The sequence below is a fragment of the Candidatus Baltobacteraceae bacterium genome (assembly GCA_036489885.1).
In the GTDB taxonomy this organism is placed as follows: domain Bacteria; phylum Vulcanimicrobiota; class Vulcanimicrobiia; order Vulcanimicrobiales; family Vulcanimicrobiaceae; genus JAFAMS01.
Genome location: DASXEW010000003.1, coordinates 1035926 through 1093596 on the forward strand (window position 1 = coordinate 1035926; position 57671 = coordinate 1093596).

Genomic DNA, 57671 nt, shown 5'->3' on the forward strand with positions numbered 1-57671 from the left:
GCTGCCCCTTTTGTAGCAGCGGCATGTAGGCGAGCCGTGGCGCGGCGCGCATCTCCGCGAGCGTGACCGGTCGCGGAATGTCGGCCTCCGGCGCGACCTCGACCATCTGCCAAAGGGGTTTCTTCTCGGTCGAGCGAGGGTCGTAGTAGTCGCTCCTCTTGTCCCATGCGGTTGAATCTGGAAAAGCCTCGCGAATGACTTTGACGATGCCGGCGACCTGTGGCACAGCAATCGAACTGTGATAGAAAAAGCCAAGGTCTCCGAGCTTCATTTCCATCATATTGTTGCGGGCTTGAAAACTACGAACGCCGCTCCATACGGTCTTGCCCTCGCGCAGCAAACGCTCCCACGAGTACTCGCTGGGCTCGCTCTTGAAAAGCCAGTATCGCACGCCGGCGTATTTCTCGGAAAGGATCGAATGTGCCGCTAGAGTCCCTGATCGTCACGGGGGGTAGCCGTGGAATAGGTGCCGCCGTTTGCAAGCTCGCCGCCAAGCGGGGCTACGCGATTACGGTCACCTACGCCGAGGATCGCGCCGCGGCCGAGGGCGTGGTCCGCGAGATCGCGGCCGGCGGGGGTCAAGCCATCGCAGTCGGCGGAGACGTTGCGCGCGAGGACGACGTCAAGCGCATCTTCGATACGGCCAGCAAGCAATTTGGGTCGCTGCGCGGGCTCGTCAACAATGCGGGCATCACGGGCGGATTTTCGAAGGTCGAGGATATCAAGCTTGCGGCGCTCGAGCGCGTCTTCGACGTCAACGTCATCGGCGTGTTTTTGTGCGGACGCGAAGCGGTACGTCGCATGTCGACGAAACGCGGCGGAACCGGCGGCGCCATCGTTAACGTGTCGTCGCTTGCGGCGAAATATGGCGGTTCGGGAGATTACGTCCACTACGCGGCGACGAAAGCCGCGGTTGACACTTTTACGATCGGTCTTTCGCGCGAAGTCGCAGCGGACGGGATTCGCGTCAATGCGGTTGCACCCGGATTCGTCGACACGGAAATTCACGCGCGCAACGGCGCGCCCGATCGTCTCAAGAAAGTCGCACCGCAGATTCCGATGCATCGCGCCGGGACAGCGCAAGAGATTGCCGAGGGCATCATCTGGCTGCTGTCGCCCGCAGCGTCCTACGTGACGGGCTCGATCTTAGCTATTGGAGGCGGCCGCTAAGCCGTCTCGCGTAGCAACTTCCAGATCGACGTCCGCAAGTGAACGAAGGATTCGAGGTCCATCGTCTCTTCGACGTGCCTTTCGCTCCAACGCTCGCGTGAACGGATCTCGGCGATATCAATGACTTCGCGAATGCGTCCGGGCCGTTTGGTCATGACCGCAACGCGATCCGCGAGGTAGACTGCCTCTTCAACGCTGTGCGTGATGAACATGACCGTACGCGGACTGACGCGCGCGAGCTTGATGAGCTCTTCCTGCATGACGACGCGCGTTTGCGCATCGAGCGCACCAAAGGGCTCATCCATCAAGAGAACGTCCGGATCGAGCACGTAGCTGCGCGCGATCGCGACGCGTTGCTGCATTCCGCCTGATAGCTGATGCGGGAAGGCATCCTCGCGTCCTTCGAGTCCCATGAGCTCGACATAGCGTTTAACGGCCGCATCGCGCTCGTCACGGCTTTTGTGCGCGCAAATCAATCCGAACTCGATATTCTGCCGGACCGTTTTCCACGGAAAGAGTGCAAATTGCTGAAAGACGAGCGTGCGATCGGGTCCCGGGCCGCGCACGACCTCGCCGCCGACGCGAACGGTACCCCGCGTTGGGAAATCGAGACCAGCAGCCATCCGCAACAGCGTCGTCTTGCCGCATCCCGACGGACCCACGACCGCAACGAACTCACGATCCCGGATCGTGAAGTCGATCGCATCAAGGGCGACGACCGCGCTCGCGTTTTGATCGAAGACGCGGCCGACGCCCTGGAAAACGATGTCGCTCAATCGCTGCTGTTCGCGAACGCCCGCAGCTTGGGATCGTTCTGCACCATTTGCATGTATTGATCGGTGATGAACGAGCGAGTGTCGGGTGCGGCTTGGATCGAGCCTTTGTCTTTCATGAACGTGATGATGCCGTCGAACCACTTGTCGGCATCCGATTGACCGCCGGAGCGATGCATGGCGCGCAGCTGCTGCGAGAGATCGTAGATCGGACGCAAGTCCATCTCGGCTTTCGCCGACGCGGCCGTGATCTCGGTGCCGCCTTCTTTGTCGGCTGCAATCAAGGCTTGCTGCGCCTCGGCAGGGTGTGCGCGCTCCCAACGAATGGAGTGCTCGTACACAGCCAGAAACTTTGCGACCATATCGGGATGCTCTTTGGCATACGCGCTACGCGCGATCAGCGCACCCGGGATCACCGTGTTTGCATCCTTCCCCGAGCAGAAGAGCTTGCCGTGCAACTTCTCTTCAAACGTGTAGATGTTCGGAGCCCAAAGCGCGCCGAGATTCGCACTTCCGCTCGTGAGCGCTGAAAGAATCTGCGCTTGTCCCATGTTGACGGGCGTTACGTCGCTTTCACTCATGCCGTATTTGTGCAAGCACGCGACGACAGCATACTCGCCGGTTGAGTTTGCGGTCAGCAGAATTTGCTGACCCTTGACGTCTTTCGGCGTTTTCGAATACTGACCCGACTTTGCGTCGGTGACCATCAGCGCGTTCGTCGCCGACTCGTCGTTGGATATTCCGATCGTTAAGATGTCGTAGCGTGCGGCGCCGAGGACGGCCGGAACGGATCCGGTCGAGCCGACGTCCCACGAGCCTGCGGCTGCTGCCGCGACTTGTGGCGCGCCTGCGGGGAAGGTGCTGAAGCTCGGCTTGAGACCAACCTTTTCCCACCAACCTTTTTGCGTTGCGAGATAGAACGGAAGTGCCCAGTAATTCGTGGGCTGATAGCTGATGTTGATCGGTTGCGGTGCGTCTGCGCGCGCACCGGCGTTGACTGCGAACAGTGCAGTCGATCCGAGCAACGCGAACGCTAGTAAGACAAGAAAGCGCTGGTGCATTAAACGACCCCTCTTTGTCCGATTTGTGAGGTCGAAATTCGCAGTCGGCCGGCTATGTCCGCCCGCGCGCCACGAGACGTTCGAGCGAGCGCAGCGCAACGTCGATGATGATGCCGATGATTCCGATCGCGATCATCCCGGACATCACGACGGCTGTATTCAAATTGCTCTGACCCTGAACCATGAGATAGCCGACGCCGGCCGAGACGACGATCAGCTCGGCGCCGATAAGCGATTGCCAACCGAGACCGGCGCTGACTCGCAAACCCGCCACGATCGAGGGCAACGATGCGGGGAGCAGCACTTCGAAGATAATGCGCCGGTCATCGGCGCCCAGCGTTTGCGCGGCTTCGATCAAGTGACGGTCGACGTAGCGCGCTCCGCGATACGCGTTGATCAAGCAAGGTGGAAATGCGCCTGCGAAGATGATCAGCACCGGGCCGCCGATTCCGGTCCCGAACCACAACGCGGCAAACGGAACCCACGCAATCGGGGCAACGAAGCGAACTGCTTCGAAGAGCGGCGAGACGATGTAGTCGAGCCAGCGAAACCAGCCCATCGCAAGTCCAAGCGGAACCCCGACGACGGCGGCCAGCACGAATCCGTCGAGAAAACGCAGCAGGCTCGACGCCAGATGCGCTTGGATCGTGTAGCCGGCAAACCTGTGTTGCGTCAGGCTAGCGAACGTACGAACCACGTCGGCCGGACCCGGCAAGATGATCGGGTTGATGCGTCCGCTCGCTGCGAGCAGCCACCAGGCACCAACGAAGAGCACGACACCGGCAATCGAGTAGGGAGCGTAACGCGATCTCATCGCAACCACGGCATTGCAACCCGTTCCAGACGTCCGAGGACCAGCGTCATGATTGCGCCGAGCAACGCGACCCAGGCCATCCCGTACAAGATCATCCCGGGATAGATGTCGAGCGACGCGACGATCAGGACGTGACCGATACCGGCGACGGCGCCGACAAGCTCGGCTGCGATCAGCGTCGTCCACGAGGCTTGTAGCGAGAGCCGCAAGCCCGTGAAGATGTGCGGAAGCGAAGCTGGTATGACGACTTCGCGAATGATGCGGTAGTGGCTCGCACCATGGACGCGTGCGGCGTCTATCAGCGTGTTATCGACCGTGCGCACGCCGGTGTACGTGTTGATCAACGCAGGAACGAAGGCCGCAAACCACACGACGAAAATCTTGGCTTGAATTCCGAGACCGAACCACACGACGGCGAGCGGAATCCATGCGAGCGGCGGTATCGGCCGGATTGCAAGAAAAATCGGATTGACGAATGCTTCGAAACGCCGGTCGAGTCCCATACCAAGACCCAGCGGGACGCCCGTTACGGTTGCAGCCAGAAATCCGAAGAAGACGAGCTCGAGGCTGATGATGACGTGGTGCGCGAGCGTCGCTCCCGCGTAACCCGGCGGCGTTCCGATCTGCACCGCCGCCTTGTAGACGTCGAGCGGGCTCGGAAATCGTCCCGGTGAGACGAGGTGCGCGACTTGCGTCGTCGCAAACCACAGCGCCACGACGATGAGCATCGTGACCAGGCCGGCAAGGGCGCGTTTCGTCAATTAGGTAGCGAGACGCGCTATCGGGACGCCGATTGCAACTGTCTGGCCTTCATTGACGAGCAATGCGTCAACGGTTCCCGCGTGCTCGGATTCGACGTCGACGCTGGCTTTGTCGGTCTCGACTTCGCACAAGACGTCGCCGACCGCGACGCTTTGTCCGGGTTGGACCCGCCATGTTGCAACGGTTCCTTCGGTCATCGTTGCACCCATTTTCGGCATTATCACTTCAACCACGCACGCAGCTCCGATTCGATGTGCTCGACTGACGGCAGTACGTACGACTCGAGCGGTGGACTATACGGTACCGGCGATTCTTTCGCGCCGATGCGCAAGACGGGCCCTTTCAACTTCGAGAATGCTTTGCTCCCGCAAACTTGTGCGATGATGTCGCCGCCGATGCCGCCGCGAACGACGGCTTCATGCGAGACGGCGAGACGTCCGGTCCGTTCGACCGATGCGATCACCGTCCCGATATCGAGGGGATACAGCGTACGAAGGTCGATCACTTCGAGATCGATGCCGCTTGCTGCGAGCTTCTCTGCGGCTTCGAGCGTCTTATGCATCGCGAACGAATAGGAGACGACCGTCGCGTCTTTGCCAGGACGCCTAACGACGGCTTTGCCCAGCGGAATGCGCTCGATCGATTCGTGCATCGGGCCCTTGACCGAATAAAGCAGCTTGTGTTCGAAGAAGATGACGGGATTCGGATCGTCGATCGATGCGAACAGTAATCCGCGTGCATCATCGGGCGTCGAGGGCGCGACGACTTTGAGTCCCGGCACGTGATAGAACCAGGCTTCGAGTGATTGTGAGTGTTGCGCTGCGAGACCTACGCCGCCGCCGAACGGCGTGCGAATGACAATCGGGACGTTGACGTTGCCGCCGAACATGAAATGCACTTTCGCAGCTTGGTTCACGATCTGATCCATCGCGTTGACCAGAAAATCCGAGAACTGAATCTCGACGATCGGACGCATCCCCATCATCGCCGCGCCGACGCCGACGCCGACGAGCCCCGCTTCGGAGATCGGCGTATCGAGGACGCGCGGCTTGCCGAATTTCTCGACCAGCCCTTTCGTTATGCCGAAGGCGCCGCCGAATTGACCGATGTCTTCGCCGATGATGAAGACGTTCGGATCGGTCTCCATGGCGGTTGCGATCGTCCAGTTGAGTGCTTTGCCGAAGAGTGTCTCGGCCGTCGTCGTCTGGATCATGCATATACCTTCGGGAGGACGTCTTTCGGATCGGGGAACGGACCGGCTTCGCCGAATGCGACGGCTGCGGTGATCGCCGCCTCGGCTTCCGCGGTGATCTCGGCGAGGCGTGCTTCGCTCGCGCCATCTTGCAACAGACGAGCACGCACGATTTCGATCGGATCGCGTGCCTTCCACGCATCCAGCTCTCCGGCTGGGCGATAGCGCGCCGGATCGTTGCGCGAATGCCCTTTGTAGCGGTAGGTTATCATCTCGAGCAGAGTCGGTCCGCCGCCCGAGCGCGCGCGATCGATCGCACGGCGTGCGGCCTCGACGACTTTGAAAATATCTTGTCCGTCGATGCTTTCGCCCGGCATTCCGTAGGCGACCGCCCGTTCAGAAAGGCGTTCGATCGCGTAGGTGTCTTTGACGGGCGCGCTCATGCCGTACTGGTTGTTCTCGATCACGAAAACGATCGGCAATTTCCAAATCGCGGCGATGTTGAGCGACTCGTGCACGCAGCCTTCGTTCGGTGCGCCGTCACCCATGAACGATACGGCCACGTACGGCAGCTCGCGAATCTTGAACGAAAGCGCCGCACCCGTCGCGAGCGGTACGCCGCCCCCCACGATCCCATTCGCGCCCAGATTCCCCAGCTTCTGATCGGCGATGTGCATCGAGCCGCCGAATCCATGGCACAATCCCGTCACACGCCCCAGCAGCTCGGCCATCATCGCGCCCGGATCGCTTCCCATCGCAACGTTGTGCCCGTGTCCGCGATGCGTCGACGCGATCACGTCACCGTGCTGCAGCTCGCCGCAGATTCCGGCGCCGATCGCTTCCTGTCCGATGTAGAGATGGATCGTTCCATACAATTTCCCGGCGGCGTAAAGCCGGTCGACCGTCTCATCGAAGCGGCGCATCAAGAGCATCATCTTGAAACGCGCGAGCAACACTTCCGTTTTCATGCCATTACCCCACAATTGTAAGCAGCATTGACGTTGCGACGAACCCGTCGAAAAACAACTTGATGTGCTGTTGTCCCGGCGTCGCGAGCGGCTGGTACGGCAACTTATCGTAGTAGCGGTCGTACTCGTGCTCGCCCGGATCGAAATCCATAGCCGCCAGACAACGTTTATCGTACCGTAGGCGTCGATCGATCTCTTCGATATCACGGCGGCGATAGATAACGCCTTTACCGCGCGTGACCGTTTTCGTGTTGGAGGTGACGTTGTACTCGGTCGTGTGAACGGCGATGCCGCCCTTCTTGAGCAACTTCGATGAGCGCAACAAGAACTGCACGCCATGCTCGAGACTGCCGAGATGTTCGAAGGCGCAGCAGCTCCATACGAAATCGAGCGAGCCGTCTTCAACGAAGGGCCACTCGCGATTCATGTCTGCATATTGGAGCGTCATGCGCTTGTCGAATGTCGGGCGGTCGAGAATCTTTTCGACGTACAGGTCGTCCGGTGAGCGCGGGTGCTGGCCTACGCGCCCCCACACTTTCCCCATCCGGCTGCGCGGCTCGATATCGGTCGCGATGACGTCGACGCCGTGCGCTGCAAACAGCGACGGAAGCGGTTCGATTCCGACCGCAAATCCGAGCGCTCGCATCCCCGGCTGTAGCTTCCCACGCTCCCACAGCGATTGTGCGACCGCGCAGTACTCCCACAGCTTGCGGTGATACGGCGGATCTTCGGGGCGTGGCGCAAGATGCATCGCTTCGTACCAACGCCGGTACCAATCGGAGTTGAAATGCTCGAAACGGCAAACGAGCGAGCCTAGCATGTGACGATCAATGCGTCGGCGGCGACGGCGCCTCCCGGTTTCGCGCGCACGAAAATCGGGTTCAAATCGGCTTCGGCCAGCCGGCCGGCGCTGTCCGCGGCGAACCACGAGAGGGCGACCAAGAGATCGGCGAGCGATTCGAGATCGTAGCTGATCCCCGTTCGCGCGCCGCGCAGAATCGGGGCTGCGCGCAGCTCGTCGATCATCTCGAATGCTGTCGCGCGATCGAATGGCGCGAAGCGCCGGCTAACGTCACGAAGCGTTTCCGTAAAGATGCCGCCGAGGCCGAAGACGACGAGCGGGCCGAAGACGCGGTCGTTGACGACGCCGGCCAGCGCTTCGATGCCGGTGAGCGTCTCCGCGACGAGCACGCCCTCAGCGCGGCCGTCGACGCGCTCGAGCATTTCTTTCGCAGCTCCGCGCAACGAAGGCAGATCGGAGATACCTGTGCGAACGCCGCCGACTTCCGTTTTGTGCGCGATCTGCGGTGCATCGATCTTGACGACGACCGGGAACTCGAATGGTAATCGTTCGATGTCGTTTATTGCGGCGCGCGGGACGACGATCGAGCGCGCAAACCGAATCCCGTAGGCTTCCAGTAATGCTTGCGACGCGCGTTCGCCGAGTTGTCGCGCATCAGCCGGCAGCGCAGCCGGTCCGAGATTCGTGGGACGCTGTGCGTTCTTAGAAACTCCGCGACGCGCTTTCCTCGCAAACGTGCTGATTGACGCTGCTGCGAATGCGGCGCGAACGGGTGTCGGGTAGATTGCGATGCCTGCATCGCGCATGATGCCCATCCCGCGCACGGCGCGTTCGGGCGGCGCGGACCAGGCGACGAAGACCGGTTTTCTTGACGCGGCGATTATCGGTGCAATCGCCGTCGTAACACGCTCGGCTGCCGGATCGGGAACCGACGCAAGATAGAGGATGAGTTGATCGACGTTCGGATCGTCGCGCACGACTTCGAGCGTGCGCGAGAAGACGTCGAGCTGATTGAAGACTTGTGCCGTGACGTCGATCGGATTCGCGAGGGATCCGAAGTCGGGCAGAATCGAACCCAGCTCGTGTGAGCTCGCTTCCGTGAGCTGCGGCAGCTGCAGACCCGAGGTCTCGCAATGATCGGCCATGAGAACGCCGGCACCGCCAGAGATCGAGATCACGCCGGCCCGGTCGCCTTCCGCCCAGCGTTGCATCGCGACGCCGCGGGCAACGTCGACCATCTCGTCGAGATCGTCGACCTCGATGAAGCCGCCGCTGCGAAACGCTTCTTTATACAAGTCGAAGTCGCCGGTGAGATTGCCGGTGTGCGACGCGGCTGCGCGCCTTCCCGTCGTCGTATTGCCGACCTTCCAAATCATAATCGGCTTGCGCAGCTCGAGCGCGCGTTGTCCCAGCGCGACGAGCTTGCGGCCGTCGCGAATTCCTTCGAGATAGGTGGCGATCATCGAAACGTCGTCGCGTTCGAGCGAGTATTCGATCAGATCGAGCAGCGTGACGTCCGTTTCGTTGCCGGTGGACACGACATAATTGAAGCCGACGCCGGCGCGCGCCGCCATCTGCGCCATGCCGTATCCGAATCCGCCGCTTTGCGTAATCATTGCGATCGAACCGGAGCCGAGCTCGCCGTCCTGAAAGATCGAGCCGAACCCGCCATAGAATTTCTCGCAGAAATTCAGGATGCCCTGACAGTTCGGTCCGATGACGCGCACGCCGCTCGATGCGATCGCATCGCGCAGACCGGCTTCGAGCTCGCCGCCGCGCTCGCCGACTTCACCAAAGCCTGCAGCCAGCACGATTGCGAATGGAATCTTCGCATCACCGCAGGCGCGAATCGTGTTCGCAACGTGCGGCGCCGCGACGGCGATCAGCGCAACGTCGCAGGGCTGCGGAACCGATGCGATGTCCGGATAGCAACGAAGCCCCGCAATCTCGTCATACTTTGGGTTGACGGGATAGACGTGGCCTCGGAAACCAAACTGCGTATTGGCGCGCACGGGTTGTCCCCCGATGCGCGAGAGATCGGCCGACGCGCCGACGATCGCAAACGCTTTCGGCGAGATCAGCCGATCGAAGTTCACGCTAGGCTATAAGACGACGCTCGGCTTGACGCCTTTCTTCTCGAACGCCTTGCTCAGCAGCGTGGTGAGCTCGCCGTTTTGCGCCATCGGCCCCAGGATGTCGGTATCGCCGTAAAACTGTCCGTCGATGAAAACCTTCGGTAGCGTCGGCCATTCCGTCATCTGTGCGAGCGCTTCGCGCTTCGGCATATTCTCGAGCACGTCGACCACTTCGAACGGATAGCCAAAGTGATTGAAAAATTGGATCGTTTCGAGTGTGAAGCCGCAACGCGGCGCGTCCTTCGTCCCTTTTCCGTAGACGAGAATCGTATTGGCGGCGACTTCGCGCGTAATTTCCTCGCGCAGTGAGTCAGAGTCAGGCACTGGGGACCTCCGTCTTGAGTTGAAGCGCGTGAATGCGTCCGTCTTGACGCGCAGCTTCGAGAGCTGCATACACCATGCGATGTTGATCGAGTAGCGACTTTCCGCTGAAGGCGTTGGAGCGAACGCGAATGTCGTAGTGGTCCATCGTCCCCGTCATGTCGGTGACGACCACATCTGCATCAGGCATCTGCGCGCGTATGAGCGCGACTACTCCATCTCTATCAATCATTGCCGGTCAATTGCGGCGGAGCATCCCCGCGCAACACACCCACAAACCGGGTCGCCTCGCGGATCGTTTCGGTAAGCGCCGTCGGGTTGTTGGCGAGCAAGCGGGCAAGGCCCGCCGACGCCACGATCGCCGCTGAGCCGAGCAGGATGGCCGGAACGCCACGCGCCTTGAGTGGCCCGAGCTCCAGCCGAAACGTCTTCGTCACCCGCGAGAGATCTCGAAAGTTGAACATAGTCCGGGCCCATTTGGAGAAGCGGGTCCCCTTGTCATCCCGAGCGTAGGGACCCGGATGAAGATCGACTCGTTTGAATGGCAGGTTCCGGCGGAGTTCAACTTCGCGCGCGACGTGATCGATGCGCTCGCCAAATCCGACGGGGCGCGGACGGGCCTCATGTTCCTGGATGGGGCGAAGAACCGCACGAACTTCACCTTCGGCGAGATTTCGGCGATCTCGCAGCGCTACGCGCGCGCCCTCAGCGACCTCGGCATCAAGAAAGGCGATCGCGTGATCGTCTTGCTGCCGAAGATTCCAGGCTGGCTGTTCTCGATGCTTGCGCTGGACCGCATCGGTGCGGTCGTGATTCCGTGCTCGGAGCAGCTGCGTGCAAAGGATCTGTTGTTCCGCGCGACCCACAGCGAAGCGAGCGCGATCGTCGCGCACGTCAGCAATGCAGCCGAAGTCGATCAGATGCGCGGCGACGCCACATTGCTTCAGCGCTTTGCCGTCCTCGGCGGCGAGCGTGCGAATTGGACGGCGCTCGAGCCACTCGCCGAGCGCGCCAAACCGGAAGCGGGCGTCAAGACGCTGCCCTCCGATCTCGCGTACATCGTCTACACGAGCGGCACGACCAAAGATCCAAAGGGCGTCGTGCACGATCACGCCTACACGTTTGCGAAGCGGATGCAAGCCGCGTTTTGGCTCGACGCGAAGCCTAGCGATCTCTTGTGGTGCACGGCCGGTACGGGCTGGGCAAAATCGCTATGGAACGTGCTGCTCGGACCATGGTCGTGCGGTTCGACGATCGTCTTGCACGAGGGCGCCTTCATTCCGGAAGAGCGCATGGACTTGTTGCGCGATCTCGGCGTCACGGTGCTTTGTCAGGCACCGACCGAATATCGTCTCGAGGCGAAGCTGGAGAAGCTCGGCGAGCGTTGGAAATTCCCGAAGCTGCGGCACTGCGTCTCGGCCGGCGAGCCGCTGAATCCCGAGGTGATTGCACGCTGGCGTGATGCCTTTGGTCTTTCGATTCTCGACGGTTACGGACAAACCGAGAATTCGTTGCTCGTTGCAAACCTGCCGGGGATGGAAGTGCGTCCCGGTTCGATGGGCAAGCCGACGCCCGGCCACACCGTCGGTGTGATCGACGAGAACGGCAACGAGCTTGAAGCCGGCGAGGTAGGCGACATCGCGGTGCGCACCTCGCCGCGCCCGCCGACGCTTTTCAAAGGCTACTATAAGAATGAAGAAGAGACGTCGCGCTCTTATCGTGGCGGCTGGTACCTCACCGGCGATCGCGCGCAGCTCGACGATGACGGATATTTTTGGTTCGTTGGGCGCGCGGACGACGTAATCTCATCGGCTGGATACCGCATCGGGCCGTTCGAGGTCGAGAGCGCATTGCTCGAGCATCCGGCCGTCGCAGAATCTGCCGTCGTCGGGAGTCCTGACGCCGAGCGCGGCAACGTGGTCAAAGCCTTTATCGTGCTGCGTCCCGGTCACGAAGCCAGCGATGCGCTCGCGCGGGAGCTGCAAGAGCATTGCAAACGCGTGACCGCGCCCTACAAATATCCGCGCGAGATCGAGTTCATCGCCGAGCTGCCGAAAACGCGCTCCGGAAAGATTCGGCGCGTCGAGCTGCGTCAGGCCGAGCTGCGCAAGAAAGGCGCCACGGCCGCAAGCGGCTACGTGTAGCAGCCTCGCCTTGTCATCCCGAGCGTAGGCGCGAAGCGCCGTAGTCGAGGGACAGCCTTTATCTTGCTAAGCGCGACTTCATTATTTTCCTCGAACTCGCAGACAAACGATCACCACTGTCCCTCGACTACGCGCCTGCGGCGCTACGCTCGGGATGACAAGTGTGGCGCTACGCTCGGGATGACAAGAGCGGCCTCGCGGGTAAAGGGCGCGGCATGAAGGCCGTACGACTCAACGAGCTCGGTGGACCCGAGAAACTTCACGTCGAGGATATTCCGAAACCAAAACCTGCGGCGGGCGAGATTCTCGTCAACATCAAGCGCGCGGCGTTGAACCGGCGTGACGTGTTTATCACGCAAGGGCTCTATCCGGGGATCGAGTTACCGAAGACGCTCGGTTCCGACGGAACGGGAACGGTCGCGGAGCTCGGTGAGGGCGTGAGCGGGCCGAAAGCCGGGACGCGTGTCCTCATCGATCCGACGATGAATTGGGGCGAGGACGAGCGCGTGTGGCAGCGTAACGGCGGCGTGCTCGGCATGCCTCGCGAAGGCACGTTTGCGGAATTCATCGCTGTGCCGGCTGCGAACGTGCATCCCGTACCCGAACACTTGAGTGACGACGAAGCCGCAGCAGTTCCGTTGGCCGGCGTCACCGCCTATCGTGCGTGCTTCTCACGCGGCGAGCTAACGAAAGACGATGTCGTTTTGGTTACCGGCGTCGGCGGCGGCGTGCAAAGCTTCGTATTGCTCTATGCGAAAGCGTGCGGCGCTAAGGCCATCGTCACCTCAGGCAGCGAGGATAAGCTTGCGCGCGCGAAAGCAATGGGCGCCGATGTCTGCGTCAACTACAAGACGTCCGAGAATTGGTCGAAAGAAGTGCGTGAAGCCGCAGGCGGCGGCGGTCCGTCGCTGATCGTCGACTCGGTGGGCGGTGATACGCTCGGTAAAGCCATCGATATCGCGCGGCCGGCTGCGCGCGTCGTCATCTACGGCGGCACAAACGGCGATGCGAAGATTCGTCCGTTCTCGATCTTTTGGAAACAGCTCGACATTCGCGGAACGTCGATGGGCAGTCCGGAAGATTTCCGGCACATGCTCCGGCTTTTCACCAAACACAAGCTTCGGCCGGCGGTCGATAAAGTGTACCCGATGAGCGAAGCCGCGAAAGCCGCAGAGCGCTTAGCCGGACACGATCAATTCGGGAAAGTCGTTCTCGAGATTACTTAACCGCCGAGACCATCTTTTCGGTGACCGCGGGTGCATCGTTGCCCCACGAGCTGCGCACGTACGTCAGCACCGCCGCGATGTCGGCGCTCGAGAGCGTGCCTTTCCACGACGGCATGCCGCCGCTATACTCTTTTCCGTTGACCGTGATCGGCGTGTTCAAGCCGTGCAAGACGATTCCGATGACTTTGGCCGGATCTTTTGCCGTCACGTCTTTGTTGCCGGCGAGCGGCGGAAAGACGCCGGGAGATCCCATACCATTCTGTTGATGACACGTCGCGCAATTCGTATTGAAGATGCTCTTACCGTCGGAGGCAGCGTTCGCAACTGAGCGTTCACCGGCGTGCGTAGCGACTAGTAGCAAGACGAATACAGCCGCGAATCCGATCGATCTCATGCAACGACTCCCGCTTAAGCGACGCGATATTCAATCAGGGGAAGTTCGACGGAACTCCCGAGCTCTTCGCGGGCTACAGCCGCAGCTTCGGGGTCGGCGATGCGCTGAAGATTGGGGTTGAGGATTGCGGCTTCCTCCGGCGTCGGTTTTGTCGGCAGAATCCGCGGAACGACGCGATTCTCTTCCTCGAGCGCGATAAGGTACGCGAGTATTTGTCGTGCTGCGGCAGGCCACAGACGTTGATCGATGCCGGCATAGATATTTTCGACGAGCTTGGGGATCGTTGTTGGACCTTTTTGCAGCTCGGCAATCAGTTGAAGCTCGCGCATCTTACGATGCTCGATGTATTCGATCAGCTTGGCTTTCGGATCGTCGACACGTTCACCGTGTCCGCCGTAAATGGCGGCGGAGTCACTGTGTTCGTTCAGCAATCGATCCAGAGTACGTTGGTACGGACGCATCGCGCCGCCCGGCGGCGCGACGACGACGGTTCCCGCTCCGAGTACGACGTCACCGGTAAAGAGCGTGCGCTCTTGCGCGAGCGCGAAGACCAGATGGTCGACCGCGTGTCCTGGTGCGTCGACAACGTCGATCGTCGCGTCGTCGAATTCGAGCCGCTCGGCGTCTTCGAGCGTCCGGTCGGTGGGAAATTTCGCGTACGCGTGCGCCCAGACCGGCGCACCGGTGCGACGCGAAAGGGGCGCCGCGGCGGGTGCGTGATCCGGGTGACCGTGCGTAACGAGGATCGTACCGATCCTCGCGCTCAGCTGATCGGCGGTCGCCACGATGGCGTCGACATGTTTCTCGATCAACGGGCCGGGATCGATCACGAGTACGGAATCGCGTGAGGTACGGACCAAATACGTGTTCGTTCCGGTCAGCGTCATCGGCGAGGGATTCGGCGCGCGCAACCGTGTAACGCGCTCGGAAAGCGTTACCATCGACCGTCCAGACCGTCCGGCAACATGAAGCGGCGTGGTTCGGCTTGCACGGGTTCGACCGGGTAGATCGACTTCGTCATCGCAAAGCCGTGCATCGCATCCAGCGTCGTGTACGGTGCGAGCCGTTGCAAGTGCATGATCGTCGGAAAGATCATCGGAAAATTTCCGTCGGCGTTACGCCGCAACGCGTCGGCGGGTGAAATCCAAAGCCCCGCGTGCGTTTCGATCTCGTCGCTGCTTGCGGCTTGTCCGGGTGGCGCGAACGCAAGATAGAAATGCGTATCAAAGCGGTGGGATTCCGTGGGTGGAGTGATCCAGTGCGAGAAGTGCCAAAGCCGGCGCGAATCGAGTACCACGCCGAAGGCTTCGAGAATCGCGTTGAGGGTCGTCGTGCCGGCGTGCAACGCAGTCCGCTGCTTGCGCAGCTGCGCGTCGTCGAGTATCGCCGGGTACCCGGAAGAATCTGCGGTGAGCAAAATGCCGGCTTCTTCGAAAGCTTCGCGGAGCGCCGCGACTTCGAACGCCGGATCGGCAGATTCGCGCTCGGAATTCGGCGCTTCGGCGTTGCGTAACAGGCGTGAGCGCGCCAACTCGGCATCGAGCGCGTCGACTGCGCCGCCCGGAAAGACGAACACCTCGGGAAGAAATGCGCTGCTTGGGCTACGGCGCAGCATGTAGATCTCAGGCACGTTTCCGGAATCGCGCGCCAGCATTACCGTCGCTGCCGGGCGTATCTTGACCGCTGGTTCGGTTCGGTCCATAGTCTGAGCGTTGCCGGATGAGGAGGTCCCAGTTCCTGCAAATGCGAGTCGCAATCGGAGCCGCAGGTCGGTCGCGCAGTCGGGGAAGCCGTCGCCTCGGGACGCGCTGAGTGCGGCGTCGTGATGTGTTGGACGGCGACGGGCGTAACGATTGCCGCAAACAAGGTACGTGGCGTTCGCGCAGCGCTTTGCGCCGACGCCGCGGAATTAAAAGACTAGGGGCTCGCGTATGGCGAGCCCCTATGTTGCCTTTTCGGCGTGCCGCTCAGAGCAGCACTTATCTTTGCGGTGGATCGGCATTTGAACTCGAGTTCGAGCTCACACGAACCTCCAGCAATTACTTTGCGCTGACGAATCGTACCTTATCGGTGTGCCGGATTGATTACCGGCTGCGAGTCCCCAGGTGGATCTTGCGGTGTCATCCGCCCTCCACGTCAGCAGTAAGTTCCCTGATCAAGGTTTGTCCACCGTAACGCTACTGGAGCGAAATAGCAATACGTGTGTTTCACATTTAGGAATTTCGACTGGTGCTAGTGATTCTCAATCCAAAGCAAAAATGGAAGCATCCAGTTGATTACATGTGCAGTCCAACAATAAGGGCACGGTTGTTTGGTGCGAAACAGCAAGCTGTATGCCAAAGCAAATGACATCGCTGCGGCAAGCAAGCTTGCAAGCAAAGCGAGCCGGCGTCCCGGGCCCAGGGGGAGTGCGACAGCGAGGGCGACGGACGGGTAGTAAATGAGGCCGAAGACGGCATTGGGAACTCGTCCGACTAGGCGAGCTGCGGGGGTTTGGACGACGCTCGGCTCAGTCAGCTCTCCGCGCGCAGCGCGGCGAGCCTTGATGGCCATGAATGCGGAGGCGTAGAAACCCACGGCGCAAAGAAGAAAGACCGTGAGCACGGGTACTGGCATTTCGGTACGCTTTGGGCTAGGCGCGTTTTGGCGCAAGCTCGAGGCGGCCGCTATAATGGCCGGCTCGTTTGCTCTCGCAACCTTCGTCGTTTACCACCGCGGGGACATTCAGGATCTCTTATGGGACCTCGGCTGGATTTCATATCCGTGCGCGCTCGTCTTGATGACGGTCGTAGCGTCCGCGCCGTTTTCGGTGACGGACGCGCTTGCCCTCATGAACGGTGTGGTTTTCGGCCCGCTCGCCGGCTCGGTCATCAATGCAGGTGGTCTCATCATTGCGGCCGTCATCGCCTATATGATCGCGCTGCGTACCAACAAGCTGCTCGACGTCGAGCAGCGTCTCGAGCGTTTGCCGGCCTGGATCAAGCGCTGGCCCGTGGCATCGCCGATGTTCTTGATTCTCGTTCGTCTCTTGCCGGGAGTCGGCGGGACGGTCGCCACTCAGGTCGCGGCAGCCTATCGCGTCTCGCTGTGGACGCAGATTTGGACGAAATGTGTCGTCGCCATTCCGATCGCGACGGTTTTGGCGGTCTTCGGTGACAGCGCCGCCGACTACGTTCATCAGATTACGCAGCCGGTGAAGACGTACGTCATCGAGCACAGTAAGACCGTGCATCTGCCGAAGATCCGTCTGCGGCACACGCCGCCGGCCGCGCCCGTTCCGGAGCGAACGCCCTGAACGTCAACATCGTCTCCGACACGAGCGCACTCGCATCGCTTTGCGCGCGAATTGCGGATGCGCCGCGCGTCGGTCTCGATACGGAATTTCATGCGGAGCGTTCGTACACTGCCAACTTGATGGTCGTTCAGGTCGCGATTCCCAAAGGCAACAACGGTGGGATCAACGAGGTTGCGATCATCGATCCGCTCGCGGTTCGCAATCTGCGTCACCTCGTCGACGCACTGCACGCGACGACCGTCGTCGGTCACGCGCTCACCAGCGATCTCAAGATTTTCGCCGATCAGTTCGAGATGCTGCCCGCGGCGGTTTTCGATACGCAGCTCGCCGCGGCGTTTTGCGGCTACGGTCTCTCGATCTCGTTGCTCGATCTCGTGCGCGATCTCACCAAAGTCCAGCTTCGCAAATCGCAGACGGTCAGCGATTGGTCGACTCGGCCGCTTTCCGTCAAACAGGTCGACTATCTCGTCGACGACGTCCGTTATCTGTTCTCGCTGCAAGACGCTTTGATCGAGCGTTTGCGCGAGCGTGGGCGCCTAGAGTGGGTCATCGAGGAATGCCGCGGGCTTGCCGATGCAACGCGGTATCGTCCGGACCAAAGCCGTCTCTATCTGAAGATTCCTGGCAATTCGCGGCTCAACCGGCGTGAGCTCGGCGTGCTCAAAGAGCTTGCGGTTGCGCGCGATCATGCGGCGCGCGAGCGCAACATTCCGCTCAAGTACGTGATTCCGGACGATGCTATGGTCGGCATCGCACAAATCCGTCCGAAAACGACCGAAGATCTGGCACAGCTTCGCCGTCTGGACAATGGCATTCGCCGAACATTCGGCAAGATGATCGTCGATGCAGTGAAGCGCGGCGAAGAGATTCCTGAGAACGATCTGCCGGCCAAACCGATTCGCTCACTTACTCCGCAGCGCGAGTCCTTGGTTTCGACGATGAACGTGCTCGTCAACGCGATCGCCGCCGAAAACGATCTGCCTGCGACTTTACTCGCTCCGCGTTCAGCGCTCGAGCGCGTTGCTCGCGAGCTGCCGCAAACGTATGACGCTTTCGTCGCGACGCTCGGTCTTGCGCCTTGGCGGCGGGAGCTCATCGTGGAGCCGCTGTGGCGCTTCTTAAGCGGGCGAGTTCCCCTGCGAATCGAGGGCTACGGGGAGGGAGTGCCGCGCACCATCGTCGGCGAACCCTGAGCGCCCTATGCCGAAAATCGACTCATTCAAAGCCGCTGACACGCTTCGAGTCGGAAACCGTTCGTACCGATACGTTCGCCTCGATGCACTAGAGCGCGCAGGCGTTGCGCGACTCGCAGAGCTTCCCTACTCGATAAAAGTTCTGCTCGAGAATCTGCTGCGTTACGAAGACGGCAACACCGTCAAACGCGACGACATCGAAGCGCTTGCGAAGTACAGACCGGGCGGCGAGCAACGCGAGATCGCATTTCGACCGGCCCGTGTGTTGCTGCAAGATTTCACCGGCGTCCCCGCCGTCGTCGATCTCGCCGTCATGCGGGACGCAATTGCGAAGATGGGTGGCGATCCGAAGAAGATCAATCCGCTGCAGCCCGTCGAGCTGGTCATCGATCACTCGGTGCAAGTCGACGCGTTTGGTTCGGCCGGCGCCTTCGCGCGCAACGGGGAGCTCGAATTCGAACGCAACCGCGAACGCTATCTCTTTTTGAAATGGGGGCAAGGCGCGTTTTCGAATTTCCGCGCCGTTCCGCCCGACACGGGTATCGTCCATCAGGTCAACATCGAGTTCCTAGCGCGCGTCGTCTTCGGCGCGGGCGGTGCAGGCTCGCCGGCACCCGCGGGTGAGACCGACGCGTATCCGGACACGGTCGTCGGCACCGATTCGCACACGACCATGGTGAACGGACTCGGCGTCGTAGCTTGGGGCGTCGGAGGTATCGAAGCCGAAGCCGCAATGCTGGGTCAGCCGATCACGATGTTGATTCCGGAAGTCATCGGCTTCAGGCTGACCGGCAATTTGAAGGAAGGCGTCACGGCAACCGACTTGGTGCTGACCGTCACCGAGATGCTTCGCAAGAAGGGCGTGGTCGGTAAGTTCGTCGAGTTTTACGGCAAGGGACTTTCGAATCTCGCGGTCGCCGATCGCACGACGCTCGGTAACATGTCGCCGGAATACGGTTCGACGATCGCCGTCTTTCCGGTCGATCATCGCACGCTCGAATATTTGCGGCTCACAGGACGTTCCGACGATCAAGTCGCGCTCGTCGAAGCCTACGCCAAGGCGCAAGGTTTGTACCGGACCGACGAAACGCCGGACGCAACCTACGCGGATACGCTCTCGCTCGATCTCGGTGAGGTCGTTCCGAATCTCGCCGGACCGCGCCGTCCGCAAGATCGCGTCGCGCTCAGCAATGTGAAGTCGTCGTTTTCCTCGGCGCTTGCCGAATGGCAAAAAGCCCGCGGTGGAAACGGTAAGCCCACGAACGGCGCGCTGGGTGACGGCGCTGTCGTCATCGCGGCGATCACGAGCTGCACGAACACCTCGAATCCATCGGTTATGATCGGCGCCGGGCTCGTCGCAAAGAAAGCCGTCGAACGCGGAATCAAACCAAAACCGTGGGTGAAGACGAGCCTTGCACCCGGCTCGCAAGTCGTCACCGATTATTTGGAACGCGCGGGCTTGTGGCCGTATCTCAACGAGATGGGGTTCAATCTAGTCGCTTACGGCTGCACGACCTGCATTGGAAATTCCGGTCCGCTGCCCGACGAGGTCGCAAAGAAAGTCTCCGACGAAGATTTGATCGTAGCTGCGGTGCTTTCGGGAAATCGCAATTTCGAAGGCCGTATCCATCCCCAAGTGCGCGCGAATTATCTCGCGTCGCCGATGCTCGTCGTCGCGTATGCGCTCGCGGGCCGGATGGACGTCGATCTTACGACCGAACCGCTCGGCACGGACAAGAACGGCAAGCCCGTGTTTCTGCGCGAGATCTGGCCGTCGAACGAAGAGATTGGAAAAGCGGTTGCCGACGCCGTGCAATCCGCGATGTTCAAGAAACGTTACGGCGACGTCTACACCGGTGACGATCGCTGGCGTGGAATGGCTGCCCCGACGGGCGAGCGCTACGCTTGGGACGCGAAGAGCGAGTACGTCAAACCCGCACCCTACTTCGACGGCATGCCGGCGAAACCGGAGGCCAAGCCGGATATCGTCGATGCACGCGTGCTCGCGGTACTCGGGGACAGCGTCACGACCGACCACATTTCTCCGGCCGGAAGCATCGCGAAATCGAGCCCTGCCGCAAAGTACTTGGTCGAACACGGCGTCGAGCAGCGTGACTTCAATTCTTACGGCGCGCGCCGCGGCAATCACGAAGTGATGATGCGCGGCACGTTTGCGAACACGCGCTTGAAGAATATGCTCGTCCCCGGCGTCGAAGGCGGCGTAACGCGCTATCTTCCAACCGGCGAGCAGATGTCGATCTATGACGCGGCGATGCGTTATAAAACCGATAAGACGCCGCTGATCATCCTGGCCGGAAAAGAATACGGCAGCGGTTCATCGCGCGATTGGGCTGCAAAAGGTCCGATGCTGCTCGGCATCACCGCCGTGATCGCGGAGTCGCTGGAGAAGATTCACCGGAGCAACCTGATCGGTATGGGCATTCTTCCGCTCGAGTTCGCAAAAGGCGTCACGCGCGAGTCGCTTGGCCTTACCGGCGAAGAGTCGTTCACGATTCGAGGGCTCGCGACTATCTCGCCGCGTCAGACGCTCAAAGTCGAAGCGAAGTTGCCCGGTGGAAAGACGACGACGTTCGAGACGATGATTCGTATCGACACGCCGGACGAGATGCAGTATTACCGCCACGGCGGCATCCTGCAGTACGTCTTGCGCCAAATCGCCGCATCATAGGGGTGTCATCCCGAGCGTAGCGCCGCAGGCGCGAAGTCGAGGGACAGCGCGATTGCCCAATCTCCCGGAAATCAGGCGTGCGGCGAAGGTCGTCCACTCGGTCTTTCCGGGAACTCCGCAATATACGTGGCCACTGCTTTCGAAGCGCCTCGAAGCCGAAGTGTGGGTCAAGCACGAGAACGAGACTCCGATCGGCGCATTCAAGGTCCGCGGCGGACTTTCGTATCTCGAGGCGCTAGCCCAAAAACATCCGGTTCGCGGCGTGATCACGGCCACGCGCGGGAATCACGGACAGAGCATCGCGTTCGCGGCCGCGCGGCACGGCGTCAATGCCACGATCGTCGTCCCGCACAACAACAGCGTCGAGAAGAATGCGGCGATGCGCGCCTTTGGTGCGGAACTCGTCGTGCATGGCCGCGACTTTCAAGAGGCGGCCGAATATATGCAGCGGCTCGCGGTCGAGCGCGATCTGCACGAGGTGGCTTCGTTCCATCCATGGCTCGTCCGCGGTGTCGCCACGTATGCGCTCGAGTTCTTTGATGCCGTCCGCGATCTGGATGTCGTATACGTGCCGATCGGTATGGGATCGGGAATCTGCGGGACGATCGCAGTGCGCGATGCGCTCGGTCTCGCGACCCAAATCGTTGGCGTCGTCTCAGATGCCGCGGATGCCTACGCCCAATCGTTCGAAGCCGGCCACATCATAACGACCGAGAGCGCCGACACGTTTGCCGACGGCGTAGCATGCCGTGTGCCCAATCCGGACGCGTTCGCGATGATTCGTCGCGGTGCGACTCGCGTGATTCGCGTCAACGATGCTGAGGTCAAAGCCGCGATGCGTGCCTATTTCACCGACATCCACAGAGTCGTCGAGGGTGCGGGAGCAGTGCCGCTCGCCGCTGCCATGCGCGAACGCGAATACCTACGCGGGAAAAAGATCGGGCTCGTAATTTCTGGGGGGAACATCGACCGGGATCTCTTTGCGGGGATCCTCGCGGCGCATACCGGGTGACGCGTTCCGAACTGCTCGCGAAGGTTGCGGGCATCGAAGGCTATCTGAGCGACGATGAGGCCTGGCTGCTCTACCTCGCCGCGCGCAGCTTGGCGGCAGAAGCTCCGCGCATCGTCGAGATCGGCTCGTACAAAGGGCGCTCGACGATCGCCATCGGTATTGCGCTCGTCGAACGACGCGCGGGCAGTCTGGTGGCAATCGACCCGCATGGTCCAACCGGCAAAACCAGCTACACGCTGGAGCATGGCGACGCCGACACGTTCGTTGCGTACGAGGCCAATCTCGCGCGCGCGGGCGTCTCCGCGTATGTAACATCTCTGCGTGCGACGTCAACGCAGGCGCGTCCGACCTACGACCTGCGGCCGATCGACATGCTCTTTATCGACGGCTCGCACGACTATGAAGACGTTCTGGCCGACATCGATGCGTGGGCGCCGCTCCTAGGCTCGGGGTCCATCGTCGCCTTCAACGATCCGTACGTTCCCGGTGTGAATCGTGCGATTCGTGAGCGCATCGCATCCGGAATGCTGACCCTCGCATCGTTCCGCCACGTCAACAACACGCTGTTCGCACGCAAGGTCGAAGCTGCCCCGAACCACCGCGGAATGCCGCTGCCATTGGCGCTGTATTTCAATGTGGAGCAGCTGCGTTTCAGGCTGCTCAAGCTTGCGCTTCGTGGTACTCTCGAAGCGCTCGGCATTGTTTACGTACGTCCGTCGGACGTGCGACTACCGGATTGGCGCCTCTTCTAAGCCGCCTTTTTTGCCGGCCAGGATCTGCTCGAGCGATTCGGGTTCGCGCGGCGGCGGCGAGAATTTCAGGTAAACGATCGGGACGAGCAGCAACGTCAGGAGCAGCGAGCTCGTAAGACCGCCGATGACGACGGTTCCGAGCGAACGTTCGGCTTGCGAGCCCGGATCGAGCGCGAGCGCTAGCGGCAGCATGCCGGCAATCATCGCGCACGTGGTCATGATGATCGGACGGAACCGTTCCATCGCGCTTTCGCGTACGGCCTCGATCTCATCGAGCCCCGAATGGCGCAGACGATTCGCAAAATCGACAAGCAAGATGCCGTTCTTCGTGACGAGACCGATCAGCAAGACGGCGCCGATGAACGAAAAGAGGTTCAGCGTTTCGTGCGCGAGCGCGAGCGAGCCCAAGGCGCCGACGACTGCAACGGGTACGGAAAACATGATGACGAACGGCGTGCGATAGCTGTCGTAAAGCGCGACCATCAACAGATAGACGAGCGCGATCGAGAGCAGGAGCGAAACGCTCATCCCGACCACCGTGTCGTGCACCGATTGCTGGTTGCCGCCGGTAATCGGCTGAACGTGCACGGTCGGGGGCAAGTGCAATTGACGTACGCGCGCGTCGAAGGCGCGTTGAACGTTGGAAAGTTCGGCGCCCGGCGCGATGTTGGCGCCGATGTAAACGACGCTTTGACGATCGATGCGCGCGATCAGTGGCGGCGCGGGTGCGTATTGCAAGTGTGCAATATCGCCGACGTGGACGATCTGACCGCTGTTCGAGCGGACGGGGATTGCCGCGATAGCTGCGAGGTTCGTTTGATCGCGCTGCGGATAGATGACTTGAACGTCCTTGAGCCCATCGACGCCCGTGAACTGTGTCGCAATGACACCGCCGAACGCTGCGCGGATCGCCGTCGATGCGGTTCCGATCGACGTGTTGAGCGTACGGGCGCGGTCGCGATCGAATTGAACCTCGACCTGCGGCGAATCATCGGTTCCGGTCGTCGTGACGTCGACCGCACCTTTTGAATTCAGGAGTGCTTGATAGACCTGCACCGCATATGGCGCCGGATCGACGTCGCCGGTCGCGCTGACGACCTCGTCGATCGGTTGCTGGATTCCACCTTGAATGTCAGTCGCAGGGATCACGACGATTTTCGCGCCGGAGGCGATGCGCTGTGCGCGAGCCTGAATGCGTGTCGTCCACGTGGCTGTCGACTGCGAACGATTAGGCCGCAGAAATAAGTGCAGCTGCCCGATCGCGCCGTTGTTGATGTAGCCCGAAAGGTTCCCAACGTATGCGCCGGCGAGCGCCGTCTCCGCGGACACGTCCGGAATCGTATCGATGTAGCGCTCGACAGCGAGGACGCCTTGGCGCGTCGTCTCGAGCGGCGTTCCGGTCGGATACGTCAGCGTAACGTAGATTTCACCGCGATCGACCTGCGGAACGAATTCGAACCCGACGATACCGAGAGGGATTAGCAGCAACGCGAGTGCGAGCGAGCCGAATGAGATGATGACGACGGCGAGCCGTTTTTCCAGCGCCCACTCGAGTGCGCGTGTTACGTACCATCCGCGCAGCGAATCGAACCCGGCAGCGAACGAATCGATTATGCGCCACGGACGCCACTTCGAGAGCAGCGACCAGCGGCCGGCAAGGGCCGGCGTTACCGTGAAGGAGACGAACAGCGACGTGAGCGTCGCCACCGTGACGACGAGTCCGAATTCGCGCAAGAACAACCCGACCGAACCCGGCAAGAACGAGATCGGTAAGAAGACGACCACGTCGACGAGCGTGATGACGATGGCGGCGACGCCGATCTCCATTCGGCCGCTGACCGCAGCATTGCGCGGATCCTCGCCGTTTTCGTGATGGCGCTCGATGTTTTCCAATACGACGATCGAGTCGTCGACCAAAATGCCGATGATCAGCGTCATCGCGAGCAGCGATACCGTGTCGATCGTGAAGTTGGCCATCCGCATCGCCGCGAGCGTGACGAGCAGCGACGTCGGGATCGCGAGCATGACCACAACCGCATTGCGCCACGAATGCAAGAAGAAGAGCATCACGATTCCGGTAAAGATGATCGCTTCGATCAGCGTGCGGATAACACCGGAAAGCTGCTCTCTGGTGTAGGTAGCTTGAACGTTGAGAACGTCAAAGTGAATGTTCGGATACGCGCGCTCGAGCCCGGGCAGAGCGCGCAGCACAGATTCCGATGCCTGGACTTCGCTCGTGTTGCTGGCTTTTTGCACGTCGAGCGCGATGCTTTGCGAGCCGTGCGTGTATGCATAGACTCGCTGAGGCTCGAACGTATCCGTAACGCTTGCAATGTCGCCGATGCGGAAGAGCCGTGCGGACGAACCGAACGCATTTGTTCCGGACGGCGTCGACGTCGATCCGCCGCTGACCAGCAAATCGGCAACCGAAGGCGGCGTGGTGACATCACCGCGAATGTCGATATTGGTCTCGCGATTCGGCGCGTATGCGATTCCGCCGGGCGCGCGGACGTTGTTGTTCGCGATCGTGTTGGTGACGTCCGTGAGCGTCAACCCCGAAGCGAGCAGTTGATTCGGATGGACGTTCACCTGGATCGACGGATTCACTGCCCCGTTTTCGACCACGTACGAAACGCCCGGGATTTGCTCGAGCGAAGGGACGACGCGATTCGTAACGACCGAAGAGAGCTCGCCGGGCTGTAGCGAGTTGGAGCTCGCGACCAACGAGACGACGACTGCTTCGCTCGGATCGTAGATTGAGACTTGCGGCGTCGTTAGGTCGTTCGGCAATTGGCGTTGCGCGTTTTGGACGCGGCCCTGGACTTGAACGAGATCGGTGTTTACGTCCGAGGAAAGCATGAAGTGCGCGACGATCGTCGCCTGTCCCGACTCGATCGACGTTTCGATCGTGTCGAGGTTGGGCGCGCCCGCAATCTGATCTTCGAGCGGCCGAACGATTGCATCGCGCAGCTCGCTGGTCGACGCGCCCGGATACGTGATGAGTACTTGAATCGTCGGAACGTCGTAGTTGGGGAACTGCTGTTTGACCAGGACGACGGCTGCAATGCCGCCCGCCAACATGGTCAAGAGAACGAAGACCGTTACCAGTGTCGGACGTTGAACGAAAAGACGTGTGATCTGCATTAGGTGCTACCCGCCCCCACGGGCGTGCGCGGCGCAGGCTCGAGGTTCGAGGGCGGCTCGTGCGATTGGAAATGGCGCGGGGCCAGCCACACGAAGGCGACAGGGACGAGCACGAGCGTGAGCAGCAGCGAGCTGGTGAGCCCGCCGATCACAACGATACCGAGCGAGCGGCGTACTTCGGAGCCTGGTTCGAGCGCGATGGCAATCGGCAGCATGCCGGCAATCATCGAGGCCGTCGTCATGACGATCGGACGGAATCGCTCTTGAGCGCTTTCGCGAATCGCGGTGTAGCGGTCGACTCCGGCGCGAATATGATGATTCGCGAAATCAACGAGCAGAATGCCGTTCTTCGAGACGAGACCGATCAACATAACCGTGCCGATCAGCGAGAAGAGGTTTAGCGTCTGGTTCGCAATTGCAAGCGAGCCGAGTGCGCCGACGGATGCAACCGGAATCGCAAACATGATGATGACCGGCAAGACGTAGCTGTCGTAGAGTGCGACCATCAACAAGTACACGAGCGTAAACGAGAGGATCAGCGCCCAGCCGAGACCGCTGACGGTCTCCGCCAGATTCTGCTGTTGACCCCGCGCGTTCGGAATCACGTGGACGGTGTTCGGCAGATGAAGCGCGGCGACGCGTTGCAAGAACGCGCGCTGCACGTTTGAGAGGGCAATCCCCGGCGTCGTGTTTGCGCTCACGTGCACGACGGTTTGGCGATTCGTGCGTGTGATCAGCGGCGTGTTCGGATCTTGCACGAGCTTCGAGACGTCACCCGCGTACGTTACTTGCCCCGTCTTGGTGCGCACGGGAATCCGATTGATCTCGTCGACGGACGATTGCGCGCTTTGCGGATACGTCACCTGAACGTACTTGACGCCCAGGTTGGTGAAGAATTGAGCCGCGGTTGCGCCGCCGAACGCGGCGCGAATTCCGTTAGCCGCCGAAGCGATGTCGACGTCGAGCGCGCGAGCGCGTTCCCGGTCGAAAACGACGTCGACCTGGGGAGCAAGGATCGAGGCATTGCTTACCGCGTGAACGATCCCCGGCGTCGATTCCAAGACGGCGAGGATCCTGGCTGCATACGGATTGGGGTCGTCATTATCAGAGGTGATATTGTAATCAATCGGTTGTGCGTTGCCGCCGCCGGTTCCGGTGGCGGGGATAGCGACCGGATTTCCGCGCGCATATTTCTTGCGAGCCATTTGCGTCAGCGCCGTCGCCCAAAAGGTCGTTGAGTGTTTGCGCTTATCTTTGAGGAAGACGTGAATCTGGCCGACCGAGCCTTGCGTCACGCCGCCGCCGAAGCCGGCTTGATAGGATCCGGCCGTTCCCGTCTGCTTCTCGACATCGGGGATTTTTGCGATCTGTTGCGTGAGATCGGCGATCGCAGCATTTGTCGTCGCGAGCGGCGTCCCCGTCGGGAAGGTGAGCTGCATGAATATTTCGCCGCGATCGATCGGCGGAATGAAATCGAAGCCGATCACGTGCAGCGGAATGAGGCTGATCGCTCCGATGACGGAGAGCACGCACGCGATCATCACGCTGCGCGGGTGACGTAAGCCCCACTCGAGGACGTGCGTCAGATACCATGTGCGCACCGCTTCAAAGCCGCGCGTGAAGGCTTCAACGACGCGCGGTGCTTTATGCGCTGAGAGCAGCGACCAGTTTCCGGCCAGCGCCGGCGTGACCGAGAACGAAACCGCGAGCGACGTCAATGTCGCGACGACGACGACGAGCCCGAACTCGGAGAGGAAACGGCCAGTGACGCCGGGCAGGAACGAGATGGGCAAGAAGACGACGACGTCAACGAGCGTGATGACGATGGCGGCCGCGCCCATCTCGGTACGGGCCAGCAGCGCGGCCGTCTTGGGAGCCTCGCCGCCTTCGAAGTGCCGCTTGGCGTTCTCGAGGACGACGATCGAATCGTCGACCAGGATTCCGATGCAGAGCGTCATCGCGAGCAGCGAGATCGTATCGATCGTAAAATTCGCAAGGCGCATCACGAAGAGCGTCGTCAGCAAGGACGTCGGAATCGCGATCATCACGACGATCGCGTTGCGCCACGAGCGCAGAAAGAACAACATCACGATCCCGGTGAAGATGATCCCTTCGGCGATCGTGTGATAGACGGCGCTGAGCTGCTGTTGCGTGTACGTCGCTTGGTTGTTCAGGACGTCGAAACTGATGTTCGGATATTCTGCCCGCAGGCGGGGCAGGGCGCTCGTGACATTTTCTGCCGACGCGATCTCGCTCGCGCCGGTCGCTTTCTGAACGCCGAGCGAAATTGCAACCGTCGGCCCGACGTACGAATATGTACGTTGCACTTCCGAAGCATCGATGACGCTCGCGACGTCGCCGATTGCTACCGTACGTTGCGAGACACTCCATGGGTTGAGCGTCGAGGTTGAGGCGGATTGCGCGATCGAAAGCGGCGAGGTCGTTCCGGCCAGCGCCGATGATGTTGCCGCCGTCGAGCTTCCAACCGGCGCACCTTGGCCGACGCCGCGCAAACCAGTTCCACCCTGGGGGCCGGTGAGTGACGCCGCGCCGGTCGAACCGGCCGACGCCGCATATAAGGGAAGCTTGACGACGGACGCGACGTCGGTGACGTCACCACGAACGTCGATCGACGTCTCACGATCGGCTCCATACGCGAGACCGCCCGGCGCGCGCAAGTTGTTGTTCGAGATGGCTTGCACGACGTCGCCGATGACGAATCCCGACGACGAGAGCGTCTTCGGATCAACATAAACTTCAATCGCCGGAGCCACCGTCCCGTTCGCATTGACGTTTGAAACGCCGTCGATCTGCTCGATCTCGGGGACGAGATTGTTAGTGACGATCGCGGAGAGGGCTGCGCGCGTGAGCGTTCGTGATGAAATGGATAGCGTCACGACCGTCGCCTGCCCCGGATCGAACGTCCGAATCGACGGTGGCGATAGATCGTTCGGCAAGACGGAGCGCGTTGATTCGACACGCCGCTGGACTTCAACCAGATCCGTCGTCTGGTTCGAGTCGAGCGAGAAGGTCGCCGCGATCGAGCCCTGACCGTTTTGGATCGAGCTGTTCATGTGATCCAGGTTGGGCGCACCGGCGATCGCGTTTTCGATCGGCCGCACGATCGCATCGCGAAATTCGGTTGGCGATGCGCCGGGATACGACAAGCTCACGAAGACGGAGGGGAAGTCGATGTTTGGAAAGTTCTGTTGCACGAGCGTCGCCGTAGCAACCGTTCCGGCTAGCGCGACGAGCGCGCATACGACGACGACGAGAGAAGGTCTGCGGACGAAGAGTTGCGTCAAGCGCATGGCGAGGTGTGCCTTACTGCGTTTGGTTGCGACCGCGGCGGCCGCGACCCGTGCTCGCGCCGAGCGGTTGACCGTCGGTAAGGCCGAGCTGTCCGTCGGCGATGACGCGTGTACCGCTCGTAACGCCGGTGACGATCGATGTCGTGCCATCGTTCGCAAGCTCGCGCACGTGCGTCAACTTTGCGACGCCCTTTTGTGCGATCATGACCGTCGAGCGCGTGTCGTCGAGAAACGCCGTCAGCGGAATTCCGGTGCCGCTCGTTGAGGGAAGATCGATCGTCCCGGTAACTGGAACGCCGGCTTGCAGAACGTCACCGGGGTTTTCGACCAGCGCTTTCACGGTAAAGTTCGTCGAGCCCGGGGCGACTTGTCCAAGCACCGCGACGACTTTGCCCGTGTATGCGCGTCCGGTCTGATCGCCGCCAGCGTGCAGGGCAACCTGCGCGCCGCCTTTGATGCGGAAGATGTCGGTGCTCGAGGCGTTGAGCTCGGCGTAGACGTGCGAAAGTTCTTGAATCGTGAAGAGCGTGCGCCCATTCGGATACTCGCCGGGATTGAGATTACGGTTGATCACGACGCCGTCGACGGGCGAGGCGATCGTAGCGCGCGAAATCTCGGCGCGAATTTGATTGGCAGTCGCGCGCGCCGAGGCTGCATCGGCGGCAGCGGACGCGATATTCGCCGCTTGTAAGCCTTTGCCGGGAACTCCGTTGACTTGCTGATTCGTGATCGCCGAGTTGAGTGCGGCTTGTGCTGAGCGGACACCGGCTTGATCGTTCGAAACGGTCGTGCGCTGCTGATCGTACGTCTGCTGCTGCAAGTAACCTTGCGAGACGAGCTGCTCGTCGCGCTGCAGCGTCAACGTATCGAGCGCAAGCGTGTGCTGCGCTTGCATGAGCGATTGACGCGCCTGCTGCACTTGTTCGGGGTTTTGCCCGTAGTTGAGCTGCGCCGTGTAGCGTGCTTGCGAAACCTTCGCCTCGTCGGAGGCCGCCGTGCGCAATTGCGATTCGAGCTGCGCCTGCAGATCGGCGGTGTCGAAAACGGCGATGACCTGTCCCGCACGGACCCGATCGCCTTCGTTCACGCTGACGGTGTCGGCAGGTTCGGAAAGCGTGCTCGAGATCGCAACGTTTTGCAGCGGCGCGATGATGCCGGCGATGACCAGCGTCGGATGAACGGAGGCCTGGTGCGCAACAGCCGTCGGTATCGGCGCCGGCGATGCCGGTCCGCCGAAGCCACCCCGCATCCGGTTCGAGCCGCGGCCGCAACCGGCCAACAGGACGATTACGAGCAGTGCAACGGCGGCGGTCAGCCGCAAAGAATACGCCTTCATATATACGCCCCGTCCACGCTAGGGGAGAATGCTGAAATACCCCTGAGACTCCTGGGCTAGTCTCTTTTGGGTAGCCTGGCTGCGAATGGCTAGTGCGATCGCCACGAAGAGCAAGACGGCCCCGGCGAGCATCGCTCCTGCGAGCGCCTCGCGGAAAATCACGGCGGCCAGTACTGCCGCAATGACGGGTTCGAGGAGCGTCGCGAATCCGACCGTCGTCGGCGTAAACCAGCGCAGCGAAACATTTATCGCCGTGTGTCCGAGCAGTTGCGAGATCAGCGCCATCGCAATGATGCCGAACCAGGCGGTGTGATTGGTAAGTGCTGGGGGATTCTCGTGAATGGCTAGAGCGAGCACCGCCAGGACGATTGCCGCCCACGAATAGGTTCGGGCGATGATGGCGAGCGTATCGAGATCGCTGCGCACCGAGCGCACGACGGTAAGGTAGACGCTCATCGCGATCGCGCCAAGCGTTGCGAGAAACGCGCCGAGCAGTACGTGGCCTGCGATCGGAGCCGGCTCCGAATGCTGCATTACGACGAGTGTGAGACCTGCGGCGCCGCACACGATTGCGAGAATAAAGGAAAGGCTCGGCTTGCGGCGCGCAACGAGCGCCTCAAAGGCTCCGGTGAAAATGGGTGATGTGCACACGAGCAGCGTCGAGATTGCAATCGACGTGAACTCGAGCGATGCGATCCATCCGGCAAAGTGAACGGCGAGAGCGACGCCCGCAATTGCGAGCAGCGCTTCGCGACGCGGGTCGAGCCATTTGCGTGACGTGCTCCGCGTGGCCGCGAGTGCGACGACGATTAACGCGGCAATGCCCAGACGCAGGTAGGAGACCGCCACCGGTCCGGCGCCGCCGAGCGCAAATCGCGCAAAGATCGCGGCTGCGCCGACGAATAGCTGAGCGCCCGCGAGGGTCGCGTACCTGATCACGCCCTGCGCAGGACCTCCGGCCCGGCGCTGCGCAAGGGGGTTATAGGAGGAAGATCATGTTTCGCAGCGGGCAGCATTTCGTTCAAATCCCCGGGCCAACGAACGTCCCGGAGCGCGTATTGCGCGCGATGGACCGTCAGATCGTCGACCATCGCGGTCCCGATTTTGCGGAATGTACGCTCGAGATTTTGCCCGCGATGCAAAAGCTCGTCAAAACAAAAGATGCAAACGTAGTCCTCTATCCCTCGTCCGGAACGGGCGCGTGGGAAGCAGCCATCACGAACGTGCTTTCGCCCGGCGACCGCGTTCTTGTCATCGAGACCGGGCAATTCTCGAATCTTTGGGCGGATCTCGCGCGACGCTTGGGCATCGACGTCGAGCTGATTCCGGGAGATTGGCGCCACGGTGCCGATCCCGATGAGATCTCGCGCCGGCTCAGCGAAGATCGCGAGAAGCGCATCGCCGCCGTCATGGTCGTGCACAACGAAACCTCGACCGGCGTTACGTCGCGCCTTGCGGATGTGCGCGCTGCCATCGATCGTGCGAGTCACCCGGCGCTGCTATTGGTCGACACGGTTTCGTCGCTTGCGTCCATCGATTATCGCCACGACGAGTGGGGCGTTGACGTCATGGTCTGCGGTTCGCAGAAGGGCTTGATGCTCCCGCCGGGGATCGGCATCAACGTCGTCTCGCGCAAAGCGCTCGAGGCATCAAAGCGTTCGCGTTTTCCGAAAGCGTATTTCGATTGGACGCCGATCATCGAAGCGAATGTGCAAGGCTTCTATCCGTATACGTCGCCGACGCTGATGTTCTTCGGGCTGCGCGAAGCGTTGCGAATGCTGCATGAAGAGGGCTTGAAGACGACGTTCGAACGGCATGCGCGTCTGGCGGAAGCAACGCGCCGCGCTGTCGGAGGTTGGGGTCTCGAGATTCTGGCGCGCGATCCGCGCGAGTACTCGAACACCTTGACGGCAGTACTCGTTCCGGAAGGCGTCGATGTCGACAAAGTGCGCCTGAAGATATTGGAGCGCTTCGATGTTTCGCTCGGAGTCGGTCTCGGCAAAGTCAAAGGCAAGATCTTCCGGATCGGTCATCTGGGCAGCATCAACGACGTGATGCTGGCCGGCGTGCTGTGTGCGGTGCAAATGGGCCTGCGGCTTTCGGGCGTCGATATCGAAGACGGCATCGCACCCGCTCTCGAGTATTTGGCCGAACCGGCACGCGCACCGGCGCTCGCATAGCGTATTGAACGCGCTCGAGGAGCGCTTACGTAAGGAAGTCCAAGGCGACGTCGCCTTTGATGCGGTTACGCGCGCACTGTACGCGACCGACGCGTCGATCTATCAGATCGAGCCGCGCGGCGTCGTCATTCCGAAAACCATCGACGACATCGCGGCGGTTATCGGCGTGTGCCGCGAAGCTGGTGTGCCGGTCTTGCCGCGCGGCGCCGGGACGTCGCAATGCGGACAAACCGTCGGGAACGCCGTCGTCGTCGACACCAGCAAGCATCTGCGCGCCATCGAGGATCTCGACGCGTCGTCGCGCCGTGTTCGCGTGCAGCCCGGACTCGTTCTCGATCACCTCAACGCGCGGCTGAAGCGCGAAGGGCTTTTTTTCCCCATCGATCCGTCGACCGCCAGTCGCGCAACGCTCGGGGGCATGACGGCGAACAATTCCTCAGGCGCGCGCTCGATCCGCTACGGCATGATGGTGCACAACGTTCTCGGCGTCGATGCAATCCTCGCCGACGGTACGCGTGCTGCCTTCGACGACGGTGCGCCAAACGGTGTCGCGCCATTGATCGAACGTCTGCGCGCGATCGCTTCGAGCGAGGCCGACGAGATCGCAAAGCGATTCCCGCATGTCATGCGCCGCGTGGGCGGCTACAATCTCGACGCAATCAAGACCGGGCCGTTCAACACGGCGAAGATTCTCGTTGGGTCTGAAGGGACGCTCGCATTCTTCACGTCGATCGAGCTGATGTTGCAGCCGCTGCCGCGCGAACGCGTGCTTGGGATTTGCCATTTTCCGCGCTTTCACGATGCCATGGTCTCGACGAAAGATCTGGTGAAATTCGATCCGGTCGCGGTCGAGCTCGTCGACCGCACGATGCTCGAGCTCTCGCGTACGAACCCGGCCTTCGCGCCGACGATCGAGCGTTATGTCAAAGGGCGTCCTGATGCGATCTTGCTGGTCGAGTTCACGGGTGACGATGCAACATTGTTGCGTCCGAAGCTCGACGAGCTGGACGAGTGCATGGCGGCGCTCGGCTTTCCGAATGCGGTCGTGAAAGTCACCGACGCCGCCGCACAGAGTGAGATTTGGTCGGTCCGCTCGGCGGGCCTGAACATCATGACCTCGATGAAAGGCGATGCAAAGCCGGTTTCGATCATCGAAGATTGTGCCGTCGATCTCGAGCATCTCGCCGATTACACGGCGCGCCTGACCGAGATCTTCGAAAAGTACGGAACGTACGGCACATGGTATGCGCATGCGTCGGTTGGCTGTCTGCACGTGCGCCCGGTGCTCAACGTCAAGCATGACGAAGACGTCGGCAAGCTCCGCGCGATCGCGGAAGAAGCCTTCGCACTGGTGCGTGAGTATGGCGGCTCGCACTCCGGGGAGCACGGCGACGGCATCGTGCGCTCCGAGTTCCACCGCGAGATGTTCGGCGAGCGCATCGTGCGTGCGTTCGAAGACGTCAAGGATGCCTTCGATCCGAAGGGGCTGTTCAATCCCGGCAAGATCGTTCGCCCGCCGCTGATGGACGATCGTTCGCTCTTTCGATATCCGCCGGGCTACGAGCCGATCAACCTGGATACCGCACTCGATTGGTCGGAGTGGGGCGGATTCTCGAGCGCCGTCGAGATGTGCAACAACAACGGCGCCTGCCGCAAGAATTCGGACGTCATGTGCCCGTCGTACATGGTGACGCAAGACGAGGAGCACGTCACGCGCGGGCGCGCCAACGCGCTGCGGCACGTCTTAACCGGACAACTCGGACGCGATGCGCTCACCTCGGAACGGATGTACGACGTGCTCGATTTGTGCGTGAGCTGCAAAGGCTGTCGTCGCGAGTGTCCGACCGGCGTCGACATGGCGCGCATGAAGATCGAGTTTCTGCATCACTATCGCAAACGGCACGGGTGGCGCACGAAGGACCGGATCGTTGCGAGCTTGCCGCGCTATGCGCCGTTCATGAAGTACGCAAACGCGCCGACACGCTTGCGGAATGCGCTTGCGCCACTCGCACGCGGAACCGAAAAGCTGAGCGGATTTTCGGCAAAGCGCTCGGTTCCGGTGCCGTCCGCGCGCCCGTTTCTGGACGATTCGCTGCGACGTCAAAACGGGCCGCCGCCTGTCGGCGAGGTCGTGCTCTTCGTCGACACGTTCAATCGCTATTTCGAGCCGCAGAATGCGCGCGCGGCGCTGCGCGTCCTCGAAGCGGCGAAATACGACGTCATTTTCCCGACGCTGCGCGACCGTGGGCGGCCGCTCTGCTGCGGACGTACCTATTTAGGTGCGGGGATGGTCGATGAGGCGCGGCGTGAGATGCAGCGGGTCATCGCCGCTCTTGAAGAACCTGCACGGCGCGGAATTCCGATCGTCGGCCTCGAGCCGTCGTGCTTGCTGACGTTACGCGACGAGTTGCTCGCCGTCGTGCCGGGCGAGGCTGCGAAGACGATTGCATCGCAGGCGTTGCTGTTCGAAGAATTTCTGGTGCGCGAGAAATGCGAAGGGCGCTTGAATCTCAACCTGCATCCGCTTGCGGAGCAGAAGGCCTACGTGCACGGACACTGCCATCAAAAAGCATTCGGCGCGTTCGCCCCGGTGTTGGAAACGCTGCGCATGATTCCGTCGCTCGAGGTCGTGCCGATCGATTCGAGCTGCTGCGGCATGGCCGGCAGCTTCGGTTATGAGATCGAGCACTACGAGATCTCGAAGAAGATGGCGGAGCGTTCGCTGCTTCCCGCTGTGCGGTCTGCCGGCGAACGCGACCTGATTGTCACCGACGGAACGAGTTGCCGCCACCAAATCGCCGATCTTTCCGATCGCAAAGCGCTTCACGTCGCGCAGGTCCTCGACCGCGCCCTCCTGTCATCCTGAGCGTAGCAACGCGAGCGTTGCGTAGTCGAAGGACAGAGATAATGCAGAAGGTTAAGATTTTCGCTGTCCCTCGACCACGGCGCACGTCGTGCACCTACGCTCGGGATGACATTTTAGACCGTTGCGGGTTGGGCAATCCAGTCGCCGAGTGCGCTGAACAACTGGCCGCGCTGTTCGATCGTAAGCGGAACGAGCGGCGGCAAGAGACGCTCCCACTTGTCGTTGTGCTCGATGCGTGATTTGATCGCTTTGATCGCCGGGATCAGCGGCTGCGACTGAATCGTCGTGCGTAGCTCTGCGACATGGGCTTGCTTCGCGGCGAAGTCGGCGTCGCTCGCCGACCACGCGGCTTGCGCCTCACGTGACGTGACGTTGACGCTCGCGGAGATGCAGCCCGCGCAACCGTCGCGCTTCGCTTCCGCAATGTACCCTTCGGTTCCGGGGAAGACTGCAAACTTCGGGAGGCGCTTGAGAAGCTCGCGCTGGTAGTCGCGATCGTTCGCACTATCTTTGATGCCCGCTACGATCCCGGGAAATTCGGCGACCAGCCGTTCGATCAACGTCACGGAGTACCACAAACCGGTCATTGCCGGAAAATTGTAGAGATAGATCTTGATTCGGCGCGGATCGGAACGTTCGATCAGGCGCGCTAAAAACGCAAAGATGCCGTCGTCGGTAACGCCTTTGTAGTAGAACGGCGGTAGCACGAGCGCGGCGGAAAAACCGCAGGCTTGTGCGTGCTTCGTGAGCCGGATTGCATCCTCGACTGCGGGAGCGCCGGTACCGACCATCATGCGATCCATTGGGAGACCGCTCGACGCGACGGCGTCCATGAGATCGAAACGGTCGGCAAGTCCGATCGAGTTCGCCTCGCCGGTCGTGCCCAAAACATTGATTCCGTCGCAACCGTTCTGCAGAAGCGACTTGCAGTGGGCGATGTATCGCGCGTGGTGGGGTTGCGCGCGCCGGTCGAACGGCGTGATCGCCGCGGCCATGACGCCACCGAGAACCTTTGCCATCTTTATGCCTCCACGATTCGGCAGCGTTCGATTGGCAGATCGAGCAGTACCTCCGAACCAACCGGATGATCGAGCGCCGGATCCGTGAAGGCGCGCATCTGCTGGCTGCCGGGCAGCTCGATCAAGTAGTCGCGAATCTCTCCCAGATACGTCTGACGAATGACTCGGCCACGGGCTTGATTCGTTCCGCTCGCGCTCGCCCCGTTCGTGCTGAGCGTGACGTGATGGGGACGGATGCAGACGACGGCTTTCGAGCCGCGGGCAAGCGCGACGCTGCTCGCCGCGCGAAGCGTCATGGATCCACACCTAACCGTTCCCTCTTCGCTGAGCGTGCCTTCGAGGACGTTCATGCGGCCGATGAATGCGGCAGCAAATGCCGTGGACGGCGATTCGTAGATTTCGTGCGGTGTCCCGACTTGATCGATGCGTCCGTGATTCATGATCGCGATCCGGTCGGCGGTGACCATCGCCTCGGCTTGATCGTGCGTCACGTACACCATCGTGATGCCCGTTTCATCGTGCAAGCGGCGAATCTCGAAGCGCATCTGTTCACGCAGGTTGGCATCGAGGTTGGACAGCGGTTCATCGAGCAGAAGGATGTCCGGCTCGACGACGACGGCACGCGCGAGAGCGACACGCTGCTGCTGTCCGCCCGAGAGCTCCGAAGGATAGCGAGCGGAAAGGTGGCCCATGTGAACCGTTTCGAGCACGCGCTCGACGCGGCGCTTGATCTCGTCACGAGAGACGCGCCGGACGCCAAGTCCGTACGCGACGTTTTCGAAGACCGTCATGTGCGGCCAGACGGCGTAGCTTTGGAAAATCAGCGACATGTTGCGGTGTTCGGGCGGAACGACGTTCCTCGCGCTGGACAGAACGCGATCGCCCGCGCGAATTTCGCCTTCGTCGGGGCTCATGAATCCGGCCAAGAGCGAGAGCGTCGTCGTCTTGCCGCAACCCGAAGGTCCGAGCAGCGCCATCACTTCGCCGTTTTCGACGACGAGATTCACGCCGTCGACGGCTTGCGCCACGCCGAAGCGTTTGCGCAAGTCGGAGATCGTGATTTGGGCCATTACGCTGGTGCCTCCGCTGCCACCAAACTGCGCCCGAGAAACCGGTACATCAAGAGTGCGATCGCAAACGTCGCGACCAGAATCAAGACGCCGAGCGTCGAGAGCGCTTCAAAATTTCCGGCGTCGCTGAAATCGAAGATGACTGTCGACATGACGGCGGTCGCGGGGGTAAAGAGAAAGATCGCGCACGACAGCTCGCGCAGCGCCGGGATGAACGCGAGCAGCCACGCGGAGAGAATGCTCGTGCGCAGGAGCGGAAACGTCACCGTAAATATCGACCGCAGCCTTCCGGCGCCCAGCGTGCGTGCCGCGAATTCGAGATCGCTCGATAGTGTTTGAAGCGAAGCCGTGAAGTTTGAGTAGGCGATCGGCAGAAAGCGTGTCGCGAATGCAACGATCAGCATCCAGGCCGTGCCGTAGAGCAAGATCGGTGGACGCGAGAATGCTGCGTAAAAGCCGATCGCGAGGATGATCCCCGGAATGATGTACGGCGCCATGCAAATGAACGAGAGCACGTTGCCGCCGGGAACCAAGCCGCGTTGAACTGCAAAACTGATCGTCACCGCAAGTGCGACGGCAATCGTCGCCGCAGCGAAGGCATATATAAATGAATGCGCGATCGCCGCGCGCGTTTCAGGATTGTCGAAAATCGCCCACCGGTACCAGTAGAACGTAAGGTTACCCGGAACCGGACCTCTTCCCCACGCGCGCGAGAGCGACGTTGCCAGCAACGCCGTGTAAGGCATCGCAACCGCAATGAACGGCACCGCAAAGGCCGCGAGCGACAGCGGGATGCGCCATGCACGCAGCGCGACGAGATGCCGCCGGCCGCCCTTGGTTCCGATCATTGTGTATTTGCGTCTGCCGATCAGCCGGCGCTGCACGTACAACAACCCGGCGGTTATGAAAAGCAGCGGCATCGCGTAAGCCGCGGCAAGCTCGATTCGCGCCGGATACTGAAAGAAGAGATAGAGCTGAGTTGTGATGACTTGCGTGCGCGCCGGAATGAGAAGGAAAGCGGGCGCTCCGAATTCGGAGAGCGCCTCGAGAAACGACATGATGAATCCGGCGATGATCGCGGGCAGCGCCAAAGGAAGAACGATTGTCAGCGTCCGTCGCAACGATCCCGAACCGAGGATCGCCGCTGCGTCTTCCAACTCGGATGGCATTACCGCGAGCGCACCCGTAACGAACGTGAAGGTGTACGGGATGTTGTACGATGCCATCACAAAGATCGCGCCGGCGAGCGAGTAGATGTTGAACGGGCCCTGTTGGGCCCCCGTGAGCGTCACGATCGCGCGATTCAGCCAGCCGCTATGCGGTGCGGCGAGCAGCATCCATGCCTGAGCGCCGAGGAACGGTGGCGTAACGAAGGCAGCGATGATCAGCGCGCGCAGTAACCCGCGCGCCGGGAGATCAGTGCGGGCAACGAGCCATGCGAGCGGCGTCCCGATCGCGGTCGCAATCGCGGCCACCGACGTCGCCAAAATCAGCGAATTAAAAATTGGCGCAAGATAGATCGACTTTGTGAATGCCTCTACGTAGTTTGCGAGCCCCAATTTCCCGGCGGCTGGGATTTGCAGGCTCATGTACAGCAGCCACGCGAGCGGCAGAAGCACCATGACAACGACGGCGGCCACGGCAAGCACGAAGATGATCGCACCTGCGTCGATCTTCCCAAACGGAAGCGTGCGCGTTGCCGGTAAGCTTACACGTTGAACGTTTCGCGCCACTTCGCTATGACTTCGGGAATCCCGGAGGACAGCCGCTCGACCTTATTGCGCGTCCACCGGATTTTGTCGAGCTTGACGCCGTTTGCGGATGGCACGTCGGTCCGCAGCGGATAATTGTAGCTCTTGACGAGCGCCTCCGAGTATTCACGCGAGTACATGAAGTTCATGAACAGGCGTCCGGCGTTGGGATGCGGCGCGTCTTTGAGAACTGCGACCGGGGATGTGATGAGCACTGCGTCATCGTCCGGATAGACGATGTCGATCGGGTTGCCGCCCGCTTTGCGTTCGAGTGAATAGTTATCGGGTCCGGCGCCGACCATTCGCTCGCCCGCGACGATGTCCGTAACGGTGTCGTTGACCGAACGGCCGATCTTTGGATTGTTGGCGGCGATGCTCTTGAAATATTCCCAACCGTATTTGTCGTTCATCGCGACGACCCAATTGCCGACGTATCCGCTGAACGCCGGATGTCCCAGGGTGACCTGATTTTTCCACTTCGGATCGCCGAGCTGTGGCCAGCGATGCGGCGGCTGCACTTTCGTGCTGTAGTTGATCAGCACGAATCCGAGCGCACCGATTTGATACGCTTCATCGGGATCGAGATGTCGCAACGAGGCCGGCACCTTGTTGATGTCGGCCGGGACGAACGGCGCGAGAACGTTTTGGCTCTTCAGCACGACGTAATGTGATTCGTCGGTCGAAGCAAAAACGTCGAGCTCTTTGACGTTCGACTTCAGATCTTGATTCAAGCGCTGAAATATGACTTGCGCGGTTTGCCGGATGAACACGACCTCGATACCGGGATATTTCGCCTTGAACGCGTCCCGCACGCGATCAGCCGCACTTTGCGCATAGTGGGCCGTCCACCAAACGACCGTGCCTTCTTTCTTTGCGGCGGCATAGAGCTTTGAAACGTCGGCATCCCGCATCGCGTCGACCTTGGCATCGGCCGGAGTGCGAGTTGCGAGTGCAGCGGCGGCGCCGCCGGCAAGTGCGAGAAAGTTGCCGCGAGACGATTGAGACATCAGAACCCCCTCAGCGCGATGAAAGCGACTCGCGAAAGATACGGCATGAGGTTGCGAACCTCCGCCGCTTCAGCGGGGACCGCGACGATGGCCGCGAAGGCCGTCCGACCACGGGAGCTCGGGCAATCTGGGCTGAGAGGGCGGCTGCGCCGCCGACCGTCAACCTGAACCGGGTAATGCCGGCGAAGGGAGTCGTCATCGGAAGCGCCGCCCATGAGAGGAAGTGCGCTATGTCGATGACGGTAGAACCTCGGGCGATTCCAGGTTCACGAAAAGTCTACGCCGGAGGAAAAGATCCGTCGATTCGTGTGCCGATGCGCGCGATCGCCTTGACGGACGGCGAGACGCACGTCGTTTACGACACGAGCGGGCCATACACCGATCCCGACGCCGTTCTCGACGTTCGCAAAGGACTCGAGCCCATTCGTCAGACGTGGATCGAAGCGCGCAACGATACTGTCGTCCAAGACAAGACGAACAAGTTGTTTCCGTCGCAAAAAATACGCGTCGCCAAAGGCGGTGCTTCGGTAACGCAAATGCACTACGCCCGTCGCGGGACGATTACGCCGGAGATGGAGTACATCGCGATTCGCGAGAACTGCTCGCCCGAGCACGTGCGCGATGAAGTCGCGCGCGGCCGCGCGATCATTCCCTCGAACATCAATCATCCTGAAAGCGAGCCGATGATTATCGGCCGCAACTTCCTCGTCAAGATCAACGCCAACATCGGAAACTCGGCCGTGACGTCGACGATCGAGGAAGAAGTCGAGAAGATGACTTGGGCGACGCGCTGGGGCGCAGACACCGTCATGGACCTCTCGACCGGGAAGAACATTCACGAAACGCGCGAGTGGATTCTGCGCAACTCGCCGGTACCAATCGGTACGGTTCCGATCTATCAAGCGCTCGAGAAAGTGCGCGGAAAAGCGGAAGACCTCACCTGGGAGATTTATCGCGACACGCTGATCGAACAGGCCGAGCAGGGCGTCGACTATTTCACGATTCACGCCGGCGTTTTGCTGCGCTACATTCCGCTGACTGCGAAACGCGTGACCGGTATTGTTTCCCGGGGCGGATCGATTCTCGCAAAGTGGTGCCTCTCGCATCACGCAGAGAATTTTCTATACACGCACTTCGAAGATATCTGCGAGATCATGCGCGCGTATGACATCGCCTTCTCACTCGGCGACGGCTTACGTCCCGGGTGTCAAGCCGACGCCAACGATGAAGCCCAATTCGGTGAGCTGGATACGCTGGGTGAATTGACCGACATCGCCTGGAAGCACGACGTGCAAGTAATGATCGAAGGTCCGGGCCACGTGCCGATGCACTTGATCAAAGAGAACATGGATCGCCAGCTCGAGATCTGTAAGGAAGCACCGTTCTACACGCTCGGGCCGCTCACAACCGACATCGCGCCGGGTTACGATCACATCACGAGCGCGATCGGCGCCGCGATGATCGGTTGGTACGGAACGGCGATGCTCTGCTACGTCACCCCGAAAGAACATCTCGGATTGCCCGACAAGCAAGACGTGAAGGACGGCGTGATCGCATACAAGATCGCGGCACATGCTGCCGACGTTGCCAAGGGACATCCGCACGCGCGGCATTGGGACGACATCCTTTCAAAGGCGCGCTTCGAATTCCGTTGGGAGGATCAGTTCAATCTCTCGCTCGATCCTGAGACCGCTCGTCAGTTCCACGACGAGACGCTCCCGGCCGACGGCGCAAAGGTCGCGCACTTCTGCTCGATGTGCGGCCCCCATTTCTGCTCGATGAAGATCACGCAGGACGTGCGCGAATTCGCCGAGCGGGGCATGCGGGAGAAGTCCGAGGAGTTCAAGGCCGCGGGGTCCGAGATTTACGTCAAGCAAGGCCCCGCTTAGGATTCGGTGGGGCCACTGTCCAAGGTCTCCGTGATGCGCCTGCGCCTCGCGATGGCCGTTCTGGCGCTCGGATGTTGTGCGGTCGCCGCCTGTACCAATAGCACAGGTGGCGGCTCCACGATGCCGGGTGGCACACTGCCGCAAGCAATTGCTCCGACAACCCCAACTCCCGCGCCGACGCGGACGCCGAACGTTATGACGGGCAATATTCAGGTCATGAGCGACGGCAGCGCGCAGTCGATCCCGGCGCCGGGTGATTTCAAAGTTTCGGCCACGTTCCCCAAGGCAGCAGCGTCGTCGACCGCTGCGCCGGTGCCGATCACGTTGAACGCGAGCGTTTCCGTTCCGGGCCCAGGTGGGATTCCGGCATACGGTGCTGCTGACAAACCAAAGAACGGTCTGTTCAGCAAGGCACATCACGGACTGTCACCGGCCCTGCTGTACATCACGTTCGAATCCGACAAAGGCGCGACGCTATCCGGACTGCCGGTAATCGATGTCATAATTCCGCTCGCCGAACTCGAAGCGTACGGCACCGATCCGACGATCGGCATGGCGATCTACGATCCGGCGAACGAGAACAAGTGGACGCGCAACATCGCGCAAGCGATCAACGCGACGCCGACGCCAATTCCGTCCGGTGGCGCCAAAGGAACGTCGTCACCAAGCCCAACGCCGACACCAACGCAAACTCCGACCCCGACACCGACGCCGAGCGGTACACCGACGCCGCGTCCGCCGGGGGCGCCTGCACCGACACCAACCGTCAGCACGACGCCGGCGGTAGTCGCAACACCGCGCGGTCCGGTTCCGTCAATGGAAGTCCGTTTCGTTCCGACGGCGCGCCAGATGAAATTGCTCGCGAAGAAATCGCTCTCGTTCGTAGTCTATGCTGAGCCGGCAGAAACGCCGACGCCGGAACCGACCGGTTCTGCGAAGGCGAAAGCATCGGCACGACCATCGGCATCGGGCACTCCGCAAGCGAGCGCATCGGCAGCCGCATCACCTGCGGCGTCGGCAAATGCAAGCGCGACTGCAACCGCAACTGCATCGGCAAGCGCAGCGGTGAGCGCTGCGCCGAGCGCGAGTCCCTAGAACGCTGTCGAGGTAGCCGATTCGGACGACGACTGCGAATCGCTCTGATCGCCGTCGACCGAAAGAATGTCGTCGTAGGGTTGGACTGACAACACACCGACCACGAACTTGTCGGTGGACGGCAAGCGCGCAACGTCACCGACGCGGGCGCGAATCGAATGCCAAAGCGAGATCACGCGGCGGACGTATTCGGGTGTCTCGCCGTTGTACGGAATTCCGCGCGCACGTAGTACGGCGAGCGGTCCGGCATTGTATGCGGCGATCGCGAGATGCAATCGCTTACCATCCGCGCCGAACGTCCGGACCATGCGCCCCAAGTAGGTCGACGCGCCCAAAAGATTTTGTTTTGAATCGCGCGGGTTGACGCCCAAAACGTGCGCCGTATGCGGCATCAGCTGGCCGAGTCCGCGCGCTCCGGCGCTTGAGATGGCACTTTGACGCCAGCGAGATTCGACGGTTACGAGCGCAATGAGCAGGCGAGCGTCGATGTGCGAGCGTTGCGAATCCTTGATGACTTCGAGCGCAAGCCGGTGAGTCTGATGTTGCTGAAGCTTCGGATTGAACTTGTGGATCAGGGCCGCGTATTGCAACGCCGTTTCGGCCGATGCCGGGACGCAAAGCGTTGCGCCCATTATTACAGCAAGGGCCACCGTCCAAAGAGGGCGGAAGCATCTCATGGCGGGCGGCCTTGCTGAAAACCCGCCGGAGTCCTTCTTACAAATATCGAAAATCTCTCCGGAAATGGTCGAAGCGCTTACAATCCGCCGCGCCGAAGCGGCCGACTTGGAATCGATCCGCCGCATCTATAACGAAGGAATTGCGGATCGCGTCGCAACGTTGGACGAAGATCCAAAAGATTCTGCGGAAATCTTGGACTGGTGGGCGCGACACGAGGAACGCTATGCCGTTCTCGTCGCCGAGCGCGACGGAGAAATCGTCGGTTGGGCTTCGCTCAATCCGTATTCGCATCGCTGCGCGTACGCCGGAGTCGCCGATCTTTCAATTTATGTGAAGCGCTCGGCGCGCGGATCAGGTGTCGGCAAGCCGTTGCTCGCCGCGCTCGAACAGACGGCGCGCGCAAACGATTTCTACAAGATCGTGCTGTTCACGTTTCCATTCAATGAAGCCGGACAGCGGCTGTACCGTGGCCTCGGCTACCGTGAAGTCGGGGTCTTCAAAGAACAAGGGCGCCTCGACGGGCGCCCCATTGATGTGATGGCGATGGAGAAGCTGCTCTAGGTCGAGAACGTCCCGATCGTCACGCCTGGGTAGAAGCTCGAATTGAGATTGTTGAGCGTTGCGGTGATCGACGTTCCTGGCGGCAGCGGCGTGTTGGCATTTGCGGCATAGCTGAACGTGCTCGTAAAGTAGCTGGGATTCGAGAACGACGGCGTTGCGTTCGGCGTCGGAATCGCGCTCGGTGCGATCGTTGCGAAATCGCCTCCAAGAGCGTGTCCCGGATACGCGCCGGTCGCAGTGTAATTGAGCTCAACGTCCCAGCCGTTTCCGCTCATCCAGGTTGGCGGCAGCGTCCCTGAGGTCGCGACCACGACTTGAGCCAGGCTCGTCGGATTTCCGGTCGAGCTCGGAACGGGATAGACGAGCGAATACTGCATGCCGGCGGGAACGGTGCAAGCTGAGACGTTCGTGGTCGTGCAGTACGTGCACGTACTGCCACAGCCCACGGCCACGACCTCCAAAGCGGCCAAGGCAACCAAACAACTGAGGATGCGGATCATGCCGAAATGGTTCCTGAACACGGCAAAAATCCTTGCGCAAATATCTGAAAATAATGTGAGAATAGACGCATGAACCAATATCGGATCGCCGTCATCCCGGGTGACAACATCGGCCCGGAGGTTACGAACGAAGGACTTCGCATTCTGCGCGAGCTCGAAAAGGCGCGCGTGTGCAGCTTTGACTTCGAGACGTTCCCATGGGGTGCGCGGCACGTTTTGGGGACCGGCCGCGCCGCACCCGAGAACATCGTCGAGTTGCTTGCTCCCTTCGATGCAATCTACATGGGTGCGCACGGCGACCCTGCGAACGTTCCGGACCGATTCAGCTCGCAGCAGATGATGCATCCGATTCGCAAAGGACTCGATCTCTACGCGAACGTCCGTCCCGTGAAATGGTGGCCGGGGACGCAGATCCCGCTCAAGCAGACCGATCCGATCGATTTCGTGATGGTCCGCGAGAACACCGAAGGCGAATATTCTAATACCGGCGGGAGCGTTCACGTTGGAACGCTCGACGAAGTCGCCATGATGACGACGGTCATCACGCGCCGCGGTGCGGAGCGGATCATGAACTATGCATTCGAAGTCGCCCGCAAACGCAACCGCAAGAAGTACGTCCACTGCGTCACCAAATCGAATGCGCTCGCACTCGTGATGGTTCTGTGGGACAACGTATTCGAAGAAGTCTCGGCGCGCTATCCCGACATCCGCACGACAAAGGCTCACGTTGACGCAACCAGCATGTACATGATTACACGCCCGTCATCGTATGACGTCGTGGTTGCGACCAATCTGATGGGCGACATTCTCTCGGACGAAGCCTCGGCGGCGACGGGAAGCATTGGCCTGGCTCCGAGCGCGTGCGTGAATCCCGAGCGCCGCAAACCCGCGATGTTCGAGCCGATCCACGGTTCGGCGCCCGATATCGCAGGCAAGCAGCTCGCGAATCCAACCGCCTCGATTCTCGCAACCGCGATGATGCTGGATTGGCTGGGCGAGACCGAGTCCGCAAAGGCGATTGAGCGCTCGGTTGGGCGAGTCTTAGAAGAGAAGCGCTCCGTCACGCCCGATCTGGGCGGAACCGCCAAAACGTCCCAAGTGACCGACGCAATCTTAGCCGATCTCGGCCTCGTTTTGCGGGCCTAGCCTCCGGATTCGGGGAACAAGCTAGCCATGGCTCGCCGCTTACTCGCAATCGCGTTTGTCCTCGCAGCATTCGCTCCCGAAGCGTTCGTCAGCGCGCAGCAAAGCTCGCAACAAAAAGCAACTCATGCAACGACGTCGACGAAGAGTACGGCCGCGTCGCATAACACGAACCGCAACGGGCACAACATGCAGCGTCGCCACGGCAACGTGCCGCCGTGGTCCAATAGCGTTTACGTCAACGGCGGATCAGCTGCGCAATATCTCGCAACGTCAAAGCCGAAACCACCGCCCGCCAAGAACAAAGTCAACTCCGGGGGCGGCGAAGTCTTTAAATCGATCAGTAATTAGATAACGCGGGGCGGGACCACAATGCACCGTGTCCTCCGGGCTTCCCTAGGCCTTCTTTTGCTCGCTACGACGTCGTGCGGCGGAGTGCATGGGAGCGTTCCGGCGTCGATCTACGCATCGACCGCCACGATTCGCGTTAGCGTACCTGCATCCGGCTCATCGACGAACGCGCGACTGCGAAGAGCGATGGACATCGCGTCGAGCACGATGGGCCTTTCCGTCGATGTCTACGCGCACGGCGATCGAGCGACGATCTTGGCTAGCACGACGGCCGACATTTCATCATCGTCGCCGCAATGCACCGCAAATTCGGGCGGCGGCCGCAGTTGCACGGTCTCCCTGACCGTCCCCGCCGGAAACGACGATTTCGTTTTCACGACCTATGACGCGACACCGATCGCGGGGAGCTTCGCCGGTGCGCAGCAGCTCGGCTACGGTCTGGACAGCGTCACCGTCGTATATGGCTCGCCGGCGACTATCGGCGTCACGCTTTCGAGCGTACTGGCGAGCGTCGCCCTGACGGTCACGCCGGCGGCGCTCCATCTTTTGATTCCGGCGACTGCTACGCTTGGTGTTGTCGCGCTCGACGCGAACAATAACGTGATCGTATCGAGTGGGTTCGTCGACGCACAAGGCGATCCGATCACCCTGAGCTTTACCGCAAGTCCGAGCGGCTTTGTTACGTTCTCACCGTCGACGCTTACGGCACCAGCCACAGGCGGCGTGCACGTCGTATTCTCAGGTAACAACGGCGGCGCCGGAAACTTCCCGATTACACTAACGGCTTCGTCATCGACGGGGTCCGTCGTCAACGCGACGGCGAACTTGGCGATGCAGGCACCAACTTTTACGTCGATTAGCGATCCGAATCTGAGTTCGCTCAACCCGTATCACGAGAACATCCTCTTTGACCCGTCGGGCGGCATTTATTACCCTACTTCCGCAAATTTGGGCGGCATTTCGTATTATTCGGGATTGGGGTCAAGCGTTAGCAGCAATTATGCCGCAACCGCTTCCGAGCCGATCCGCGGAGGCATCGCGTCAGTCGGTCCGGGCGCCCTGTTTGCGATCGCGGGAAATGAGGAGCTGACCTTCTCCGCGCCACCGTCGAGTACGATCGGCCCGGGTCCAAACTCGAATGCCGCGCCAGTCCCCAATGGAAGCGCGATGGTTTACGACCAGATTCGCGGCACGCTCGATTACGCGAGCGGAACCGTGCTCGCGCTCTATCCCCTCAATTCTGGTTCGCCGACGACGGCTTCGCTCGGGACGAATACGCATGCCGGGATTGCGATCGATACGTCGGGCAATCTTTGGATCGTAGACTATGCCGACGAGCTGCTTCTCGAATGGAACGGCTCGAGCGTTCAGCAGGTTTACAACAGCAGCGCTCCGTTGTTCGACGTCGTGACAACCTCGAGCGGAATCTTTCTTACGGTCCAAGGCACGAATCCCGCGATCGTCCAGCTCAATTCGAGCGGCAGTGTCCTTCAAACGATCGCGATGCCGAGCAATGTAATGCCGTGGTACATGTGTGCGGATCGCGCGCAGCCCGGTGTCGTGTGGTTTGACTACATCACCAACGCTCAAATCGGGATCGGACGCGTGGACGCGAGCGTCACCCCCGCGACGGTGTCGACGGTTGCGGATGTGAGCGGACCGAATGGTTCGCGCGCCGGAGCGATCGGCTGCAACCCGAACGGTCTGATGTACATGCTTTTCGATGGGACAGATTCGGTCGTGCAGGTCCAACCGTGAAGACGCGTGCCGTTGTCGCATTGTTTGCATTTGCGTGCATGGTGACGGCATGCGGCGGAGGCGATGGCTCGAATTCCACGCCAGCACCGGGCACGTCGTCTGCAATCGCAACGCCGAGCATTTCGGCGACGTCCACGCCGGCGCCGACGACGACGCCGGTGAGTGGCGGCATCAGCATTGTCGGAACATCCATCAGCGAATACGGGACCGTCACCGCTGCGTCCGGGCCGTTCGGTATCGCGCAAGGTCCCGACGGAAATATCTGGTTTACCGAGCATGCCGTCGCGAAAGTCGGCAGCATTAGCCCGAGTGGAACGCTCGGCGCTGAGTATCCCGTCGCGGGTGGAGTGCTCGATGACATCACTGCCGGCTCGGACGGCGCGTTATGGATCGCCGACCAATCGCTGCCTGGCGTCGATCGCGTTACGACGACCGGCTCGCTCGCAACGTATGCCGTTCTTGCGTCCGCATTCGGGATCACGAGCGATGCAAACGGTCTGCTTTGGATGACGGTCCCGTCGACGCGCGCCGTTGCCAACATGACGGTGGGCGGTATCGAGACGACGGTGGGTGTGACGTTTTCCGGCACTGCCAAGTCGATCGTCGCAGGCGGCGACGGCGCTATTTGGTTTACCGAGGGCGGCTATGTCGGGCGCTACAATCCCTCGGACAGCAGCGTAGCGAACGTCACCGTCCCCAATAGCGGTACTGCAGAATACATCGCGAGCGGGGCCGACGGTGCCATATGGTTCACGGCGCAAGGATCGTCGCCGTTCATCGGGCGCATCGCCTTCAATGGTGACGGTCCTTTCACCGTGACTACGTATGCACTCTCCGCCTCCGCGCAGCCGAACGGAATCACCGCGGGAGCGGACAACGCGATGTGGTTCGTCGACGCCGGAACGAATACAATCGGCCGGATCTCGACGAGTTCCCATACGATTACCTCCGATGCCATTCCAACGGCGTCATCCGGTGTCCAAGAGATCGTTCGGGGGGCCGACGGTAGCTTTTGGTTTACCGAAAACAGCCAATCGAAGATTGGCCATGTCTCGTTCTAGATATCGTCCTCAGGATGAGCCGAGGCGACTAGCGATACTGGTCTTGGATTGAGGCGAAGCGGCTCAGGTCGCCATTAAGCGATGCCTTGACAACGGGCGTCGCATCTTTTAGCGCGAGGTCTTCGAGCGTCGCGCGATCTTCGCGATAGAAGACGCCGAGCGGCATCTTTCCTTCGTCGATGAGCGTCTTGAACGCGGCGACCTTGTCGGTCGGATCGTACGTTTCATCGAGATAGAACGTATTCTCTTTGAACCACGCGTAGGTGTTGATCTTGTTGTAGGTGACGCACGGCGACTCGACTTCGACGATCGAGAAGCCTTTGTGCGCGATCGCCTGTTTGAGCAGTTCGACCAGCAGTTTCGGATGCGCGGAGAAACCGCGCGCCAAGAACGTCGCGCCTGCGGCGAGCGCAACGACAAGACCGTTCATCGGCGCTTCGGGATGGCCGTTCGGGCTCGTGCCCGTGACGTACCCGGTCTGACTCGTCGGCGAGCTTTGGCCTTTGGTGAGGCCGTACGTTTGATTGTCCATCACGATGTATGTGACGTCGGGATTGCGGCGCACCGCGTGCACGAAATGTCCTGCGCCGATGGCGTAACCGTCGCCGTCACCGCCGGCGGCGATGACCGTGAGCTCCTGGTTCGCAAGCTTGACCGCCGTTGCGACCGGAAGCGCGCGTCCGTGAACGCCGTGAAATGCATACGAGTGCAAGTATCCGCTGATCTTGCCCGAGCAGCCGATGCCGGAGACGAACGCAACGTCTTTCGGATTCTTGCCAAGATCGGCGAGTGCAGACTTCAGCGCTGAAAGGACGCCGTAGTCACCGCAGCCGGGACACCACCACGACGGGGTGGCCGTTGCAAAGTCTTTGGGTGTTAGAACGGCAGTCACGATCAGGTCCTCGCCAGCACGGTAGATGAAAGCGCCCGTTCGATCGGTTCGATGATCTCGATCGGACGGAACGCACGGCCGTTGTATTTCCGGACGCTGTGCATATATTCGAGCGGTCCGACGACGACACGAATCAGGCGATCGAGCTGTCCGGTGAAGTTGTTCTCAACGACGAAGACGTGCTTCGCGCCCTTGATGAAGTCGCGCACTTCGTCTTCCGGGAACGGCCAGAGCGTGCGCATTTGAAGGAAGCGGGTCTTCGTTCCGGCTGCGGCCAGGCGGTCCAGCGCTTCGACGATCGGTCCGCGATTCGCGCCCCAACCGATAATCGCAACCTCGGCCGAGGGATCGCCAAAGATATTTCCTTTCGGAAGATCTTCGCGCATCGACTCGAGCTTACGCATGCGCTTTTCCATCATCTTTGCGCGGTTCTTGACGTTTTCGGTGATGACGCCCGCATCGTTGTGCTCGGAGCCCGCAGCCAAGTGCATGCCGCCGTCGACACCGGGAATCACGCGCGGTGAAACGCCGTCTTCCGTGTGCGCGAAGCGTTTGTACTCGCCGAAGACGACTTTGCCGTTTCCGTTACCGTTCGTATGGCCGTTGTGACCGATTAGCTTGCCGCGATCGATCTCCAGGGCTTCGAACTCGAGCAGCGGCAGCGTCGCCTTACTTTGACAGAGAGCTTGCTCCGTCAAAAGGAAGATCGGCATCTGATACTTTTCGGCGAGATTGAGGGCGAGCGCCGCGAAATAGAACGACTCCTCAACCGTCCCCGGCGAAATTACCGCTTTCGGAATCTCACCGTGTCCGCCGAAGATGATATGGTTGAGGTTGCTTTGTTCGGTCTTCGTCGGCATGCCCGTCGACGGACCCGCGCGTGCGCACTCGACGATCACGACGGGAATTTCGAGGACGCCTGCAAGGCCGATCGCTTCCGTCATCAAGGAAAGCCCGGGTCCCGACGTCGCCGTCATTGCGCGCACGCCCGTGAAGGCAGCGCCAATCGTCATGTTGATAGCGGCGAGCTCGTCTTCGGCTTGAACCGCGACGCCGCCGTGACGCGGCAGATATTTTGCCATCCATTCGAGGATGTCGGTTGCGGGCGTGATCGGATACCCGGCCATGAAGCGACAGCCGGCGACGAGCGCGCCGTACGCGATCGCGTCGTTGCCCATCATCAGAAGCCGGTCGCCGTCGACGCTCTTTGTTAGCGAGTAGCCCGAAGGACGGTCGCCAAACTGTTCTTTCACGTAACGTTCGCCGGCGATAACCGCACCGACGTTCATCTCGACGACTTTGTCGCCTTTGCGCTTCCAGAGCGCGGCAACTTCGCCGTGCATGACCTCGGGATCCATTCCGATCAGCGCGCCGAGCACGCCGAGTGAGATCGTGTTGCGGACGATTTCGGCTTTGAGCTCCTCTTTCGCAATCTTCGCGAGCGGAACTTCGTACCAATTGATGTCGGAACGCTTTATCTCGGCGGGAATTTGCTCAGACGTGTTGTCGAAGATGATGAACCCACCCGGACGCATCTCTTCGATGTGCGCTTCGACGGCTTCGAGATCGAATGCGACGAGGCAATCGACCATGTCCGCCATGCCGTAGTTCTCGCGCTGCTGCGCTCGGATCACGTAATTCGTATGGCCGCCGCGAATGCGCGATGGAAAGTCTTTGTAGGTGTAGACTTCGAGACCCATCCGCTTGAAAACGCCTGCGATGAGGTCTCCTGTAGTAAGGCTGCCGTCGCCGGCCTGCCCGCCGAACATGATCTCGATGGAGTTAACGATCATCTCGGCCCTCTTTTCTCTGGGTGGGTGCTAGGAGCCCCCTCGGGGAACCGCCGGGAAATGGTCGACATCGACGCCGTCCTGCTCTGCGCTCAGGCTGAATGGATGGATGAAAACCACTACCTTATGAATCTCATCGGCGTCGGCGCAAACGCCGTTGCAGCAGACGGACCGTTCCCCTGGGCGCTCAAAGCAAATTGCGGCTTGGTAATCTCGGCCGACGGTACGGATTTCGGGAAGAGTACCGTGATCACGGGTGAACTCGTCGAAGAAGACGGCAACAGTCTCGGCGTGTTCACGATCAATTGGGACATCACGCGCCCGCTCAATTACGTCCCGGGCTTGCGCTACCGACACGCATTCCCCGCGGACCTGAGCGGTTTTCTTGTGCCTGCTAAGGGCCTGTACTCGGTTAACGTCGCGATCGACGGACACGTCCGTCGTGAGATGCCCTTTCTCGTCCACTAACATTGGAAGACGTCCTCGTTATCGGCGGCGGCAACGCCGCGCTTTGCGCGGCGATCTCGGCTGCGGAATTGGGCGCGCGTGTTCTGCTGCTCGAGTGTGCACCCAAAGATTTCCGCGGCGGTAACAGCCGCCACACCCGAAACATCCGCTGCATGCACGACACGCCGGTCGACGTTCTCACGGACGCATATCCGGAAGACGAATACTTCGACGATCTGTTGCGCGTCACGGGTGGTGAGACCGACGAGCATCTCGCGCGGCTGACCATTCGATCCTCGTCCGACGTGCGCGCGTGGATGGCGGCGCGCGGCGTGCATTTTCAGCGCGCGCTGAGCGGGACGCTGCAGCTCTCGCGCACGAATGCCTTCTTTCTCGGCGGTGGGAAAGCGCTCGTCAACGCATACTATCGCACCGCTGAACGGCTTGGCGTGCGCATCGTCTACGAAGCGGACGTGCGCAAGCTCGAGATGACCGACGGTCGGTTCCTTGCCGCGTCGTACGTGAAGAACGGCGAAGCGCAGCGTGTTGAAGCGCGTGTCCTCGTTGCTGCTGCCGGCGGCTTTGAATCGAATCTCCGCTGGCTGCGGGAAGCGTGGGGGCCGGCTGCAGACAATTTTCTCGTGCGCGGCACACCCTACAATATGGGCTGGGTGTTGCGCGAACTGATCGACGGCGGAGCGCAAATGATCGGCGATCCGACCCAGTGTCATGCCATCGCGATCGACGCGCGCTCGCCGAAGTTTGACGGTGGGATCGTCACACGGCTCGACTCGATAACGCTCGGCATCGTCGTGAACAAGAACGGAGACCGCTTCTACGACGAAGGCGAGGACTTGTGGCCGAAGCGCTACGCGATTTGGGGACGGCTTATCGCGCAGCAACCGGATCAGATCGCATATTCGATCGTCGATGCAAAAATGCAGCGCCGGTTCATGCCCTCTGTGTATCCGCCGATCGAAGCCAATACGATTCCCGAGCTGGCCCTCGCGCTTGGCCTCGATCCGCACGCGCTCAAGAAAACAGTAGACGAATATAATCTGGCCGTGGAGGCCGGCACATTCGATCACACGATTCTCGATGATTGCAAGACGCACTACCTGACGCCGCCAAAGTCACACTGGGCGCAACATCTCGACACGCCGCCGTATTGGGGTTATCCGCTGCGACCCGGGATCACATTCACGTATCTTGGCGTGAAGGTCAACGAGCATGCGCGGGTCTTACTGCAGGACGGTGTACCGTCGCCAAACGTCTTTGCCGCCGGTGAGATCATGGCAGGCAACATTCTCGGTAAAGGCTACTTGGGCGGAATCGGAATGACGATTGGGACGACGTTCGGTCGCATCGCGGGAGAAGGAGCAGCGCGCTATGTCATGGCTTGAGCCGTCGCTCGCAGCCGAGGGCGCGCGCATCATGACGATTTGCAACGCGTGCCGCTATTGCGAAGGCTACTGCGCCGTTTTTCCGGCAATGGAGCAGCGCGAGCAGTTCGGTCCCGCGGATCTCGGTTATCTCGCGAATCTCTGCCACAATTGCGGCGCCTGTTTGCCGGCGTGCCAGTACGCGCCGCCGCACGAGTTCGGCGTCAACGTTCCGCAAACGCTCTCGCAGATTCGCGTTGCGAGCTATCAGTTGCCGCGCCGGAAAACCGTTCTTATGCTCGGCATCGCGTCGGCCGGACTGCTTTTGCTCGTATTGCTCGCGGGCACGGCTTGGACGACGCTGTTTGCGCGTCACGACGGTGGAGCGTTCTACGAGGTGATCTCACACGACGAGATGGTACGGCTGTTTCTCTTCGCCGGTGCATGGGCGCTCGTTGGAATGGGGCTCGTCTTCGCCATACGCCACGGAGTCGTTCGCGGCGTCCGGCGTGCTGATTTTGGCGCGATTCGCCGTGGATGGTCCGATGCGCTACGTCTCGTGAATCTGGGCGGCGGTGGAGAAGGCTGCATCGAGGAACACGAACGGCCGGCGCAAGTCCGGAGAATTTATCATCACTTCGTCTTCTACGGATTCTTGTCGTGTTTTTTGGCGACGATCGTTGCCGCGTTCTACGACAACGTCCTCGGCTGGCGCGCGCCTTATCCCTTTGCGAGCTTGCCGGTGATCTTCGGTACGCTGGGCGGAGTTGCGCTACTGATCGGATGCGCCGGTCTCTTCAGATTGCTGCGCGAGCGTGATGTTGCGCTGAGCGACAAAGGCGAACGCGGACGCTCGATGATGTTGCTGGTATTTCTCTTCGCGACGGCGGCAACAGGTCTACTCCTGCTCGTATTCCGTGGTACAGCGGCAATGGGCTTCCTATTGATTTTACATCTCGCCATCGTGTTCGGTCTGTTCGTGACGCTTCCGTACGGCAAATTCATGCATGGGTTTTTCCGTATCGCCGCACTCATTCGCTTCGCATCGGAACAAGGAGACTGATGGATCTCGAGCTCGGAAGTCGCACCGCACTCGTGACGGGTGCCAGCACGGGAATCGGTCGCGGGATTGCGCTCGCGCTCGCAGCAGAGGGTGTCGCGCTGGCGATCGCAGCACGACGCGCGCAGCTCCTGCACGAGCTCGCGGACGAAATCATCGCAGCTGGCGGCAAGCGCCCGCATGTCATCGCGTGCGACATTATGGATGAAGACGAGGCCAACAATCTGGCGAAGAACGCGCTCGAACGCCTGGGGCATGTCGAGATTCTCGTGAACTGCGCGGGCGGAAGCCGCCCGCTGCCGATCGATGCGACCGAAGATAAGTGGGTCGAGGCGATGACGCTCAACTTCACCCGCCAGCGTCAACTCACGACCGCGTTGCTCTCGCAAATGATCGATCGCGGTTGGGGGCGCATCATCAACATCACCGGCAAATCAGAACCGGAAGGTATCAACGCCGCGTTCGCGGCCAAAGCCGCGATGCACGCGTGGGCAAAAGGCCTTTCGCGCGAGGTCGGCAAGTTCGGGATCACCGTCAATTCGATTCCGCCCGGCCGCATCATGAGCGAGCAAATCTTGCGCAACTACACGCCCGAATACCGTGAGTGGCAATCGAAGCACGAGATCCCGGTCGGTGAATACGGACGTCCCGACGATATCGCAAATCTTGTCTGCTTTTTGGCGTCGCCTCGCGCGCGCTATATTACCGGCGCCGTAATTCCCGTCGATGGGGGCTTACGGCGCTATTCGTTCTGAGTCGCTGTTTTAGCTGACTGTCCGTCGACCGGTAAGCAAGTTGACGATGATCAGTACGAGTGCAATGACGAGTAGAAGATGGATGAGGCCGCCGGCAAAGTGCACGGCGAAGCCGATCAGCCACAGAACGAAGAGTACGACGATGATGGTCCAGAGTAAGCCTGCCAATGTTGCCTCCTTAGCAATCGCCTAAGACTTGTACCCTGATTCGCGCGAGAAAACAACGTTATTGTTGGGAAGAACTCAGCATGCATCGCTCCGTGAAGCAGAAGTTGGACGAGATTTGGACCAAGGCAGGTCCGGTTGAATCGCCCAGCCTTTCGGCCGGTGAGCTGCGCAGCATCGAGGAACGGCATCAAGTCCTTATCGCCGACCCGGCTCCGCTCGGACTTTTCGGGTTCGGCCTCGGAACGATCGTGCTCGGCTTCGTCTTGAGCGGCATTCTGTCGACCGGTTCGTTCATCGCAGCCGTCCCCGCCGTTTTGATCTTCGCGGGCGGCGGTCAGTTCGTTGCCGGACTCTTTGCACTCGCCAAGGGCAACACGTTTGCGGCGACCGCCTTCGGGTCGAACGGCGCCAACAACGTGCTGATCGCCGTCTTCATCTGGATGCAGGCGCTTGGCATTATACCGCAGGCAAACTCCGACAACGATATCTTGCTTGGCGTCGGACTGTTGTGCATGGGCTACATTTCGATGGTGCTGGGATTTGCCGCCATTCGCATGAACCCGACGTATCTCGCACTCGTATGGGCACTCGTCCCGGGCTACGTGCTTCCAGGATTGCAATACATGGGCTTGTCGCCGGCTTTGGGTCACGCAGGCGGCTACTTTTTATTCTTGGCCGCGCTGATTGCGTTCTATGCAGGGACCGCCGTGGTAATTAATAGTACGCACCAACGGAACCTTATCACCCTTGGAAGTTTCCCTAAGGATTGGTCCGCGCGGTCGTAGCTCAATTGGATAGAGCACCAGGCTTCGAACCTGTAGGTTGGGGGTTCGAGTCCCTCCGACCGCGATAATGTGTGAATATGATTGCTGCCTTCATTCTAGCAATGGGCCTGCAGGCCGATTTCTTGCCGAACTCGACCCTGCCGAAGAGGAATGCCTATCCGGGATGCGGCGGCGCAAATGTCTCGCCGACGTTGCGTTGGTCAGGTGCGCCGCCCAGCACGCTCAGCTTCGTTCTCACCGTCTTCGATCCGGATGCGCCGCACGCGGGTGGCTGGTGGCACTGGATCGCGTACAACATTCAGTCCGGGGTTCGCGGACTCGTGGCCGGCAGCGGTTCCCCCGGCTCGATGACTGCGGGTACCTTCGGCAAGAACGACTTCGGTGATGCCAACTACGACGGGCCGTGTCCGCCGCCGGGAAAACCGCATCGCTACGTCTTCACGGTCTACGCATTGAACGTTGCGCACGTCAGCATTCCGAACGGTGCTGCCGTCGAACCGGCACTACGCGGGCACATCATCGCGCGCGCACAAATCACCGGACTCTTCGGGATCTAGAATCTAGCCGCGCGTAAAGCGGCGAATCGACGTCTCGTGTTGCGGAAAGCGCGCGATCAGCGCGTCGCGTTTCGGAAGCTCGAATCCGGCGAATTGAAATCCCGGCGCAACGCTGCAGCCGACGAGTCCGTACCCGGTTTGACGCGTGAGACTTGCGGCAAAGAACGAACCTGCGACGACCGTTGTTTGCCACGGACCGTCAGGACCAAGACGGCGCTCTTCTAAGACGCCGTCGGCATCGATGATCGAGATCGTTACGTCATTGCCGCGGTAGAAATGCCACGTTTCATCGGCGTCGAGACGATGATATGCGGAAAACGTCGTTCCATCTAGGAGGAAATACACATTGGTCAAGGCACTGCGCGACGCGCCGTGCGCGTGCACCGTTAGCGCGCTGCGATATGTCTCCGCG

General features: G+C 60.8%; 53 protein-coding genes, 1 tRNA gene and 1 riboswitch (2 of these 55 running past the window's edge). Of the genes, 24 read left to right on the top strand and 30 right to left on the bottom strand.

From position 1 onward, the window contains the following. Positions 1-391 carry the 5' portion of an EVE domain-containing protein gene (locus VGG22_10910; GenBank protein HEY1728875.1) on the bottom strand. 86 nt of this gene lie to the left of the window's left edge, so 391 of the gene's 477 nt are visible here — the first part of the coding sequence; its start codon is at positions 389-391; its stop codon lies beyond the left edge, outside the window. 29 nt (positions 392-420) lie between these two features. On the opposite strand from VGG22_10910, the gene VGG22_10915 reads away from it, so the two are divergent. Continuing rightward, a complete protein-coding gene (locus tag VGG22_10915) occupies positions 421-1170 on the top strand; it encodes an SDR family oxidoreductase (protein ID HEY1728876.1) in 750 nt (249 codons plus the stop codon). Here the strand turns inward: VGG22_10915 and VGG22_10920 are convergent. Genes VGG22_10920 through VGG22_10975 form a run of 12 tightly spaced genes read right to left on the bottom strand, consistent with a single transcriptional unit; the run spans position 1167 to position 10435 of the window. After that, positions 1167-1946: an ABC transporter ATP-binding protein gene (locus tag VGG22_10920; protein ID HEY1728877.1), complete on the bottom strand. Its 780-nt coding sequence runs from the start codon at positions 1944-1946 to the stop codon at positions 1167-1169. The two genes, VGG22_10915 and VGG22_10920, sit on opposite strands and share 4 nt — an antisense overlap. Beyond that, positions 1943-3004 (bottom strand): ABC transporter substrate-binding protein, encoded by a 1062-nt coding sequence (locus VGG22_10925; GenBank protein HEY1728878.1) that lies wholly within the window; start codon positions 3002-3004, stop codon positions 1943-1945. The genes VGG22_10920 and VGG22_10925 overlap by 4 nt, the downstream gene beginning before the upstream one ends. A 52-nt stretch (positions 3005-3056) precedes the next feature. After that, the gene (locus VGG22_10930) at positions 3057-3818 is read right to left on the bottom strand and encodes an ABC transporter permease (protein ID HEY1728879.1); all 762 of its coding nucleotides are present in this window, start codon (positions 3816-3818) and stop codon (positions 3057-3059) included. Next, positions 3815-4579, bottom strand: a complete 765-nt coding sequence (locus VGG22_10935) for an ABC transporter permease (protein HEY1728880.1) — start codon at positions 4577-4579, stop codon at positions 3815-3817. Before VGG22_10935 ends, VGG22_10930 begins: the two co-directional genes overlap by 4 nt. Then, the gene (locus VGG22_10940) at positions 4580-4813 is read right to left on the bottom strand and encodes a biotin/lipoyl-containing protein (GenBank protein HEY1728881.1); all 234 of its coding nucleotides are present in this window, start codon (positions 4811-4813) and stop codon (positions 4580-4582) included. It abuts the gene before it with no gap. Continuing rightward, positions 4801-5793, bottom strand: coding sequence for an alpha-ketoacid dehydrogenase subunit beta (locus tag VGG22_10945; protein ID HEY1728882.1), 993 nt, complete (start codon positions 5791-5793; stop codon positions 4801-4803). The genes VGG22_10940 and VGG22_10945 overlap by 13 nt, the downstream gene beginning before the upstream one ends. Further along, positions 5790-6740: a thiamine pyrophosphate-dependent dehydrogenase E1 component subunit alpha gene (locus tag VGG22_10950; GenBank protein HEY1728883.1), complete on the bottom strand. Its 951-nt coding sequence runs from the start codon at positions 6738-6740 to the stop codon at positions 5790-5792. Before VGG22_10950 ends, VGG22_10945 begins: the two co-directional genes overlap by 4 nt. Positions 6741-6744: 4 nt before the next feature. Then, positions 6745-7560 carry a class I SAM-dependent methyltransferase gene (locus VGG22_10955; protein HEY1728884.1) on the bottom strand — a complete coding sequence of 272 codons (816 nt, stop codon included), beginning with the start codon at positions 7558-7560 and terminating at the stop codon, positions 6745-6747. Next, positions 7554-9638 carry an acetate--CoA ligase family protein gene (locus tag VGG22_10960; GenBank protein ID HEY1728885.1) on the bottom strand — a complete coding sequence of 695 codons (2085 nt, stop codon included), beginning with the start codon at positions 9636-9638 and terminating at the stop codon, positions 7554-7556. The genes VGG22_10955 and VGG22_10960 overlap by 7 nt, the downstream gene beginning before the upstream one ends. Positions 9639-9644: 6 nt before the next feature. Beyond that, positions 9645-10001 carry a glutaredoxin domain-containing protein gene (locus VGG22_10965; protein ID HEY1728886.1) on the bottom strand — a complete coding sequence of 119 codons (357 nt, stop codon included), beginning with the start codon at positions 9999-10001 and terminating at the stop codon, positions 9645-9647. Further along, positions 9994-10230, bottom strand: coding sequence for a BolA family protein (locus tag VGG22_10970; protein HEY1728887.1), 237 nt, complete (start codon positions 10228-10230; stop codon positions 9994-9996). Before VGG22_10970 ends, VGG22_10965 begins: the two co-directional genes overlap by 8 nt. Next, entirely contained in the window at positions 10223-10435 is a 213-nt protein-coding gene (locus VGG22_10975) for a hypothetical protein (GenBank protein ID HEY1728888.1), read from the bottom strand. Before VGG22_10975 ends, VGG22_10970 begins: the two co-directional genes overlap by 8 nt. An 84-nt stretch (positions 10436-10519) precedes the next feature. On the opposite strand from VGG22_10975, the gene VGG22_10980 reads away from it, so the two are divergent. Beyond that, a complete protein-coding gene (locus VGG22_10980; GenBank protein HEY1728889.1) occupies positions 10520-12142 on the top strand; it encodes an acyl--CoA ligase in 1623 nt (540 codons plus the stop codon). Between the two features lie 215 nt (positions 12143-12357). Then, a complete protein-coding gene (locus VGG22_10985; GenBank protein ID HEY1728890.1) occupies positions 12358-13368 on the top strand; it encodes a zinc-binding dehydrogenase in 1011 nt (336 codons plus the stop codon). Here VGG22_10985 and VGG22_10990 read toward each other — a convergent pair. From VGG22_10990 to VGG22_11000, 3 genes are read right to left on the bottom strand one after another with little or no spacing between them, the layout of a single operon-like run. Then, positions 13361-13762: a cytochrome c gene (locus VGG22_10990; GenBank protein HEY1728891.1), complete on the bottom strand. Its 402-nt coding sequence runs from the start codon at positions 13760-13762 to the stop codon at positions 13361-13363. The genes VGG22_10985 and VGG22_10990 overlap by 8 nt on opposite strands. Positions 13763-13776: 14 nt before the next feature. Then, positions 13777-14703 carry an MBL fold metallo-hydrolase gene (locus VGG22_10995; GenBank protein ID HEY1728892.1) on the bottom strand — a complete coding sequence of 309 codons (927 nt, stop codon included), beginning with the start codon at positions 14701-14703 and terminating at the stop codon, positions 13777-13779. Further along, entirely contained in the window at positions 14697-15464 is a 768-nt protein-coding gene (locus VGG22_11000; GenBank protein ID HEY1728893.1) for an NUDIX hydrolase, read from the bottom strand. Before VGG22_11000 ends, VGG22_10995 begins: the two co-directional genes overlap by 7 nt. An 894-nt stretch (positions 15465-16358) precedes the next feature. On the opposite strand from VGG22_11000, the gene VGG22_11005 reads away from it, so the two are divergent. The 5 genes from VGG22_11005 to VGG22_11025 are packed head-to-tail and all read left to right on the top strand — an operon-like array spanning position 16359 to position 22703. Then, positions 16359-17057, top strand: coding sequence for a VTT domain-containing protein (locus VGG22_11005; GenBank protein HEY1728894.1), 699 nt, complete (start codon positions 16359-16361; stop codon positions 17055-17057). Positions 17058-17065: 8 nt separating this feature from the next. Continuing rightward, entirely contained in the window at positions 17066-18250 is a 1185-nt protein-coding gene (locus VGG22_11010; protein ID HEY1728895.1) for an HRDC domain-containing protein, read from the top strand. A gap of 7 nt (positions 18251-18257) precedes the next feature. Further along, positions 18258-20939, top strand: coding sequence for an aconitate hydratase AcnA (acnA, locus tag VGG22_11015; GenBank protein ID HEY1728896.1), 2682 nt, complete (start codon positions 18258-18260; stop codon positions 20937-20939). Positions 20940-20991: 52 nt separating this feature from the next. After that, positions 20992-21951 carry a threonine dehydratase gene (locus VGG22_11020; GenBank protein ID HEY1728897.1) on the top strand — a complete coding sequence of 320 codons (960 nt, stop codon included), beginning with the start codon at positions 20992-20994 and terminating at the stop codon, positions 21949-21951. Beyond that, positions 21948-22703: a class I SAM-dependent methyltransferase gene (locus VGG22_11025; GenBank protein ID HEY1728898.1), complete on the top strand. Its 756-nt coding sequence runs from the start codon at positions 21948-21950 to the stop codon at positions 22701-22703. Before VGG22_11020 ends, VGG22_11025 begins: the two co-directional genes overlap by 4 nt. Here VGG22_11025 and VGG22_11030 read toward each other — a convergent pair. The 4 genes from VGG22_11030 to VGG22_11045 are packed head-to-tail and all read right to left on the bottom strand — an operon-like array spanning position 22680 to position 31433. Next, positions 22680-25847 carry an efflux RND transporter permease subunit gene (locus VGG22_11030; GenBank protein ID HEY1728899.1) on the bottom strand — a complete coding sequence of 1056 codons (3168 nt, stop codon included), beginning with the start codon at positions 25845-25847 and terminating at the stop codon, positions 22680-22682. The two genes, VGG22_11025 and VGG22_11030, sit on opposite strands and share 24 nt — an antisense overlap. Beyond that, positions 25847-29158, bottom strand: a complete 3312-nt coding sequence (locus VGG22_11035) for an efflux RND transporter permease subunit (protein HEY1728900.1) — start codon at positions 29156-29158, stop codon at positions 25847-25849. The genes VGG22_11030 and VGG22_11035 overlap by 1 nt, the downstream gene beginning before the upstream one ends. Before the next feature lie 13 nt (positions 29159-29171). Continuing rightward, positions 29172-30494: an efflux RND transporter periplasmic adaptor subunit gene (locus VGG22_11040; protein HEY1728901.1), complete on the bottom strand. Its 1323-nt coding sequence runs from the start codon at positions 30492-30494 to the stop codon at positions 29172-29174. 18 nt (positions 30495-30512) lie between these two features. Continuing rightward, positions 30513-31433, bottom strand: coding sequence for a DMT family transporter (locus VGG22_11045; protein ID HEY1728902.1), 921 nt, complete (start codon positions 31431-31433; stop codon positions 30513-30515). A gap of 56 nt (positions 31434-31489) precedes the next feature. Between VGG22_11045 and VGG22_11050 the strand changes: the two genes are divergently transcribed. Together VGG22_11050 and VGG22_11055 are read left to right on the top strand one after the other, a co-directional pair. Beyond that, a complete protein-coding gene (locus VGG22_11050) occupies positions 31490-32674 on the top strand; it encodes an aminotransferase class V-fold PLP-dependent enzyme (GenBank protein ID HEY1728903.1) in 1185 nt (394 codons plus the stop codon). A gap of 4 nt (positions 32675-32678) precedes the next feature. Continuing rightward, positions 32679-35540 (top strand): FAD-binding and (Fe-S)-binding domain-containing protein, encoded by a 2862-nt coding sequence (locus VGG22_11055; GenBank protein ID HEY1728904.1) that lies wholly within the window; start codon positions 32679-32681, stop codon positions 35538-35540. Between the two features lie 113 nt (positions 35541-35653). Here VGG22_11055 and VGG22_11060 read toward each other — a convergent pair whose 3' ends face one another. Genes VGG22_11060 through VGG22_11075 form a run of 4 tightly spaced genes read right to left on the bottom strand, consistent with a single transcriptional unit; the run spans position 35654 to position 40387 of the window. After that, positions 35654-36559 carry a dihydrodipicolinate synthase family protein gene (locus VGG22_11060; GenBank protein ID HEY1728905.1) on the bottom strand — a complete coding sequence of 302 codons (906 nt, stop codon included), beginning with the start codon at positions 36557-36559 and terminating at the stop codon, positions 35654-35656. A 2-nt stretch (positions 36560-36561) separates the two neighbouring features. Continuing rightward, a complete protein-coding gene (locus VGG22_11065) occupies positions 36562-37629 on the bottom strand; it encodes an ABC transporter ATP-binding protein (GenBank protein ID HEY1728906.1) in 1068 nt (355 codons plus the stop codon). Further along, on the bottom strand, positions 37629-39362 hold the full coding sequence (locus VGG22_11070; GenBank protein HEY1728907.1) for an iron ABC transporter permease: 1734 nt from the start codon (positions 39360-39362) through the stop codon (positions 37629-37631). Before VGG22_11070 ends, VGG22_11065 begins: the two co-directional genes overlap by 1 nt. Continuing rightward, a complete protein-coding gene (locus VGG22_11075) occupies positions 39338-40387 on the bottom strand; it encodes an extracellular solute-binding protein (GenBank protein HEY1728908.1) in 1050 nt (349 codons plus the stop codon). The genes VGG22_11070 and VGG22_11075 overlap by 25 nt, the downstream gene beginning before the upstream one ends. A 100-nt stretch (positions 40388-40487) precedes the next feature. Further along, a riboswitch (TPP riboswitch) is annotated at positions 40488-40594 on the top strand. Between the two features lie 29 nt (positions 40595-40623). Between VGG22_11075 and thiC the strand changes: the two genes are divergently transcribed. Together thiC and VGG22_11085 are read left to right on the top strand one after the other, a co-directional pair. Next, positions 40624-42276 carry a phosphomethylpyrimidine synthase ThiC gene (gene thiC / locus VGG22_11080; protein ID HEY1728909.1) on the top strand — a complete coding sequence of 551 codons (1653 nt, stop codon included), beginning with the start codon at positions 40624-40626 and terminating at the stop codon, positions 42274-42276. Positions 42277-42309: 33 nt separating this feature from the next. Next, positions 42310-43371 (top strand): hypothetical protein, encoded by a 1062-nt coding sequence (locus VGG22_11085; GenBank protein HEY1728910.1) that lies wholly within the window; start codon positions 42310-42312, stop codon positions 43369-43371. Here VGG22_11085 and VGG22_11090 read toward each other — a convergent pair. Further along, positions 43368-44003: a lytic transglycosylase domain-containing protein gene (locus tag VGG22_11090; protein ID HEY1728911.1), complete on the bottom strand. Its 636-nt coding sequence runs from the start codon at positions 44001-44003 to the stop codon at positions 43368-43370. The two genes, VGG22_11085 and VGG22_11090, sit on opposite strands and share 4 nt — an antisense overlap. A 109-nt stretch (positions 44004-44112) precedes the next feature. Here VGG22_11090 and VGG22_11095 point away from each other — a divergent pair, with 109 nt between their 5' ends. Continuing rightward, positions 44113-44610, top strand: coding sequence for an arsinothricin resistance N-acetyltransferase ArsN1 family A (locus tag VGG22_11095; GenBank protein HEY1728912.1), 498 nt, complete (start codon positions 44113-44115; stop codon positions 44608-44610). Here the strand turns inward: VGG22_11095 and VGG22_11100 are convergent. Continuing rightward, positions 44607-45110: a hypothetical protein gene (locus VGG22_11100; protein HEY1728913.1), complete on the bottom strand. Its 504-nt coding sequence runs from the start codon at positions 45108-45110 to the stop codon at positions 44607-44609. The two genes, VGG22_11095 and VGG22_11100, sit on opposite strands and share 4 nt — an antisense overlap. A 69-nt stretch (positions 45111-45179) precedes the next feature. Between VGG22_11100 and VGG22_11105 the strand changes: the two genes are divergently transcribed. The 4 genes from VGG22_11105 to VGG22_11120 are packed head-to-tail and all read left to right on the top strand — an operon-like array spanning position 45180 to position 49423. After that, positions 45180-46256, top strand: coding sequence for an isocitrate/isopropylmalate dehydrogenase family protein (locus tag VGG22_11105; GenBank protein ID HEY1728914.1), 1077 nt, complete (start codon positions 45180-45182; stop codon positions 46254-46256). Positions 46257-46283: 27 nt separating this feature from the next. Beyond that, complete coding sequence (locus VGG22_11110; GenBank protein HEY1728915.1) at positions 46284-46604, top strand: hypothetical protein; 321 nt, start codon at positions 46284-46286, stop codon at positions 46602-46604. Between the two features lie 21 nt (positions 46605-46625). Beyond that, a complete protein-coding gene (locus tag VGG22_11115) occupies positions 46626-48362 on the top strand; it encodes a hypothetical protein (protein HEY1728916.1) in 1737 nt (578 codons plus the stop codon). Continuing rightward, complete coding sequence (locus VGG22_11120; GenBank protein ID HEY1728917.1) at positions 48359-49423, top strand: hypothetical protein; 1065 nt, start codon at positions 48359-48361, stop codon at positions 49421-49423. The genes VGG22_11115 and VGG22_11120 overlap by 4 nt, the downstream gene beginning before the upstream one ends. A gap of 28 nt (positions 49424-49451) precedes the next feature. Here VGG22_11120 and VGG22_11125 read toward each other — a convergent pair whose 3' ends face one another. Together VGG22_11125 and VGG22_11130 are read right to left on the bottom strand one after the other, a co-directional pair. Next, positions 49452-50315, bottom strand: coding sequence for a 2-oxoacid:ferredoxin oxidoreductase subunit beta (locus VGG22_11125; protein HEY1728918.1), 864 nt, complete (start codon positions 50313-50315; stop codon positions 49452-49454). 2 nt (positions 50316-50317) lie between these two features. Next, positions 50318-52108: a 2-oxoacid:acceptor oxidoreductase subunit alpha gene (locus VGG22_11130; GenBank protein HEY1728919.1), complete on the bottom strand. Its 1791-nt coding sequence runs from the start codon at positions 52106-52108 to the stop codon at positions 50318-50320. Positions 52109-52165: 57 nt separating this feature from the next. Between VGG22_11130 and VGG22_11135 the strand changes: the two genes are divergently transcribed. Genes VGG22_11135 through VGG22_11150 form a run of 4 tightly spaced genes read left to right on the top strand, consistent with a single transcriptional unit; the run spans position 52166 to position 55749 of the window. Then, entirely contained in the window at positions 52166-52573 is a 408-nt protein-coding gene (locus VGG22_11135) for a hypothetical protein (protein ID HEY1728920.1), read from the top strand. A 2-nt stretch (positions 52574-52575) separates the two neighbouring features. Beyond that, positions 52576-53955, top strand: a complete 1380-nt coding sequence (tcuA, locus tag VGG22_11140; GenBank protein ID HEY1728921.1) for an FAD-dependent tricarballylate dehydrogenase TcuA — start codon at positions 52576-52578, stop codon at positions 53953-53955. Continuing rightward, positions 53942-54997 carry a tricarballylate utilization 4Fe-4S protein TcuB gene (tcuB, locus tag VGG22_11145; protein ID HEY1728922.1) on the top strand — a complete coding sequence of 352 codons (1056 nt, stop codon included), beginning with the start codon at positions 53942-53944 and terminating at the stop codon, positions 54995-54997. The genes tcuA and tcuB overlap by 14 nt, the downstream gene beginning before the upstream one ends. Continuing rightward, complete coding sequence (locus tag VGG22_11150) at positions 54997-55749, top strand: SDR family oxidoreductase (protein ID HEY1728923.1); 753 nt, start codon at positions 54997-54999, stop codon at positions 55747-55749. Before tcuB ends, VGG22_11150 begins: the two co-directional genes overlap by 1 nt. A 9-nt stretch (positions 55750-55758) precedes the next feature. Here VGG22_11150 and VGG22_11155 read toward each other — a convergent pair whose 3' ends face one another. Continuing rightward, positions 55759-55917 carry a lmo0937 family membrane protein gene (locus VGG22_11155; GenBank protein HEY1728924.1) on the bottom strand — a complete coding sequence of 53 codons (159 nt, stop codon included), beginning with the start codon at positions 55915-55917 and terminating at the stop codon, positions 55759-55761. Positions 55918-55997: 80 nt separating this feature from the next. Between VGG22_11155 and VGG22_11160 the strand changes: the two genes are divergently transcribed. The 3 genes from VGG22_11160 to VGG22_11170 all read left to right on the top strand — a co-directional run bounded on the left by VGG22_11160 (position 55998) and on the right by VGG22_11170 (position 57259). Then, positions 55998-56702, top strand: coding sequence for an acetate uptake transporter (locus tag VGG22_11160; GenBank protein ID HEY1728925.1), 705 nt, complete (start codon positions 55998-56000; stop codon positions 56700-56702). After that, positions 56693-56766: transfer RNA gene (locus VGG22_11165), tRNA-Arg, on the top strand. Before VGG22_11160 ends, VGG22_11165 begins: the two co-directional genes overlap by 10 nt. 13 nt (positions 56767-56779) lie before the next feature. Continuing rightward, the gene (locus VGG22_11170) at positions 56780-57259 is read left to right on the top strand and encodes a YbhB/YbcL family Raf kinase inhibitor-like protein (GenBank protein HEY1728926.1); all 480 of its coding nucleotides are present in this window, start codon (positions 56780-56782) and stop codon (positions 57257-57259) included. A 3-nt stretch (positions 57260-57262) separates the two neighbouring features. Here VGG22_11170 and VGG22_11175 read toward each other — a convergent pair whose 3' ends face one another. Further along, positions 57263-57671 carry the 3' portion of a cupin domain-containing protein gene (locus VGG22_11175; protein ID HEY1728927.1) on the bottom strand. The gene runs 65 nt beyond the window's last position, so the window shows 409 of its 474 coding nt (coding positions 66-474); its start codon lies beyond the right edge, outside the window; the stop codon is at positions 57263-57265.

What these genes read in the sequence shown, in the direction of transcription:
- VGG22_11040 (HEY1728901.1), bottom strand. Translation starts at nt 30,494, where the DNA reads ATGAAGGCGTATTCTTTGCGGCTGACCGCCGCCGTTGCACTGCTCGTA.
- VGG22_11075 (HEY1728908.1), bottom strand. Translation starts at nt 40,387, where the DNA reads ATGTCTCAATCGTCTCGCGGCAACTTTCTCGCACTTGCCGGCGGCGCC.
- VGG22_10985 (HEY1728890.1), top strand. Translation starts at nt 12,358, where the DNA reads ATGAAGGCCGTACGACTCAACGAGCTCGGTGGACCCGAGAAACTTCAC.
- VGG22_11030 (HEY1728899.1), bottom strand. Translation starts at nt 25,847, where the DNA reads ATGCAGATCACACGTCTTTTCGTTCAACGTCCGACACTGGTAACGGTC.
- VGG22_11170 (HEY1728926.1), top strand. Translation starts at nt 56,780, where the DNA reads ATGATTGCTGCCTTCATTCTAGCAATGGGCCTGCAGGCCGATTTCTTG.
- VGG22_11000 (HEY1728893.1), bottom strand. Translation starts at nt 15,464, where the DNA reads ATGGACCGAACCGAACCAGCGGTCAAGATACGCCCGGCAGCGACGGTA.
- VGG22_10925 (HEY1728878.1), bottom strand. Translation starts at nt 3,004, where the DNA reads ATGCACCAGCGCTTTCTTGTCTTACTAGCGTTCGCGTTGCTCGGATCG.
- VGG22_10980 (HEY1728889.1), top strand. Translation starts at nt 10,520, where the DNA reads ATGAAGATCGACTCGTTTGAATGGCAGGTTCCGGCGGAGTTCAACTTC.
- VGG22_11110 (HEY1728915.1), top strand. Translation starts at nt 46,284, where the DNA reads ATGGCTCGCCGCTTACTCGCAATCGCGTTTGTCCTCGCAGCATTCGCT.
- VGG22_11100 (HEY1728913.1), bottom strand. Translation starts at nt 45,110, where the DNA reads ATGATCCGCATCCTCAGTTGTTTGGTTGCCTTGGCCGCTTTGGAGGTC.
- VGG22_11090 (HEY1728911.1), bottom strand. Translation starts at nt 44,003, where the DNA reads ATGGGCGCAACGCTTTGCGTCCCGGCATCGGCCGAAACGGCGTTGCAA.
- VGG22_11050 (HEY1728903.1), top strand. Translation starts at nt 31,490, where the DNA reads ATGTTTCGCAGCGGGCAGCATTTCGTTCAAATCCCCGGGCCAACGAAC.
- VGG22_11085 (HEY1728910.1), top strand. Translation starts at nt 42,310, where the DNA reads ATGCGCCTGCGCCTCGCGATGGCCGTTCTGGCGCTCGGATGTTGTGCG.
- VGG22_10945 (HEY1728882.1), bottom strand. Translation starts at nt 5,793, where the DNA reads ATGATCCAGACGACGACGGCCGAGACACTCTTCGGCAAAGCACTCAAC.
- VGG22_10970 (HEY1728887.1), bottom strand. Translation starts at nt 10,230, where the DNA reads ATGATTGATAGAGATGGAGTAGTCGCGCTCATACGCGCGCAGATGCCT.
- VGG22_11160 (HEY1728925.1), top strand. Translation starts at nt 55,998, where the DNA reads ATGCATCGCTCCGTGAAGCAGAAGTTGGACGAGATTTGGACCAAGGCA.
- thiC (HEY1728909.1), top strand. Translation starts at nt 40,624, where the DNA reads ATGACGGTAGAACCTCGGGCGATTCCAGGTTCACGAAAAGTCTACGCC.
- VGG22_11115 (HEY1728916.1), top strand. Translation starts at nt 46,626, where the DNA reads ATGCACCGTGTCCTCCGGGCTTCCCTAGGCCTTCTTTTGCTCGCTACG.
- VGG22_11130 (HEY1728919.1), bottom strand. Translation starts at nt 52,108, where the DNA reads ATGATCGTTAACTCCATCGAGATCATGTTCGGCGGGCAGGCCGGCGAC.
- VGG22_10930 (HEY1728879.1), bottom strand. Translation starts at nt 3,818, where the DNA reads ATGAGATCGCGTTACGCTCCCTACTCGATTGCCGGTGTCGTGCTCTTC.
- VGG22_11060 (HEY1728905.1), bottom strand. Translation starts at nt 36,559, where the DNA reads ATGGCAAAGGTTCTCGGTGGCGTCATGGCCGCGGCGATCACGCCGTTC.
- tcuB (HEY1728922.1), top strand. Translation starts at nt 53,942, where the DNA reads ATGTCATGGCTTGAGCCGTCGCTCGCAGCCGAGGGCGCGCGCATCATG.
- VGG22_11065 (HEY1728906.1), bottom strand. Translation starts at nt 37,629, where the DNA reads ATGGCCCAAATCACGATCTCCGACTTGCGCAAACGCTTCGGCGTGGCG.
- VGG22_10955 (HEY1728884.1), bottom strand. Translation starts at nt 7,560, where the DNA reads ATGCTAGGCTCGCTCGTTTGCCGTTTCGAGCATTTCAACTCCGATTGG.
- VGG22_10990 (HEY1728891.1), bottom strand. Translation starts at nt 13,762, where the DNA reads ATGAGATCGATCGGATTCGCGGCTGTATTCGTCTTGCTACTAGTCGCT.
- VGG22_10995 (HEY1728892.1), bottom strand. Translation starts at nt 14,703, where the DNA reads ATGGTAACGCTTTCCGAGCGCGTTACACGGTTGCGCGCGCCGAATCCC.
- VGG22_11135 (HEY1728920.1), top strand. Translation starts at nt 52,166, where the DNA reads ATGGTCGACATCGACGCCGTCCTGCTCTGCGCTCAGGCTGAATGGATG.
- acnA (HEY1728896.1), top strand. Translation starts at nt 18,258, where the DNA reads ATGCCGAAAATCGACTCATTCAAAGCCGCTGACACGCTTCGAGTCGGA.
- VGG22_10950 (HEY1728883.1), bottom strand. Translation starts at nt 6,740, where the DNA reads ATGAAAACGGAAGTGTTGCTCGCGCGTTTCAAGATGATGCTCTTGATG.
- VGG22_11150 (HEY1728923.1), top strand. Translation starts at nt 54,997, where the DNA reads ATGGATCTCGAGCTCGGAAGTCGCACCGCACTCGTGACGGGTGCCAGC.
- VGG22_11095 (HEY1728912.1), top strand. Translation starts at nt 44,113, where the DNA reads ATGGTCGAAGCGCTTACAATCCGCCGCGCCGAAGCGGCCGACTTGGAA.
- VGG22_11035 (HEY1728900.1), bottom strand. Translation starts at nt 29,158, where the DNA reads ATGCGCTTGACGCAACTCTTCGTCCGCAGACCTTCTCTCGTCGTCGTC.
- VGG22_11105 (HEY1728914.1), top strand. Translation starts at nt 45,180, where the DNA reads ATGAACCAATATCGGATCGCCGTCATCCCGGGTGACAACATCGGCCCG.